This is a genomic window from Mycolicibacterium sp. P4_G11 (assembly GCF_056555145.1).
On record NZ_JBFUJW010000004.1, the window covers coordinates 277,235 to 334,060 of the forward strand.

Below are 56,826 nucleotides of genomic sequence, written 5' to 3' on the forward strand. Positions count from 1 at the left end.
GGACCACGAGGATCACGTCAGCATCGCGAATCGTGGAAAGCCGGTGCGCGATAATGAAACTCGTCCGGTTGCGGCGCAGCTCTGCGGTGGCCTGGGCGATCAGCAGCTCAGTGCGGCTGTCGACGGAACTGGTGGCCTCGTCGAGGATCAGCAGCTGAGGCTGCCGCAGCAGCGCGCGGGCGATGGTGATCAGCTGCTTCTCGCCGGCGCTGATGTTCACGCCGTTCTCGTTGAGCCGCGTCTGATAGCCGTTAGGCAGCGTGTGGACGAAATGGTCGACGCGAGCGGTGCGGGCGGCGTCGATGACCTCGGCCTCGGTGGCGTCCGGACGTCCGTAGGCGATGTTCTCGTAGATGGTGCCGCCGATCAGCCAGGTGTCCTGCAGCACCATGCCGATTCGCGACCGCAGCTCCGCGCGGCTCATCGTCGCGATATCGCGGCCGCCCACCAGAATTCGACCGGAATCGGGCTCATAGAACCGCATCAGCAGATTCACCAGCGTGGTCTTGCCGGCGCCGGTCGGCCCGACGATGGCCACCGTGGTGCCCGGTTCGACGACGAGTGACAAGTCCTCGATGACGGGAGTGCCAGGGCGGTAGGAGAAGTTGACGCGCTCGAACTCCACCCGGTCCGGTGCGTCCGACACCCGGCCCGCACCCGGACCCCCGGCCGCACCCGGACCTGGAGCCGCCCCCGCCGCCCCCGTGGTCTCTTCCTCCGCATCCAGGAACTCGAAAACCCGCTCCGCGCTGGCCATCCCGGACTGCATGGTGTTGTACATCGACGCGATCTGGGTCAGCGGCTGATTGAACTGCCGCACGTACTGGATGAAAGCCTGGATGCTGCCGAGGCTGATCTGCCCGGTCGCCACCTGGATGCCGCCGACCACGGCGACCCCGACGTAACTGATGTTGCCGATGAACGTCGTGATCGGGGAGACCAGCCCGGACAGTGACTGCGCACCGAAACTCGACTGGTACAGATCGTCATTCAGTTCGCGGAACTTCTCCTCGGCCAATGCCCGGTGCCCGAAGGTCTTGACCACGGTGAAGCCGCTGTAGGTCTCTTCGATGTGGGCGTTGAGCCGGCCCATGTTGCGCCACTGCGCCATGAAATGTTGCCGCGACCGTTTGGTGACGATCCGCGTCGCCAGCAAGGTGAACGGCACCGTCAGCACCGTGATCAACGCCAGCAGCGGCGAAATCCAGATCATCGCTGCCAGTACCGCCACCACCGTGAGCGCCGAGGTCAGCAGCTGACTGACGGTGATGGTCAGCGACGTCTGGACGTTGTCGATGTCGTTGGTGACGCGGCTGAGAATCTCGCCACGCGGACGGGAATCGAAGTAGGACAACGGCAGTCGGTGAATCTTGTCCTCGACGCGGGCGCGCAGCGCGAACATGGTGCGCTGCACGATGGTGTTGAGGAGTCGTGCCTCGACCCACACCATCACCGCCGAAACCAGATACAACAGCAGCGCAAGAGTCAGCACATGACCGATGGCACTGAAGTCGACGCCCTGCCCCGGAACGACATTGGAACCGGCAAGCAGATCGGCAAAAGTGTTGTCGCCGCGGGCCCGGGCCGCTGCCACCGCCTGCTCACGGCTCATCCCGGCCGGCAAGCCGCGCCCGAGCACGCCGTTGAACAACAGGTCGGTGGCATGGCCCAGAATGCGCGGCCCGATCACGCCGACGGCGATCCCCGCGATCCCCAACAGCATCACCACGGCAACCCGGCCACGTTGCGGCGCCAGCTGCTTCACCAGTCGCACTGCCGTGCCGCGGAAGTCCTCGGACCGCGAACCGGACGCCAGCATCGCGGCTGACGGCGGCCGGGTCACGCCACGCCTCCGGCCACGATCGCCTGTGAATCGGCGAACTCGCGGTACACCGGGCAGGACCCGATCAGCTCGGAATGCGTGCCGGCACCCACCACCTGGCCGTTGTCCAGCACGACGATCTGATCGGCGGCAGCGACCGTCGAAAGGCGTTGGGCAACAATGACCACCGTGGCTTCGGCAGCCACCGCGGACAGCGCGGCCCGCACCCGGGCGTCGGTGTGGACGTCCAACGCGGAGAACGCGTCGTCGAACAGATACACCGCCGGCCGCCGGATCACCGCTCGGGCGATGGCCAGGCGCTGGCGCTGTCCACCGGAGAAATTCGTGCCGCCCTGGGCGACGGGCATGCTGAGTCCCTCGGGATGATCCGCCACGAAGTCAGCCGACGCGACACCCAGCGCGGCCCACATCTCGTCCTCGGTGGCGTCGGCCTTGCCGAACCGCAGGTTGTCCGCGACGGTGCCGGAGAACATGTGCCCGCGCTGCGGTACCACGCCGATCATCGACCACAACTGTTCCGGGTCGTAGTCCCGCACGTCGACGCCGTCGACGGACACGGAACCTGAGGTGACGTCGTACATCCGGCACAGCAGTGCCATCAGCGTCGACTTGCCCGAGCCGGTGGACCCGACGATGGCCGTCACCGCGCCCGGCCGGGCAGTCAGCGAAACCCCGTGCAGCACAGGATCGTCGGCCCCGGGGTACCCGAAGGTGGCGGCCTCCACCCTGATTTCCCCGCGCCGAACCTCCGGCACGACAGGCGTATCGGGCGACACGATCGTCGGCTCGGTGGCGAGCACATCGGTGATCCGCTCGGCGCACACCGACGCGCGCGGCAGGATCACCAGCACGATGGTCACCATCAACACGGCCATCAGGATTTGCATGAAGTAGGACAGGAACGCGATCAGCGAGCCGACTTCCATCTGGCCATGGTCGATGCGGATACCGCCGAACCAGATCACCGCGACGCTGGACAGATTCACCACGAGGGTGGTCGCGGGCAGCATCAGGGCCTGCCAGCGGCCGACCGTCATGGTGGTGTCGGTCAGCGCGTTATTCGCGTCGGCGAACCGGTCGCGTTCGGCGTCTTCCCGCAAGAAGGCCCGAACCACACGGATACCGGTGAGCTGTTCGCGCAGCACCCGGTTGATGCCGTCGATCAACCGTTGCATGCGGCGGAACAGCGGCAGCAGCCGCGAGATGATGAGGTAGTTGCACACCGCCATCACCGGCACGCTGACCAGCAGCAGCCAGGACAGGCCGGCGTTCTGGTGCACGGCCATCGCGATGCCGCCGATGCTCATGATCGGCGCGGTGATCAGCATGGTGCAGGTCATCTGCACCAGGACCTGGATCTGCTGGACGTCGTTGGTGGTGCGGGTCATCAGCGTGGGCGCCCCGAACCGCACGGCTTCGGCATTGGACCAACCGAGCACCTGGCGGAACACCGTCCAGCGCAGGTCGCGACCGAAACCCATGCCGGCGCGGGAGCCGAAATAGACCGCGCCGATCGCGCACAGCACCTGCAGCGCGCTGACGCCGAGCATGATCGCGCCGAGCCGCCCGATGACGGCCGTGTCGCCGCGTGCGACGCCGTGGTCGATGATCCGGGCGTTCAGCGTCGGCAGATACAGCGAAGCCAGCGTGCTGATCAGTTGCAGCGTCGCCACCACCGTCAGCTGCCGCCGATACGGCCTCGTGTACTGCCGCAGCAGTGCCCAGAGCATGCGGTTACTGTGGCACACCCGAGAATGCTTGCAGAAAGACCAGGTCAGTCGGCATGTCGGTGGTTGACCTCAGAACCTGCCGCTACAGTGCATGGCGTGACCCGCAGACAGGTGAAGACCGCCGCCGCGACCGTGCTTGCCGCGGCGATGATTCCGGCGATGTCCGCCTGCTCGGACGATGGCAACGGCGGCGGCGCTGTCGCGGGCGGCCAGTCGGGCCCGTCCGCATCCGGTCCGGCCAAGCACGGCCCGATGTTCCCGGTGTGCGGCGGCGTCAGTGATCAGACCGTCGGCCAGCTGACCCAGGTCGCCGGCCTCGTCAACACCGCGAAGAACTCCGTCGGGTGCCAGTGGCTGGTCAACGGCGGCATCCTTGGTCCGCACTTCTCGTTCACCTGGTACCGGGGCAGCCCAATCGGCCGCGAGCGCAAGACCGAGGAACGGACGCGTGCGGACGTCAACGACATCAACATCCAAGGCCACTCAGGTTTCGTCGCACTCGGGGAGGACCCGATGATCGGCAAGAGCCTGTGCGAGGTCGGCATCCAGTTCGATGACGACTTCATCGAATGGTCCATCAGCTTCTCCCAGAAGCCGTTCCCCGACCCGTGCGATATCGCGAAGGAACTGGCCCGGCAATCGATTGCGAACGCGAAATGACACAGCGGAAACTGGCTGGAGCGGTCGTCGTGATGTCGGCGTTGGCGCTGGTGGGCTGCGCGCGGTCGGTCGAGGGCACCGCGCTGAAGGAAGGCGCAGGCGGCGGTAGCGAGCACTCGGCGGATTCGTACCCCAACCTGCTCAAAGAATGCGACGTGCTGACCAATGACGTGCTGGCCAAGACGGTCGGCGCGGACCCGCTGGACATCCAGAGCACCTTCGTCGGCGCGGTGTGCCGGTGGCAGGCGCTGAACCAGACGGCGGGCCTCATCGACATCACCCGGTTCTGGTACGAGCAGGGCAGCCTCGACGAGGAAACCAAGGTCGCCCAGCACCTGAACTACAAGTACGAGAACAAGTCGATCGCCGGCGTGAAGTCGATCATCATGCACCCGAACGACCCCAACGGTTCGTGCGGTGTGGCCAGCGACGCCGCCGGTGTCGTGGGCTGGTGGGTCAACCCGCAGGGGCCGGGCGCGGACACCTGCGGCATGGCCACCAAGCTGATGGAGCTGACACTCGCCACCAACTCCTAACGGGGGACGTGGAACTGCGCCAGCGTGGCGCTGCGCAGTTCCAGCTGCGACCACGGCCGGTCGGTGTGCAGGACCGCGATCGCTGACGTCGGGTACTTCATCGCGATCTGGCCGGCGGCATCGCGATCGCTGGTGTCGGGCGACGCCAAACTCAGCGCCAGCGATGACATGACCGGTTCGTGGCCGATCACCAGCACGGTGTTCGCCGCCTCCGGCGCGCCGTTGATGACGTCGATGGCGATGCCTGCCGTGGCGTCGTAGAGGCGTTCGACGTACGTCACGGGCGCGGTGATGCCGGTGCGGGCCAGGGTCTGGCGGGTTCGGGTGGCCGTCGAGCACAGGACGGCGTCGACGGACGGCAGGTGTTCCCGAATCCAGTCACCGGCCAGCGCGGCTTCGCGAATGCCGCGCTTGGCCAGGGGCCGCTCATGGTCGGCGACCCCGTCGGGGTAATCGGATTTCGCGTGCCGCAGCAGGATCAGGGTTCGGGTGGCCACCCGCCCACCGTAGATCCCCAGAGTTGTCGGTGCCCGGATTTACACTCGCCGCAGGAGATTTCGAACAGCGCAAGAAAGGGGACGCCGAGATGCGTTTCGTGCACACCGCCGACTGGCAGCTCGGCATGACCCGGCGGTTCCTCAACAGCGAGGCCCAGCCGCGTTACTCGGCCGCACGCCGTGACGCGGTGGCGCGCCTCGGTGCGCTGTGCACCGAGGTCGGCGCGGAGTTCGTTGTCGTGGCGGGGGACGTCTTCGAGCACAACCAGCTCGACCCGCGCGAGGTCAGCCTGTCGCTGGAGGCGATGCGGGCCATCAAGATCCCGGTATTCCTGTTGCCCGGCAACCACGATCCGCTGGATCCGGCGTCGGTGTACACCAGCACGTTGTTCCTGGCCGAATGCCCACCGAACGTCACAGTGCTCGACGGCGTGCACGAGCTGCGCCCCGGTGTGCAGATCATCGGTGCGCCGTGGCGCTCCAAGGCGCCCACCACGGACCTGACGGGCGACGCGGTGGCCGATCTTCCGGCCGACGGCGTCACCCGAATTGTGGTGGGCCACGGCGGGGTTGACGTGCTGGACCCTGATCCCACCAAACCGTCGCTGATCCGGCTGGACGCAGTGGAAGCTGCGGTGCAACGCGGCGCTGTGCACTATGTGGCGCTGGGGGACAAGCACTCCCGCACTGAAGTGGGCAGCACCGGCCGAGTTTGGTACTCCGGCGCACCGGAAGTCACGAATTACGATGACATCGAAGCGGATTCGGGTCACGTCCTGGTGGTCGACGTCGATGAAGCGGATCAGACGGTGAAGGTCGACGCCCGACGGGTGGGCCAGTGGCGGTTCGTCACGCTGCACCGTTGTGTTGACACCGACCGCGACATCGCCGATCTGGATCTGAACCTCGATGGGCTGCCGAACAAGGAACGCACCGTGGTTCAGCTGGGGCTGACCGGATCACTGACCATCACCCATAAGGCCAAGCTCGACGCGTGCCTGGATCGCTACGCGCGCCTGTTCGCCGCGCTGACCATGTGGGAGCGGCACACCGATCTCGTCGTGGTCCCGGCGGACGGCGAATTCTCGGACCTGGGCATCGGCGGATTCGCCGCGGCGGCGGTCGACGAACTGGTCGGCACCGCAAGTGCGTCTGGCGACGGCGCCGACGACGCCCGCGCGGCTCTCGCGCTGCTGCTGCGACTGGTCGATCGGGGGACAGCGGCGTGAAGCTGCACCGCCTGGTCCTGACCAATTACCGCGGAATCACCCACCGCGAGATCGACTTTCCCGATCGCGGCGTGGTGGTGGTGGCGGGCGCCAACGAGATCGGCAAGTCCTCCATGATCGAGGCGCTCGATCTGCTGTTGGATGCCAAGGATCGCTCGACCAAGAAAGAGGTCAAGCAGGTCAAGCCCACCCACGCCGATGTGGGTGCCGAGGTGACGGCTGAAATCTCCACCGGCCCTTACCGGTTCGAGTACTACAAGCGCTTCCACAAGAAGGCCGAGACCCGGCTGACCATCCTCGCGCCGCGCCGCGAGCAGCTCACCGGCGACGAGGCGCATGACCGGGTGCGGGCCATGCTCGACGAGACCGTTGACACCGAACTCTGGCGGGCCCAACGCATCCTGCAGTCGGCCGCCATGGTGCCGGTCGATCTGGCCGGATGCGACGCGCTGGCCCGCGCACTCGATGTCGCGGCGGGTCAGGCCGGTGCGCTCGAGGGGGCGCTGTCGGGCAATGAGCCGCTACTGGTCGACAGGATCGACGCCGAATTCTTGAAGTACTTCACCCAAACCGGTCGCGCCACCGGCGTCTGGGCCGAGGCCGTCAAAGGTCTGAAGGCCGCGCAGGCCGAGGTGACCATGCGTACCGCTGCGGTGGCCGAGGTCGACGACGCGGTCCGGCGGCACGGCGAGCTGACCGCGGAATTGGCCACGGCCGCTGAGCAATTGACAGCGGCTGAGGTGCGCCTGGCCGCGGCCCGTGAGGCGGCCGGAGCGGTGGCGCGAATCCGCGACGACCTGACGCAGGCACGGGTACAGACGCAGGCTGCGGTGGCCTCGGCGACGGCAGCGCGCAGCGCACTGGACGAGCGGCAGCGGCTGCACGCCGACGTCGCACAGCGGACCGCCGGCATCGGTGAGCTGACCGCCGCGGCCGAGCAGGCCGGACAGCAGCAGGCTGCTGCGGTGCAGCTCCAGCAGGCCGCCGACAACGCCGTGGCCGTGGCACGTTCTGTGGTGGACGCCGGCCGCGCACGGGTGGACGCGGCGCGGCAGGTGGTGGACCAGCTCTCGCAGCGTGCCGAAGCCGCCCGGTTGGCCGGACAGCTGGAGCGGGTGCAGACTGCGGCGGCCGAACTGGCGGTGGTCGCCGAGCAGCTGGCCAAGATCACGCTGACCGGCGCCGCCATGCGCGCCATCGAGACCGCCGCCGCAGCAGTGGACCGCGCCGCCGCCGCGGCGGAACTCGCCTCGGCGCGAATCGAATTGGTCGCGCAGGGCGACGTTGAGCTGCGGGTCGGCGATCAGGACGTGACGCTGTCCGCCGGGTCGGAGTGGGCCACCAGCGCGGGCAGCCGGACCGATGTCGAGCTCCCCGGTCTGCTGACGGTGCGGGTGCTGCCCGGCACCCCGGCCGCGGACACCAGCGCAGTTCTCGGCGCCGCACGTGATGCGCTGGCGGCCGCACTCCAGCCGCACGGGGTAGCCGACGTGGAGGCCGCGCGTGCGCTGGACACCCGGCGACGCGAACTCGAAGCCGAGCGTGATCGGCTGACCGTCACCCGGCAGACCCTGCTCGGCGCCGATACGGTCGAGGCGCTGGCGGCTCGGCTGGCGGGGCTGCGGGAGCAGCTCGGCGACACCGAGCCCATCGATGTCGGCGCTGCCCGGGCCGAGCTGGAGGCCGCCGACGCCGAACAGCGGCGTGCGGCAACCGATTACGAGCAGTGCCGCGACACGGCCACCGCTGCGGCGGCCGCGGTGGCTGCCGCGCTGACTGCGGCCACGGTCGCGCGCGAGAAGGTGACGGCGGCGACGACGGCGCTCACCGAGGCGACCGCGCGACTGACCCGGCAGAGCGAACTCGAAGACGACGCCGCGTTGACCCAGCGCGTCGCCACGCTGGGGGAGCAGGCTGCCGCCGCCACCGCACGCGAGCAGGAACTCGCGGCGGCGCTGGCTGCCACCACCCCCGACGTCGTCGACGCGGAACTGGCTGCGGCCACCGCGGATTCGACCCGCATCGGTGCCCGGCGCCGCGAACTCGATGACCAGTTGCGTGATGTGGCAGCGCAATTGAAGGTGTACGGGACTCAGGGCCGGCAGAGCCAGCTGGATGTCGCCGAGGTCGCACTGCGGCACGCGGAGTCCGAGCATGCCGCGGTGGGCCGGCGCGCCCGAGCGGCTGAACTGCTGCGCACGGTGATGGGCCGGCACCGCGAGCAGGCCCGCCAGCGGTACGTGGCACCGTTCCGCACCGAGGTGGAACGGTTGGGGCGCATCGTGTTCGGGGACAGCTTCGCCGTCGAGGTCGACAGTGACCTGCGGATTTGCAGTCGCACCGTCGCGGGCACCACCGTGCCGTACGAAAGCCTGTCCGGTGGAGCCAAGGAACAGCTGGGGATCGTGGCCCGGCTGGCCGGAGCGGCGTTGGTGGCCAAGGAGGACACCGTCCCGGTGATCATCGACGACGCACTGGGTTTCACCGATGCCGGCCGATTGGCCCGGATGGGCGAGGTGTTCGACGCGGTCGGCGGCGACGGCCAGGTGATCGTGTTGACCTGCAGCCCTGAGCGTTATGCAAGCGTCGGCGACGCGACGCGAATCGAGCTCACCGCTTAACCCCCGAGACCCGGTCGGTTCGTGACAGACTTCGGCGGTGATCGCTGATTTCGTCGTCGTGGGAACCGGTTCTGCCGGTGCGGTGCTGGCTGATCGTCTGAGCGCCGACGGCGCCTCGCAGGTGGTGGTCCTGGAGGCCGGGGCCCCCGACAAGAACCAGTTCATCCACATCCCGGCGGCTTTCGCGAAGCTGTTCCGCGGCGAATTCGATTGGGATTACTCGACCGAACCGCAACCGGAGCTCGCCGACCGCCGCATCTACTGGCCGCGCGGCAAGACCCTTGGCGGTTCGTCGTCGATGAACGCCATGATGTGGGTCCGCGGCATGCCCGCCGATTACGACGAGTGGGGTGAGCTCGCCGGCGAGGAGTGGTCCTACGCGGCCGTCGAGAAGTACTTCGACCGGATCGAGGCCGGGCCGCTGGTGCTCAGCCCGCAGCGCAGCCCGCGCAGCATCACCGCCGCGTGGCTGGAGGCCGCCAAGCAGGCCGGCCACGAGGGATTCGTCGAGACCCGGGTCTGCCAGCGCCGAGGCGCCCGGTGGAGCACTGCTGACGCCTACCTGCGTCCGGCCCTGAAGCGGTCCAACCTGCATCTGCGCACGGGCGCCACCGCAACCCGGGTGCTGTTCGAGGACGGCCGGGCCGTCGGCGTCGAGTACGAGGCGGAGGGCCGTCGCCAGACCGTCCGGGCGCGCCGCGAGGTGATCCTGTGCGGCGGTGCCATCAACAGCCCGCAGCTGCTGATGCTGTCCGGGATCGGTCCGCGCGAGCACCTGGCCGAGCACGGCATCGACATCGTCCACGACGCACCCGGCGTCGGCTCGAACCTGTTGGACCATCTCGTTGCACTGCTCGGCTTCGATGCCAACTGCCAGACGCTGACCGGCGCGGAAAAGCCGGTGCAACTGCTCAACTACCTGACCCGCCGCCGCGGCATGCTGACCTCGAATGTCGGTGAGGCGTATGGCTTTGTCCGCAGCGATCCGGATCTCGCCGAGCCCGACATCGAGCTGATCTTCGCCCCGGCGCCGTTCTACGACGAGGGCCTCGGCGAGCCGTACCCGCGCGACGCGGTGGCGATGGGTCCCATCCTGGTGAAGCCCAAGAGCACCGGCACCATCCGCCTCGCGTCGTCCGATCCGTTGGCCAAGCCGATCATCGACCCGCGCTACCTGTCCGATCCCGAGGGCGCCGACCGCAAGGCGATGCTGGCGGGCTTTCGGATGCTGGCGGACATCGCGCAGGCGCCCGCGCTACAGCGACTGCTGGGCGACATCGCCCGGCCGGTAGGCGCGCGCGCTCTCGACGACAGGACGCTGGAGCTGGCACTGACCACCACGTCGCACACGCTGTATCACCCGACCACCACGTGCCGGATGGGCAGCGACGAGGCCAGCGTGGTCGACCCGCAGCTCCGCGTACGCGGTGTCGAGGGGCTGCGGGTCGCCGACGCCTCGGTGATGCCGACGATCATCCGAGGCCACACTCACGCGCCGAGCGTGCTGATCGGTGAGAAGGCCGCCGACCTCATCACCGGTCAGAAGTAGGCGTTCGCCGGAATCGCGGTGCCGTGCAGCAGGTTCTGTCCGACAACGCGCGCCTTGTAGCCGACGGGGTTGTGCAACGTGATGGTGCGGATGTTGCGCCAGTGCCGGTCGAGGTTGCGTTGCCGGCTGGCCGCGCTGGCTCCGCCGAGCTCCAGCAGCTTGGTGGCGGCGCGCGGCGCGATGTCATCCAGGTGCACCTTCACCTTGGCTGCCTGCAGTTGGGCCTCGACGACCAGTTCTGCGTCGGGCACGCCGTCCGGGCCGGTCGAGTCGATGGCCGCGCCGATCGCCGCCGCCGCATCGAGCACCGCGGCCCGGGCAATGTAGGCGGAGCTGGACAGTTCGCCGAGCTGGCGCTGCAACAGCGGGTCATCGGTCGGCGACGCCGCGGAGGCATGGCTGAAACTGCGCTCGCGGGACCGCAGCAGCGCAATCCCGTCATCGACGATGTTCTCCAAGATTCCGGCCACGACCGCGTGGATGTACAGCTGAAGCAGGGTGTACTGCACCGATGGCACGGGCTCGGCGCCATACGGCGTGTCCGAGAGCACCTCTTCGGGTAGCACCGTCACGGTCTGGAATCGCGTGGTGCCGGTGCCGGTGCGGCGCTGCCCGAAACCGTCCCAGTCGTCGACGATCTCCACACCCGCTCGATTGGCCGGGACGATGACGATCGCCACCGAGTCGTGATCGGTGGTCGCTGTCACGGTCAGGTAGTCCGAGAACAGGGTTCCGGTGCTGTAGAACTTCTCGCCGGTCAAGGTGAATCCGCCGTCGCGGGCGGGGGTCAAGCGTGTGTTGAACACCAGGCTGCCGACCGCGTTGGAGCCTTTCTCGCTGAAAGCGTTGCCGAATATCTTGCCTTCGGCGACCTTGTCCAGCCAGGCCCGCGAACCCGGCTGGTCCAGGGTGCGCAGCCGCTCCTCGACGAACCAGAAGTGGGTGCGGAAGATGTGGGCCACCACCGGATCGGCGCGTGCCACGTCGATCACGGCGGAAAATAGTTGCGGCACAGTGAGTCCGGATCCGCCTAGTTCGGCAGGCAGCCGCAGGGTGCCGAATCCGGCTCGCTTCAGTGCGACCACCTGGTCAAAGGGATTCACGTCTTCCAGGTCACGGTCTTTTGCGCCTGCGCCGATATCGGCCAGCAGGTCGGCCCAGGCGGTGGTGCGGGGGTCGTCGAGGATCGTCATATCCCAGTTCTACGTACCAGCACAGTCACAGGCACTGCTTACGCTCGCGCCGAACCTAAGGCGGCACAATGGGTGCTGATGACCATGAACGCCAAACGCCGCCGCGCGCACGACAAGCTCGCTGCGCTGCCCGGGGTGCGGTCGGTGCGGCGACCGGTCCGGTCAAGTGGTGCAGAGGAATTCGATCTGTTCTATGTGCGGACCGGGCCGCCGGCTGAGCATCCGCTGGTGATCATTCCGGGCGGGCCGGGTGCGGCGTCGATCGGGCATTACCGGAACCTGCGCCGCCGGGCGACGGCTGCCGGTCTGGACGTCATCATGGTCGAGCACCGTGGCATCGGGATGTCCCGGCACGACGACGCCGGCGCTGACCTGCCCGCGGAGGCGCTGACCATCGAGGCCGCGGTCGACGACATCGCGGCGGTTCTGGACGACGCCGGCGTCGAGTCGGCAGTGGTGTACGGCACGTCGTACGGCAGCTACCTGGCGGCGGGCGTCGGCGTGCGTCACCCCGATCACGTGCACGCGATGGTGCTCGACTCACCACTGCTCTGCGCCGATGACATCGATGCGGTGCGCGACGCGACCCGGGCCGTGTTGTGGGACGGCACCGCCCCGTCGACCGAGGGCCTGGCGAACCGGGTGCGTGGCCTGGCCGCGGACGGGCAACTGACGCCCTGGGTGGTGCAACTGGCGACCGGGCTGTACGGCCTGGTCGGTCCCGACGTATTGGAGCAGCAGCTCGAATTGCTACTCACCGGCCGGGGCCTGCTGTGGCATGCCATCGGGCACAGCACGAAGCTGCTGTTCGAGAGCAAGACGCCATACCGGCATGAACCCGATCTGGTCGAGCACATCGGCTACCAGGAGCTCAACTACGCCCCCGAGCCCGACGGTCTGCCGATCGACCCGGCGCTGGCGTATCGCGAATCCGCCACCGGCGACCCGGAATTCGTCGCCGAACCGTTCGACCTGGTGGCCGCGATGCCGGCATTCGACTGGCCTGCCGTGGTGATCTCCGGTGGCCGGGATCTGATCACGCCACCGGCCGTGGCGCAGCGGGTCGCCGCGCTGATCCCGGGCGCCGTACTGCTGGAACTGCCCAGTGCGGGCCACAGCGTGCTCGACATGCGGGAGGGCTCGGCACTGACCATCGCCGGCGCGGTGTGCGCCGGTGACTATGCCGGATTGCCCGACCGGGCAACGGAATTGGACAACGCGCCGCTGGATTTCCCGGTGCGCCTGATGATTCGGGGCATCACGACGGCCGCGGCCGCCGAGTCGTTGGTACCGGCCGGGCTGCCCCGGGCCATCCGGCAGCTCAGGACTTGGTGAATCCGATCGTCATGTAGTTCAAGTCGCCCAGGCCCGCTGGCCCGAAGTTGGCCAAAGTGTTTCGGACCGCGACATTTCCGGGGGACTGGGCGAGCGGCAGGCTGAACGTCTCGGCCCACAGCATCCGGTCCAGCTGATTGGCCAGCGCCTGCGCCTTGGCCGGCTCCAATTCGTCGAGGGTCTGTTCGATCTTGGCGTCGATCTCGGGTGTGCCGACCTTGCCGAAGTTGCTCTCGCCGTCGGAGGCATAGATCTGGGTCAGACCGCTCAAGGGGAAGGCGTCGCCCTGCCAGGCGAAGGCGGCGATGTCGAAGTTGCCGGGAATGATGTACTGGCTGAACAGGTCTGCGCCCGAGGACACCACCAAATCGAGCCGGACGCCGATGTCGGCGAGCGTCTTCTGGGCGATCTGCCCGATCTGCCGGCCCCCGGAGGCGTCATAGAAGACGAGCCGCACGGTCAACGGCCGGCCGTCTTTCTCTCGTACCGAGCGGCCTGCCGGCAGCTTCCAGCCCAACGAGTCGAGCTCGCTCCGTGCCGCCACCGGGTCGAAAGGTGTCCCGCCGCTGTTGTTCTGGTAGCCCGCTTGGCCTGCGACGTAGATGTGGTTGTTCAGCGGTACCGGGTTGTCGACCAGGCCGTGCTGAAGGACGGTGACGATGGTCTTGCGGTCGATGCCCATCGCAATCGCGTGACGCAGCGCCGGGTCGTGCAGGATCGAACCGGGCGCGCCATTGAAGGTCAGGTGCGACCAGGTGGGGCCCGGCGCGGTGCGGATGTCGACACCTTTGGTGCGCCGGGCGCGCACCATGTCGTCGAGTGACCCCAGCCCGGTGGCATCGATGGCGTTGTTCTGCAGCGCCGGGATGCGTGCCGAATCGTCGAGCACGAGGAACGTGATGCTGTCCAGCAGCGGCCGGGCGCCCCACCATCGGGGGTTGCGGGTCAACGTGATTCGCTGCGCACCGCGGTCGACGTTCGAGATGACGAACGGACCCGCCGACGGCCCCGGCTTGGTCAGCTGCCCCTTGTTGAACACCTCGGGATCGGTCGTGGACACCTTCGGCAGCAGCATGCCGTTGCCCGCGAACATGCCGCGCCAGTCGGCGTAGGGCCGGGTGAACGTCATGACCGCCTGCCGGTCGTCCACACCGCGGGTCACCGAGGCCACCCGCTCACTGCCGTTGGGGCTGGCGATCTGGAACCTCGGGTCCTTGCCCGTCGTCGCGGTGACCTGGGCGGCGATGTCTTCCCAGGTGAGTGGGGTGCCGTCGCTCCACACCGCCTTGGGGTTGATGGTGTAGGTGACCACCTGCGGGTTGGTGCTGGTCAGCTGGATGTCGGTGAAGTAGTTGTGGTTGACGGTTGTCGAACCGTCGGGGCCGACGATGAAGGCCCGCGGCAGGGTCGGCCTGAGGATCGAGGCGGTGTCAACGGTGTTGCCGTCGATGTTCAGCGTGTTGAAGTTGTCCGGAAACGCGGTGAGCGCCAAGCGCAGATTCCCGCCGTCCATCAAGGTTGCGGGGTCTCGCGGGTTGAGGTCGTTGGCCGCACCGAGTTTCGGTGCGCCGGCACTGGATCCGCTGTATTCACTCGAGCAGCCGCCCAGTACGGCGACCAGCGCGACGATGGACACCAGCACGACGAGCAACCGACTGCGACGGGAACCCATCACTCTCCTCCCGGTTGCGGCACGGCATTGAGCAACCGCTGGGTGTAGGGATCCTGCGGGTCACCGAAAACCTGTGCGGCGTCACCCTGTTCGACGACAGCGCCCTTGTACATCACGGCCACGGTGTGAGCCAGATGTCGGACCACCGAAAGATCATGCGAGACAAACAGATACGACAGGTCGAAGCGCTGCTGCAGGTCGAGCAGCAGGTTGATGATGCCTGCCTGGATCGACACGTCGAGCGCCGACACCGGTTCGTCGAGCGCCAGAATCTTGGGCTGACGGGCCAGCGCCCGGGCGATGCCGATGCGTTGTTTCTGGCCCCCGGAGAACTCGGCGGGATAGCGAGCAGCGTCCTCGTGCCGGAGGCCGACGATGCCGAGTAGTTCGGTGACGCGGTCCTCGATGCGGTTCTTGTCGAAGCCGCCGACCCGCAACGGTTCGGCCAAGACGTCAAATACCGGCAGCCGTGGGTCCAGCGCCGCAACCGGGTCCTGGAACACCACCTGCAGGTCGCCGCGCAGCTCCCGCCGCGTGTCGCGGTTCAGGCCGGCCACGTCATGGCCGAGTACCGTGATCGAACCCGATTGCGGCGCGGTCAGATTCAGAATCTGATGCAGCGTCGTGGTCTTGCCGGAGCCAGATTCGCCGACGATGCCCAGGGTGCGGCCCTGCTGCAGCTGCAGGCTGACACCGTCGACGGCACGCAGCTCGCCGGTCTTGCGCCGCAACATCCCGCCACTGAGCTTGAAGGTCTTGACCAGGTCGCTGACCGCGAGCACCACCGGCCGGTCGGCGTCGTCCTCGGCAACGACCTCGGGTTCGGTTGCCACCCCGTAGATTTCGGCTGCAGTGCGGCCCGTCACCTGGTCGGTGTGGATGCACGCGGCAGCGTGTCCGGGGGCGATGTCGAGCAACGCAGGCTCGGCCGCCCGGCAGTCGTCGTCGGCGAGCGGGCACCGGGGCGCGAAGGGGCAACCCGGTCGCAGCCCCGCCATCGACGGCGGTGCGCCGGGGATCGGCACCAGCCGCGAGCCCTGCTGTGCGTCGAGCCGCGGCACCGATCCCAGTAGACCGACGGTGTACGGCATCACCCGGTCGCGGTACAGGTTCGACACCGGCGCCTTCTCCACCGCCCGGCCGGCGTACATCACCATGGCGCGGTCGGCGAATTCGGCGACCACACCCAGATCGTGCGTGATCATCAGCACCCCGGCACCGGTGACGTCGCGGGCGGTGCGCAGCACGTCGAGAATCTGCGCCTGCACGGTGACGTCGAGGGCCGTGGTGGGTTCGTCGCAGATGATGAGGTCGGGGTCGTTGGCGATCGCGGTGGCGATGACGACGCGCTGCCGCTCGCCACCCGACAGCTCGTGCGGGAACGCCCGAGCGCGGGCCGCGGGCTGCTTGATGCCGACCAGCTCCAGCAACTCGATCGCCCGCTTGCGTGCGGTCCGCCGGTCCACCGAACGGTCATGCACGCGAAGGGCTTCGGCGATCTGGTCGCCGACGGTGTAGACCGGGGTGAGTGCCGACATGGGATCCTGGAACACCGTGCCGATCACGCGACCGCGCACCTCGGACATGGCGTCGTCGTCGAGTCCGACGAGCTGCTTGCCCTGCAGTTTCACCGAACCCGTCACCTGGGCGTGTTCGGGTAGCAGCCCCACCACCGCCATGGCCGTCGCCGATTTACCGGCACCGGACTCGCCGACCAGTGCCAGCACCTCGCCCGGGGCGATGTGAAAGTTCATGCCTCGCACCGCCGAGACGTCCTCGTCGGCGGTCTGGAAGTTGACGGTGAGGTCGCGGACCTCGAGCAATGGTGCGCTCATCGCTTCACCACCCGTCGCCGCGGCCGTGCCGAGGGATCGAGCGCGTCACGCAAGCCGTCGCCGATCAGGTTGGCGCACAGCACGATCAGGACCAGCACCCCGGCCGGGAACAGGAACACCCAGGGGAATGTGGTGACCGACGGGGTGCCGTCGGCGATCAACGTGCCCAGCGACACGTCGGGTGGCTGCACACCGAAACCCAGGTAACTCAAACCGGTTTCGGCCAGGATCGCCACACCGACGTTGAGGGTGGTGTCGATGATCAGGATGGACGCCACGTTCGGCACGATGTGCCGGGCGATGATCCGAGCATTGCTGACACCCATATACCGTGCGGCCGTGACGAACTCGCGTTCGCGCAGGCTCATGGTCAGACCGCGCACCATGCGCGAGCTGATCATCCACGAGAACGCCGCCAGCAGGATCACCAGCCACAGCACGGTGCTCTCGTGCCGGATGCGGGGCGTCACGACCGCGATCAGGATGAAGCCGGGGATCACCAGCAGCAGGTCGACGATCCACATCAGCACCCGGTCTCGCCAGCCACCGAAGTAGCCCGCGACCGAGCCCACCGTAGCGGCGATGACCGTCGAGATCACCGCCACGCAGACACCGATCAGCATCGACTTCTGCATTCCCCGCAGCGTCTGCGCCAGGATGTCCTGCCCGAGGGCGTTGGTGCCGAACAGGTGCCGGCCGTCCGGCGGTTGCAGCAGGGCGTTGAAGTCCATGTCGGTGTACGCGTAGGGGAGCAGCGGCGGCAGCGCGTAGCAGCCGACGAACAGCGCCACCAGCAGCACGAGCGAGACAACCGCGGGACGGTTGCGGACGAACCGCCGCGCGACCAGAGTGCGCCGGGAGGCGAATCGGGCGCGGGGAATTCCGAACTGGACGCTCATGAGACTCGCACCCGGGGGTCGAGGGCGGCGTAGACGACGTCGGACAGCAGCCCGCCGATCAGGATCGTCGTCCCGGAGAACAAGGTGAACGCGGCGACGATGTTGGCGTCCTGGCCGTTGATGCCCTGCACCATCCATTCGCCCATGCCATGCCAACCGAAGATCTTCTCGACGAACACCGCGCCGGTGACCAGGCCCGCGACCCCGTAGGCGAACAGCGTGGCCATCGGGATCAACGCGGTGCGCAGGCCGTGTTTGAAGAGCGCCTGGCGCCGGGTCAGGCCCTTGGCGCGGGCGGTCCGGATGAAATCCTGCCCGAGCACGTCGAGCATCGCGTTGCGCTGGTAGCGGCTGTACCCGGCGATGGCGCCGAGCGCGAGGGTGGTGGTCGGCAGCACCAGATGCTGCAGCCGGTCGACGAACCCGTGCCAGCCGCCCGCCGCGTAGGGCGACGTTTCGCCGGTGTACTGGAACAGTTGGAAGCCCAATACCTCGTTGACGCCGAGTGCGCCCAGAATCAGCAGGTTGGCGATGACGAACGTCGGCGCACTGAGAATCAGCAGTGCCAGCACGGTGACGGTCCGATCGGAGAGGCGGTACTGCCGGATGGCGCCCCACGCCCCGATGATCACGCCGATGATGGACCCGAGGATCGACCCGATGGCCACCAGCCGCAGGCTGGTCCACACCCGTCGTCCCAGCTCTTCGGAAACCGGTTGCCCGGTAACGGTTTTTCCGAAGTCCCCGTGTACCGCGCCGGATACCCAGTTGGCGTAGCGCGGCAAGAGCGACTTGTCGAGGCCGAGGTCGTGTGCCTTGGCGTCGATGACCGATTGCGGCGGGCGGGGGTTTCGCTGCAGCAGGTTGTCCAGCGGGTGGAAGGTCACCGACGTCAGCGCGAAGGTGAGGAACGTCGCCAGCGTCAACAGGATCGCGTAGTTGAACAATCGGCGGATCAGGAACCGCGTCATGGGCCGCTCGCTGGAAACCGCATCTGGACAGGTTAAGAGATCCCGGCGCACTAGCGCGGGATTGGCGCCCGATGGCCGCGGCCGCCCTGTTCCTGAGCCGGTGACCCGACCAGTTCTGATTCGGTGGAATACCTGACGGTCGGGGCGACTTGAAAATATATGGCCGGCTGCGTGCCCCAACGGTGTGGCGAAATCGTGGCAGATCGCGTCTAGGTGGGAGACCCGCGATGAGTCAAACCAAGAATTCTGAAGCAAACAACAAGTGGGCCATCGGCGTTATCGCCGGGAGCATGATCTTCGGTGTCACGACTCTTGTGTTTGTTGGAGCGCAGGCACAGTCCCTGCAATCGACATCGGCCAACGGCACCTCAGTCAGTTCCGTTGTCAGCGCCACGACGGTTGGACCGATCATCAGCGCCGCGCCGGCGATCACCGGGCCCGCTCCGCTGTACCCGGGGCAGGACCCGGGCTGATGAAGTCTGGGCCGTGGCGGAGATGCCTCCGCCGCGGCCCAGACTCGAATCACCGGGCTATGAAGGGCGAACTGCCAGAAGCGATTCAGTGCGTTGCCAGATTGGCGCGCTTGACTTGAGGCATATGACCGGCCGCGCGTCCCGACGACGCGGCGCAGCGCAGTGGTCCCAAGTACACGGGAGGCAAGCCATGAGTCGAACAGAGACTTCCGGCATCAGCATGAAGTGGGCAATCGCCATCATCGGTGGTAGCGCAGTGATGGGTGCGGCGGCGGTATGTGCCGGCATGGTGGCCGGGCCATCGGAGACGATGAATGCCAACACCACGCTGATTTCCACCACCACGACCGCACCGGTCACCTTCGCGGCACCCTCGATCACGGGTAAGGCGCCGCTGTTCGTCGGACAGTCGCCCGACACCAACCCCCAGGGCTAGCGGCTGATCTCGCGTTTCGGCGGATCGAGATTCACAGCTCGCACATAGAGTTGTCACAGTACTGGCCCACACCGGCGCGAATAATGGAGCTGTGACAGGTCCCAGCAGCACCGCCCGTGACAGTGAAGCCCAACGCGTCGTCATGCACCGCGCCGACGGCAAACCGATCAACGTCCTCGTGGTCGACGACGAACCCGTCCTGGCCGAGCTCGTCTCCATGGCGTTGCGCTACGAAGGCTGGGATATCGCCACAGCCGGCGACGGTGCCACCGCGATTTCGCTGGCCAAGGACAACCCGCCCGACGTGGTCGTGCTGGACGTCATGCTGCCCGACATGAGCGGGCTCGACGTACTCCGCAAGCTCCGCGAACAGATTCCCGGACTGCCCCTGCTGCTGCTGACCGCGAAGGACTCGGTCGAGGACCGTATCGCCGGCCTGACCGCAGGTGGCGACGACTACGTCACCAAACCGTTCAGCATCGAGGAAGTGGTGCTGCGGCTGCGCGCGCTGCTGCGGCGCACCGGGGTGGCCAACGAGGCCGGTGGCGCGCAGATCGTCGTCGGCGATCTGGTGCTCGACGAGGACAGTCACGAGGTGACGCGCGCCGGTGAGCAGATCACCTTGACCGCCACCGAGTTCGAGCTGCTCCGGTACATGATGCGGAACTCCAAGCGGGTGCTGAGCAAGGCACAGATCCTCGACCGGGTGTGGAGCTACGACTTCGGCGGCCGCTCCAACATCGTTGAGCTGTATGTGTCCTACCTGCGCAAGAAGATCGACAGCGGACGCGACCCCATGATCCACACCCTGCGTGGCGCCGGATATGTCCTCCGACCTGCCCGCTGAGGCGGCCGGCACGCGGATCTGGCAGCCGCGGACCTGGTCGCTGCGGGTCCGTCTGCTGGTCACCCAGGTGCTGCTGCTGGCACTGGTCATCATCGGGGTCGGCGCGGCGACCGAATTTGCGCTGCAACGCTTTCTGCTGCACCAGTTGGACGACCAGGTACTGGAGGCCGGTCGGCGCTCTGCCGCCATCTTCGAACTGCCGCCACCGCCGATGGCCCCGCCATTGACCGGCGGCGTGCCGCGGCCGTCCATGGACCCGCATTTCCGGATGCGGTTCGACCCTGAGGCCGGCCCCGGCCCGGGCTTCCTCAACGCGCCAGGGCAGGCCGTCGGTACCGTCGGGGCGGTGGTGTTCCGCGGGCAGGTCGACGCCGGCGTCATCACCTCCGAGGGCAGTCGCAACTCGGTAAGCACCACGGCCACAGCGCAATTGGCGCAGATACGGCCGGATCGCAAGGTTCGGACCATGGACATCGACGGGCTGGGCAGCTACCGCGTCATCGGTCTGCATCCCCGGCACGGCGGTCCGCAGACCATCGTGACCGGCCTGCCCACCCGACATGTCGACAACACCCTGCTGTGGGTGCTCGGGATGTTCTGCGCGGTGGGGGCGTTGGCGCTGATCGGGGCGACAGTGGTCGGGGTGTGGATCATCCGGCGCCAACTCGCCCCGCTGTCAAGGGTTTCCGCCGCCGCGCGCGATGTGGCCGACCGCGAACTGGACCGGGGCGAGGTGCAGTTGCCGGCGGAGATCGTGCACGTCGACCCGGTCGCCGCGCACACCGAGGTCGGCCAGTTGGGTTCGGCGCTGAACCGCATGCTGGACCGGGTCGCCGGCGCGCTCGCGGCCCGTCATGCCAGTGAGACGCGGGTACGCCAGTTCGTGGCCGACGCCAGTCACGAGCTCCGCACCCCGCTCGCCGCGATCCGCGGCTATACCGAACTGGCGCAACGCAAGAGCGACCAGCTACCAGAAGACGTCGCCCACGCGATGAACCGCGTCGAATCCGAGACGGCGCGCATGACCCGGCTCGTCGAGGACATGCTGCTGCTGGCCCGGCTCGACGCCGGCCGGCCGCTGGAGATGGAGACCGTCGACCTGTCCCAACTGGTCGTCGACGCCGTCAGCGACGCCCACGTCGCCGGTCCCGATCACGACTGGTCGCTGGACCTGCCCGACGAACCCGTCACCATCGAGGGTGACCCGGCGCGGCTGCACCAGGTGCTGGTGAACCTGCTGGCGAATGCGCGCACGCACACGCCGGCGGGCACGTCGGTGACGATCGCCCTGTCCGCTGATTCGGACGCCACGGTGATCAGCATCGCCGACGATGGCCCGGGCATTCCAAAAACCTTGCAGCCCGAGGTGTTCGAGCGGTTCGCGCGCGGTGACTCGTCGCGGTCCCGCCAGGCCGGCAGCACCGGGCTGGGCCTGGCGATCGTCGCCGCGGTGGTCAAGGCGCACAGCGGCACCATCAGCGTCGACAGCCGACCCGGAGCGACGGTGTTCACGGTGCGCCTGCCCGCGGGCCCGGCAGGTTCGGCCTCACAGCCACCGCATAGCGTCGCCTCGACATCCGCCTAACCAGCGCACTCACAATCAGACTGGTGACTCCTGTACTACGCCGCCCGCTGGGCGAGCGACTCCAGCTCGGACTGCTGCTGGCGGGTACCGCTGTGCTGTACCTGTGGAACCTGTCGGTGAGTGGTTGGGCCAACAGTTTCTATTCAGCCGCGGCACAGGCCGGAGCCAGCGACTGGACCGCAATGTTGTTCGGCGCCAGCGACTCCGGCAATGCCATCACCGTCGACAAGACCCCGGGTGCGCTGTGGGTGATGGACCTCTCGGTGCGGCTGTTCGGGCTCAGCTCCTGGAGCATCCTGGTGCCGCAGACCGTGATGGGAGTGGCCGCGGTCGCGGTGCTGTATTCCGCCGTGCGCCGCGCCGCAGGTCCTGCCGCCGCCTTGATCGCCGGTGCGGTGTTCGCGCTGACGCCGGTGGCCACCTTGATGTTCCGGTTCAACAACCCCGACGCACTCTTGGTGCTGCTTCTCGTGATCGGTGCGTACTGCGTGCAACGCGCCTGCGAAAAGGACGCGGGCCGTTGGTGGTTGATCGCCGCGGGGGTGGCCGCCGGGTTCGCGTTCCTGGCCAAGATGCTGCAGGCGTTCCTGGTGCTGCCGGCCTTCGCGGCTGCGTACTTGGTGGCCGGGCCGCTGTCGGTACGTACCCGGCTGTGGCGCCTGCTCGGCGCCGCCGTGGCGATGATCGTCTCCGGTGGGTGGTACCTGCTGCTGGTCGAATTGTGGCCCGCGTCGTCGCGTCCATATGTCGGTGGATCGCAACATGATTCGATCATCGAACTGGCGCTCGGGTACAACGGCGTCGGCCGGCTCAGCGGAAATGAGCCCGGCGGACTGGGCAACCCGAACTTCGACGTCGGGTGGGACCGGCTGGTGGGTGCGAGCATGGGCAGCTACGCGGGCTGGCTCCTGCCTGCGGCGCTGATCTGTCTGGTCGCCGGACTGGTGCTCACCCGGCGGGCGCCGCGAACCGATCCGACCCGGGCCGCCCTGATCCTGTGGGGCGGGTGGCTGGTGTTCACCGCCGCGGTGTTCAGCTTCGCCAACGGCATCGTGCATCAGTACTACACCGTCGCGCTGGCTCCGGCCATCGGTGCGTGCGTCGGTATCGGGTCGATCCTGTTGTGGCGCAATCGCACTGCGTGGCCGGCCCGACTGACCATGGCGAGCACCGTGGTGGCCACGGCGGCGCTGGCCGCGATTCTGCTGGGCCGCGGTGAGGTGACCTGGTTGCGGACGTCGGTACTGATCGTGGGCGCGGTCGCCGCACTGCTGCTGCTCGCGCCGCCACGATTCGGACCCGCGCGCCTGGTGGCGGCCACGGCGGTCCTGGTTTGCCTGGCCGCCCCAACCGCATATTCGATTGCCACCGCGAAGGTTTCGCATACCGGGGCGATGCCGTCCGTGAGTGGTCCCGGCGGGCACAGCGCCGGCTGGGGGCCACGGCCCGGACACGGCAAGGCCTCGGCCGGTGGATCGGGCCGTGCGATGGGCGCACCACCGCAAGGGTTTCGGCCGGGCGGTGGGCTCCTCGATTCGCCGGTCCCAGGGGCCGCCTTGACCACGTTGTTGGGCAACGATGCCGCGCACTACCGCTGGGCGGCCGCCGTCGTCGGCTCCAACAACGCCGCCGGCTATCAGCTGGCGGCCCGTGTCCCGGTGATGGCGATCGGTGGCTTCAACGGCACCGATCCGGCGCCCACGCTCGCGCAGTTCCAGCAGTACGTCGCGGCCGGTCAGGTCCACTACTTCGTCGAGGGCGACGTCAAGATGGGCTGGGGACCGCATGGCCAGGACGACAGCAAGCAGGAATCTCAGCAGATCGCCACGTGGGTCAGCGAGCACTTCACCGCCACCACGGTCGACAACACCGTTGTCTACGACCTGACCCGCCCGGCTCGAAACACATAGCTTCCGCATAGCTTCACCCAATGGCGGCCTAAAGCTGTGGCCGAAAAATCAGTGTCATGACAAACCTGCTCGAGAGCGACACGGAACGCCGCTTTACCACCCGCCAGAATGCCGCGGTTGTTGCTCAGGCCGCCGGCGTGCCGGTGCTGGACGTCGTGGTCCCCGTCTACAACGAGCAGGTCGCACTGCCCGGCTCGATCCGCCGGCTGCACCGCCACCTGGAAGAGCACTTCCCGTACCCGGTGCAGATCACCATCGCCGACAACGCGAGCATCGACGACACCCCACGGGTCGCAGCCGAGCTCGCCGCGGAACTGGACAACGTCCGCGTCGTGCGACTGGAGCTCAAGGGCCGCGGCCGGGCGCTGCACGAGGTGTGGTCGCACTCGCCGTCTCCCGTGCTGGTCTACATGGACGTCGATCTCTCCACCGACCTGGCCGCCCTCGGCCCGCTGGTGGCCCCGCTGATCTCGGGCCACTCCGACCTGGCGATCGGCACCCGGCTGGCCCGGTCCTCCCGAGTCGTGCGGGGACCGAAGCGGGAGTTCATCTCGCGCTGCTACAACCTGATCCTGCGTGGGGCGCTGTCGGCGAAGTTCTCCGACGCCCAGTGCGGCTTCAAGGCCATCCGGGCCGACGTGGCCCACGCGCTGCTGCCGCTGGTCGAAGACACCGGCTGGTTCTTCGACACCGAGCTGCTGGTGCTCGCCGAGCGCACGGGCCTGCGTATCCACGAGGTCCCGGTCGACTGGGTCGACGATCCAGACAGCCGGGTGGACATCATCGCCACCGCCGCCGCGGACCTCAAAGGCGTCGGCCGGCTGCTGCGCGGTTTCGCCAACGGCAGCATCCCGGTGAATACCATTGCCGCTCAGCTGGGTTCGTCGACCAAAGCAGCCGCGCCCGGCTCGCTGCTGCGCCAAGTTGTCCGGTTCGGGACCATCGGCGTCGCGTCGACCCTGGCCTACCTGCTGCTGTTCATGATGATGCACGCCGCGCTCGGCGCGCAGACGGCCAACCTGGTCGCCCTGCTGCTCACCGCGATCGTCAACACCGCCGCCAACCGGCGCTTCACTTTCGGCGTCACGGGCGGGGGAGCAGCGAGTGCGACCCGGCATCAGTTCGAAGGATTGATCGTCTTCGGTATCGCCCTCGGGATCACCAGTGGCGCGCTGGCGGGCCTGCACGTGTTCGCGCCGCACGCCCACCATCTCCTCGAATTGAGTGTGCTGGTGGCCGCCAACCTGGTTGCGACCGCGGTGCGGTTCGTGCTGCTGCGCGGTTGGGTGTTCCACCCACGGCGTTCAACTTAGGGTGTTCCACCCAGTGCACGAATTGACCTGCGTACCAACTGTTTCAGAGGAGACCCACTCGTGATCGCCACTGCACCCACCGTCGCTCAGCTGCCGAAGGCCCGCCGCGGCCCGGCAATCTGGGCCCGCCCGGTCTGGGAACGGTCCGCGCTGCTGACCCTGCTGGCCGGGACGGCGGTGCTGTACCTGTGGGCGCTCGGCTCGTCGGGCTGGGCCAACTCCTACTACGCCGCCGCGGCGCAGGCCGGTACCCAGAACTGGGAAGCGCTGCTGTTCGGCTCGTTCGACGCGGGCAACGCCATCACGGTCGACAAACCGCCGGCCGCCTTGTGGCTGATGGGCCTGTCGGGCCGGCTGTTCGGATTCAGCGCGTTCACCATGCTGCTGCCGCAGGCACTGATGGGTGTGGCCGCCGTCGGGATGCTCTACGCGACCGTCCGCCGCACCAGCGGCGCGGCCGCGGGACTGCTGGCCGGCCTGGTCCTGGCGGTGACTCCTGTTGCGGCCCTGATGTTCCGGTTCAACAACCCCGACGCACTGCTCGTACTGCTACTGATTACCGCGGCCTACTGCACCGTGCGGGCCATCCAGTCCACCGACTTCACCGTCTCCGCCCGGTGGATGGCGCTGACCGGCGCGGTCGTCGGCTTCGCCTTCCTGACCAAGATGCTGCAGGCCTTCCTGCCGGTGCCGGGGCTCGCGCTCGCGTTCCTGGTCGCCGCGCCCTTCAGCGTGGGACGCCGGATCGGCGCGCTGCTGATATCCGGTGTGGCCCTGGTGATCTCGGCCGGCTGGTACATCGCGTTGGTCAGCCTGTGGCCCGCCGACGCCCGCCCGTACATCGCCGGGTCCTCCGACAACAGCCTGTTGCAACTGGCGTTGGGTTACAACGGTATCGAGCGGATCACCGGCGGCGACCGTCCCAGCGGCGGGCCCGGCGGGGGCATGCGCGACAACCTGTTCTTCGGCGGGCACGCCGGCATCACCCGACTGTTCGGTCCGTCGATGGGCGTCGAGGTGTCGTGGTTGCTGCCTGTGGCGTTGATCGGTCTGGTGCTGCTGCTGTGGACGAGTCTCCGCGCTCTGCGCGCAGGCGGTCCTGGTGCAGCGCGTCCTAACCTTCTTCGCGCCGGTGTATTGCTCTGGGGCGGTTGGCTTCTGGTGACCGGCACGGTGTTCAGCTTCATGGACGGCACGGTGCACCCGTACTACAACGTCGCGCTCGCGCCCGCGGTCGCCGCGCTGGCCGGTATGACGGTCACGCATCTGTGGCAGCGCCGAGGCAAATTGTCGGCACGCCTGCTCCTCGCGTTGCTCCTGGTCGGCTCCGCTGGGTGGGCGTTCGCGCTGCTGTCGCGTACCCCGGACTGGATGCCCGCCCTGCGCTGGGGCATCGCGGTGGTGGCCGTCCTGGCGGCCGTGGCCATCGTGGCGGTCGGAGCGCGCCCCGGACGTCTCACGGCGGTCATCGCCGGCATCGCGATTGCCGCAAGTCTGGCCGGCTCGGCGTCGTTCACGCTGTACAACGTGGCGCAAGCCCACAGCAGCGGGCCCGGCTCGATGTCCGGTCCGCCGCGGCCCGGCGGCGATGCCTGGCCGGGCGGCGGTCCTGGCGGCCCCGAGCGTGACGGCCCCAATGCCGAACTCGAGAACCTGATCCGTGGTGCTGACAACCGCTGGGCGGCCGCCACGGTCGGGTCCTTCCAGGCCGGCGACCTGGAATTGAGCACCGGCAAGTCGTTGATGGCGATCGGCGGATTCTCCGGCGGCGACAATGCGCCGACCTTGGCGCAGTTCCGCCAATACGTCGAGGACGGCCAGATCCACTACTTCATCGTGGGTGATCACAAGCGCGGACCCGGGCCCGGCGGTGGTCGGGAACGGGGGAGCGCCGCGGAGATCACCGCGTGGGTCACCGGGCATTTCGCCAAGCTCAACGTCGGCGGCGCCACCGTCTACGACCTCGAGGCGCCCCACTGATCTGGATATGCGTCTATGCCTCGGATTGCAGTCACATACTGACTGCAATCCGAGGCATTACGTTTCGTCCGCCTGAATCCGGCGTCCGCGCTCAGCCGATCTTGTAGGTGCCGACGGCCTTGGCCACCGGGTCACCGGACGGCGTCGAGACCTCGACTTCGCAGTGCACCAAGGACTTTCCGCGATGCAGGACGCGGCCGACGGCGATCAGGTCGGTAGACCGGGCCGCTGCCAGGTACTGGACCGACATCGAGATCGTCACGCCGCGCAGCGATTCGGGTGCCTGTTCGGTCGACCATGCCGCAGCCATCACGGTGACATCGGCCAGCGCCGCGATCGCGCCGCCGTGCACCATGTCGGCGAGCGTGGTGTTGGACGGATCCCACGGCATCCGCAACCGCACCTCGGGGGCGTCGAGCTCTTCGGCGACGATGCCCAGCTTGGCGACCAGTGGGGACTGCGGGATGAACTGCGCCATGACCTCGGCGCCGGTACTTGGGCTCATGGCATCGAAGTGTTCGCTCGGCTGCTCGCCGGATCAATTACCTGTCGGGTAGTGATGGTGCTGACGTGTCTGTCGCTGCGGACTGATCTCGGTGGTTACAACCGTTGACACCGTAGGACCGGGCACGTAAATTCTGACCATGGTTCTTAACTTGACCAGTTCTACCAACTTTACGGGGAAATGATGACCGTCACTCCCGACGCCGCCGAGGCGTCCAAGGTGGACCACCGGGCCGCCAAATACGAATTGAGCCATCTGCGATCGCTGGAGGCCGAGGCCATCCACATCATCCGCGAGGTCGCCGCGGAGTTCGAGCGGCCGGTGCTGCTGTTCTCCGGTGGCAAGGACTCGATCGTGATGCTCCACCTGGCCATCAAGGCGTTCGCGCCTGGCCGGCTGCCGTTCCCCGTCATGCACGTCGACACGGGTCATAACTTCGAAGAGGTCATCGCCACCCGCGACGCTTTGGTCGCGAAGCACAGCTTGCGCCTGGTCGTGGCCAGCGTGCAGGAGGACATCGACGCCGGACGCGTCGTCGACAACGGTCCGTCGCGCAACCCGCTGCAGACCGTGTCGCTGCTGCGCGGCATCCGCGAGAACAAGTTCGACGCAGCCTTCGGTGGCGCCCGCCGCGACGAGGAGAAGGCCCGCGCCAAGGAGCGCGTCTTCAGCTTCCGCGACGAGTTCGGTCAGTGGGACCCCAAGAACCAGCGCCCCGAGCTGTGGAACCTGTACAACGGCCGGCACCGCAAGGGCGAGCACATCCGCGTCTTCCCGCTGTCGAACTGGACCGAGTACGACATCTGGGCCTACATCGGCGCCGAGGAGATCGAGCTGCCGAGCATCTACTACGCGCACGAGCGCCAGGTCTTCGAGCGCGACGGCATGCTGCTGGCGGTGCACGAGTTCCTGAAGCCGGGTGAGAACGAACCGGTGATCACCAAGACCGTGCGGTTCCGCACCGTCGGTGACGTCACCTGCACCGGTTGCGTCGAGTCGGAGGCTTCGACTGTCGAAGAAGTCATCGCCGAGACCGCGGTGTCCCGACTGACCGAGCGCGGTGCAACCCGCGCAGACGACCGGATTTCCGAGGCCGGCATGGAAGACCGCAAGCGGGAAGGCTACTTCTGATATGGCAACGTTGCTTCGTATCGCCACTGCCGGTTCGGTGGACGACGGTAAGTCCACGCTGATCGGCCGGCTGCTCTATGACAGCAAAGCCGTCATGGAAGACCAGCTGGCTGCCGTCGAGCGCACCTCCAAGGAACGCGGCCACGGTTACACCGACCTCGCACTGGTCACCGACGGCCTGCGCGCCGAGCGGGAACAGGGCATCACCATCGATGTCGCCTACCGCTACTTCGCCACGGCCAAGCGGAAATTCATCATCGCCGACACCCCGGGGCACATCCAGTACACCCGGAACATGGTCACCGGCACCTCGACGGCGCAGCTGGCCATCGTGCTGGTCGACGCCCGCCACGGCCTGCTGGAGCAGTCCCGCCGGCACGCCTTCCTGGCGTCGCTGCTGGGCATCCAGCACATCGTGCTGGCCGTCAACAAGATGGACCTGATCGATTGGGACCGTGAGCGTTTCGAGACGATCCGCGACGACTTCCACGAGTTCGCCGCCCGCCTCGACATCAAGGACGTCACCACCATCCCGCTGTCGGCGCTGGCCGGCGACAACGTGGTGACCAAGTCGGACAAGACCCCCTGGTACGAGGGACCGGCCCTGCTGGCGCACCTCGAAGAGGTGTACATCGCCGGTGACCGCAACCTGAAGGACGTGCGGTTCCCGGTCCAGTTCGTGATTCGGCCGCAGACCCATGAGCACGCCGACCACCGCAGCTACGCGGGCACCATCGCCAGTGGCGTCATGCGCCCCGGCGACGAAATCGTCGTTCTCCCAGCGGGAAAGACCAGCACCATCACCACGATCGACGGACCCACCGGGCCGGTCGACGAGGCGTTCGCGCCGATGGCGGTGTCGGTCAGCCTGGCCGACGACATCGACATCTCGCGCGGCGACATGATCGCCCGCGTGCACAACCAGCCGCACACCACGCAGGAATTCGACGCCACGGTGTGCTGGATGTCCGATGATGCGACGCTCGAGCCGGGTCGGGACTACATCATCAAGCACACCACCCGCACCACGCGGGCCCGGGTGACTGACCTGGACTACCGGCTGGACGTCAACACCCTGCACCGGGACAAGAGCGCAACGGCGTTGAAGCTCAACGAACTTGGCCGTGTCACGCTGCGCACGCAGCAGCCGCTGCTGCTCGACGAGTACTCGCGCAACGCGGTGACCGGCTCGTTCATCCTGATCGACCCGGACACCAACGGCACCGTCGCCGCGGGCATGGTGCGCGAGACCACGCCGGCCGCCGGCCGTGCCGCCACCCCGAACGCGGTGCGGCACGCCAACCTCGTCACTGCCGAGGACCGGTTGTCCAAGGGCAGCACGGTGTGGTTCACCGGCCTGTCCGGCTCGGGCAAGTCGTCGGTGGCGATGCTGGTGGAGCGCAAGCTGCTCGAATTGGGCCGCCCCGCATACGTTCTCGATGGCGACAACCTGCGCCACGGCCTGAATGCTGACCTGGGCTTCTCTATGGCCGACCGCTCGGAGAACCTGCGCCGCCTGGCCCACATCGCCACGCTGCTCGCCGACTCGGGCCAGATCGTGCTGGTGCCGGCGATCAGCCCGCTCGAAGAGCACCGCGAGCTGGCGCGAAAGGTCCACACCGACCAGGGATTCGAGTTCTTCGAGGTGTTCATGGACACCCCGTTGGCCGACTGCGAGGCCCGGGACCCCAAGGGCCTCTACGCCAAGGCGCGTGCCGGTGAGATCACGCACTTCACCGGTATCGACAGCCCCTACCAGCGGCCGAAGAACCCGGCTCTGGCTCTGGTGCCGGGTGACCTGGATGCCCAGGCGCAGCGCGTCGTCGACCTGCTGGTGGGCCGGTGATGATCGATCACGATGTTGCTGAGCGGCTGGCCACCCGCGCCGGTGATCTGCTGCTGGACGTGCGGGCCGAGTTCGCGAACGCCGATGCTGCCGAGCGGAAAGCCGCGGGGGACAAGCGCTCTCACGAGTTCTTGATGACGGAGCTCGCCCGACTGCGGCCGAACGACGCGGTGCTGTCCGAGGAAGCGACCGAGGAAGAGCGGGCCAACAGCGCCCGCCTGACCTCCGACCGCGTGTGGATCATCGACCCGCTCGACGGCACGCGCGAATTCTCCGAACTGGACCGGGACGACTGGGCCGTGCACGTGGCGCTGTGGGAATCCGGCGAGCTGGTTGCCGGCGCCGTCGCGCTGCCCGCGCAGAACACCACGCTCCACACGCCCGAGGTGGCCGCGCCCCACGCGGTCGACGGGCCGCCGCGCATCGTGGTGTCGCGCACCCGCCCGCCGGCCGTCGCGCTCGCAGTGCGTGACGCGCTCGACGGCGTTCTGGTCGAAATGGGTTCGGCGGGAGCGAAAGTCGCGGCCGTGATCCAGGGCCGGGCCGACATCTACGTCCACGCCGGTGGTCAGTTCGAGTGGGACTCCGCCGCTCCGGTCGCGGTGGCCCGCGCCGCCGGACTGCACACCTCGCGCATCGACGGCTCGCCGTTGGTTTACAACCGCGAGGACCCGAAGCTGCCCGACCTGGTCGTGTGCCGGCCGGAACTGGCCGAGCGGGTACTGGCGATCACTTCGACGCAGTAGCCTCCACGAGATTGACGAAATGGTTGTGGGAACGCTTGTTCCCACAACCATTTCGGCCATCTCGGCCGGCCTTGCGTTGATCCTGCGCCCTGGATCTTCGCTACTCGAACTTTGTGAACATCAGCGCACAGTCAACGCCCACAAGGCTTTTGCTTGTCGAGTGCCCAGCACGAGCGCGTACTGAAGCCTCGACATGAACCCGACTGCAGTACGGACGTTTCAGCCAGTCACGGCTCCTCGACCTCCCAGGCATGCGTAAGCAGAACCGAAAGAGGTGGAAAAGTACGTGAATGCAATCGAAGTGGCGGTCTGCTGATGGTCATTGCAATCAGGGACCCCTGACGGCCCGAAAAAGTACCTGGCCTCAAAAACGAGCGTCGAGAGTGCCTCGTGATTGAAGCTACGGATTTCTCGGGAGAGGACTTTGTCTGACGGCTACGTCGACGCGGCAACCGGCAGCGGCGCATCCGACGGCGTCCGTGCCACGGTGCGCACCGCCACCACGCACGCCACCGCAATACCGAAGCACATCGCGGTATACCACAGGCTGCCGATCGGATCTCCTTGTGCGGTAACGCCATTGACCGCGCCAAAGTAGTCCGGCAGCGCGCTGAGCCAGAGCACTGCCATGATCACCAGGTAGGCGACGCTGTAGCCGACCAACCACGGCGGGCTCACATAGCGTGGTTCGGTCGGGCTGGCGGCGGTGCTGCGCAGTCGGCGCCATTGGGTGACCAGTGCCCAGATTGCCACGGCACAGACAGCCACTAGTTCGGCGGCGTAGGCGATGCCACCGGCGGTGGAGCTCCCCGTCACGCCGCCGATCACGGTCGCGGGCAGCGGCAGGATCGCGGTGCCCAAAGAAGCCAACACCCCGGCCACCACGGTGCGCCAAGCGATCTGGATACCGGTGAAGCGGCGGCCCCGGTCGGCGTGGCGGCCGACGAAGAACTGCACACACAGCGCCAGCGACATCGGCCACAGCGCAGCGAAGACCACCACGCTGGGCAGCGGCACGGAGTCGAACATCGGCTGGTTCATCGGGTTGTGCACCGACCATTCCCACCACCGCAGTTGCGGGCCCAGGTGGTCGAAGATCTCGTAGAACGCGTGGTGGACGAAGCCCACGCACACGGCGCCGACCAGGGTGCCGTAGCGGCGGAAAACCCCTAGGCTGCGGACGATTTCGAACGCGACGGTCGCCATCATCGGGTAGATCGCCACGATGTACAGCGGCAGTCGTCCCCACAGGAAGTCCACCGTGAACACGTTGTGCGCGAACATGGTGTCGACGCGATCGGCGATGCCGAAGGCGGCCGGGAAGTACAGCGGCGGTTCGATGATCAACAGGTAGGCGACCGCGCCGAACCACAATGCGATGTTGGTGGCGTCACCGTGGCGACGGAGCCGGATGATCGCGTACACGAGGGTCAGCACCGCGCCGGCGATGACGGTCAACTCGAGGACCGGCAGGGTCCAGTTCTCCAGCTGCAGGGGATTGCGGACCTCGAGCAGGCCGCCTGCCGTCTGACAGGAAAATCCAAGGCGCCCAGCGAGATCGGCGAACGTCGCGGAACACAGGTCAGACATTGGCGCTCTGCTTTCCAGCGGTGTACCAGTGGGTGACGTCGTAGCCGGCGTCGTAGCGTTCGAACCATTCGGCCGCCAGTGCGGGCAGCTTCTCGTGCTCCGGGTTGTGACCCGGGATCTGGCTGCGCACAATGCCCGACAGTGCCACCAATTGCTCCCGGACCGGGAGATCGTGGAAGGCGCTCGCGAACGGCCCGAAGTCAGGGATGCGGCCCAGCCGCTTCAGAATGGTGTTCTTGCGGCGTTCGAGCGCGAACGCCGACAGTGCGTCGACCTTGCGGACTTCCAGCGGCAGGTGCTTGTTGAACCCGTCGCACGCCAGCCGCACGACGTCCATCACGTGCTTGAAGATCGAGGGCGCCACGCGCATGCGGTACCACGGATCGTCGACGAGGCCGTTGTAGATGATCAGTGCCGAGCTCCGGTGCTCGACCTCTTCGACGAAGTGCCACAGGAACAATGACGCGACCCGGTCGTCGCCCGGCGCGAACAGCGTGTCGTCGTGGTCGAGCATCAGCTTGAACACGGGCGTGAACGTCGCCTCCAGATCGGCGGTGTAGGCCAGCCGATATTTGAGGGGCTTGTTGGCGACGAGATCGTCGAATGCGGCGATCACGTCGTCGAGCGTCTCTTTGAGCTCCGGGTGGGCCTTGATGAGGCCCCGGGCATGTGCGCGGTGGGCCATCGAATGCTGGCCCTCCTGCCGGACGAACGCCTCGGCTTCCTCGGCGATCACCGGGTCGGTCAGCAGCGGCTTGGCCTCGGCCATGGTGCTGACGATCATCTTCTCGAACGCAATTGCCAAGAAGGACACGGCATTTGCCATCGCGGAGAAGGCGGGGTTGGTCTCGTTCCAGAGGAACGGCACGGGGTGGTCCGCGAAAGCGAACCTCATCTTGCGGACCTGGAGATCGGTCACCGGGCACCTCGTTCAGTAATCATACAAAGGATGTCTTGTTTGTATGGTTACAGTGTCGACGCGGATCCGTCAATGCCCGGGACGGCTTGCGACGTGTACCGTCCGGCGAATGGCACGCAAACGTCGCGGTTGGGGTGGGGAGCCGCCCGCCGACGACGAAGAGGCGACGCGGCGCATCGTCGCGGCTGCGGTCGAGCTGCTGTCCACCACGGGCACGGCGATCACCATCGCCGATGTCGCCGAGTCGCTCGGAGTCATCCGGCAGACGGTGTACCGGTACTTCCCGACGGCCGACGAGTTGATGCGGGCTGCCGCGATAGCCTCGGTTGCAGGCTTTCTGGACCAGATCAGCGAGCACGTGCGGGGGATCCACGATCCGGCCGACGCGATGACCGAAGGTGTCCTCTACACACTCGACGCGGTGACCCGCACGCCGCATCTGGGCATCCTGATGTCAGCGCCGTACGTGGGCGCGCACAGCAGCGACCTGGCTTCTGCCGAGGCGCAGGACTTCGGCATGCAGATGATCACCCGATTCGACGTCGACTGGGCCAGTTATGGATACGACGACGTGGCGCTGCGTGATCTGGTCGAATTCACGCTGCGCATCATGCTGTCCTACTTCCTGGCGCCGGCCGGAGACGGACGAACTCCCGAGGAGTTGCGGGCTTTCATCCGGCGTTGGCTGGGCGCCGCGATCCTGGGGCAGCAGGGCTGAGCTAGCGGTGGCGATAACTGCCGGTCAGGGCTAGTTTGGGTTCGTATGAGCACACATCTGTCCACTCGTCGGTTGATGGCCGCGGCCGGAGGCGCCGCCCTTGTTGCGATGGGGGTGCTCACCGCAGGTTGTAGTAGCAACGGCGGGCAATCGCCCTCCACGACGACCACGACCACCACGACCTCTCCCTCGCCGACGGCGACAGAGAAGAGCATCAGCCCCACCGGCGGCAACCTGTTCACGCCAGGGGTCACCGCGCCGGGTGCGCCGAGCGTGGCACCTGGTCTGCATCCGGGTATCAACGGCAACAATTAGTGGTTGAAAGCCGTTTCGGCTGAAGCTATTTCGTCGGCCCGGCGGGGAGGCCAGCCGGTACTGGATCGTTGCCGATGTTCGGGCACGCGACTTTGAGCTGGTGCACGAGTGGCAGCATCGGCTGGTATCCACCCATGTAGGTCTGGTCGGGTAACCCGTCCGGCGGCGCACTCGGATTGCCTCGACTGACCATGTCGAGTTTGTCCGCGAGCGCAGTGTCCACCGGTACGCTCACCAATATGACCCGCCCTACTCTGCGTGAATTGTCCAGTCTCCCTGTCGAACCCGTTAGCCTCGCGGACTCGGCCTTGGTGCTGATCGACTGTCAGAACACCTACACGCACGGGGTGATGGAACTCGAGGGAGTGCAGGCCGCACTCGATGAGACCGCTGCACTGCTCGACCGGGCCCGCGCCGCCGGCATTCCCGTCATTCATATCCAGCACGACGACGGGCCGGGGTCGCTCTACGACATCCGCGCCGATATCGGTGCCATCGTCGATCGGGTGGCTCCGCGCGGCGACGAGCCGGTGATCGTCAAGCAGTACCCGAACTCGTTCGTGCAGACCGAACTAGATGAGCGGCTCAAGGCCCTCGGCGCGTCGAACCTGGTGCTGGCCGGGTTCATGACGCACATGTGTGTGAACTCCACCGCCCGCGGCGCGTTCAGCCTCGGGTACGCACCGACGGTCGTGGCTGCCGCGACGGCGACCCGCACCCTGGCCGGTCCCGACGGTCAGCCGGTGCCGGCTGCGGCGCTGCAAGCGGCGAGCCTCGCCGGGCTGGCCGACCTGGTGGCAGTGGTGGCCCCCAACGCAGCCGCTATTCCGGACTAATCCGACCTGAAATGGCATGATTGGCTGATGCGGATGTCAGCCAAGGCGGAGTACGCCGTCCGCGCCATGGTCGAACTGGCCGCCGCCGACGCGGGTGTGCTGGTCAAAACCGACGACCTGGCCAAGGCGCAGGGCATCCCCGCGCAGTTCCTGGTCGACATCCTCACCAACCTGCGTACCGACCGTTTGGTGCGCAGCCACCGCGGCCGCGACGGCGGCTACGAGCTGGCCCGCCCGGCCGCGGACATCAGCATTGCCGACGTCCTGCGCTGCATCGACGGTCCGCTGGCGAGCGTGCGGGACATGGGGCTGGGGGACCTGCCGTACTCCGGACCGACGGCCTCGCTCACCGATGTGTGGCGGGCGCTGCGGGCCAGCATGCGTTCGGTGCTCGAACAAACCAGCCTGGCTGACGTGGCCACGGGCCACCTGCCCGACCACGTCAGCGCGCTGGCGGGGGACTACCGGACGCAGGAAGCCCGCCGCGGCCACTAGCCGGGGCTACTTCCCGCGAGCGTGCGCTAACTGCCCGCCGCGGCGATACCCGCGATCAGCATCCGTAGGCCGCCGTCGAAATCGTCCTCGACTGACACGGCGACGGCCACCTCGGACAGTGCGGTGATGTGCGGGTACTGGGCCCCCGCGGCCGACCCGATACGGGCTGCGGTTTCGGCGGCGTCGCCGGAAAAGGGACCGGCCAACTGCGCCTGCGCTGATCCCGTGACCAGCCCGAGTACCGCGTGAAAAGCCGACAGCCGGTCGGCGTCTGACAGCCCTGCGCGCCCCAACGCGCCGACCAGGGCGTCGGCAATGCCAAATCCTGTTGCCGAATTCATGCGCCGGGTCAGGACCAACGGGATGGCTGCGGGATGCGCCCGAACCCCGCGCCACATCGCGGACGCCGTCGCGTGCACGTCGGCCGCCCAGTCGTCAGTCGGTTCGGGGACGACGATGCCGGCCGCTACCGCGGCGACGACCAGTTCCTCCAGGCCTTCCTTGTCGGCGACGTAGTTGTACATCGTCATCGGACCGGTCCCGAGTGTGCTCGCTAGGCTTCGCATGCTCAGCGCCGACAATCCCGATTCATCGACGATTCGCAGTGCGGCCGAAGCGATTTCGTCCCTGGTGAACCGTGCGCGCATGAGCAACCCCTTGACAAGTACGTCGTACGTGTTGAAGTGTAGTTCATACGTACACCGTACTTATGTGAGGGAGTTGCCATGACATCAGCGATTTCAGTCGAGCGGTCGGACTTCGACAGCGGCGGTGACCGGTGCGCCGCCTGGCTCACGCTGCCGCCGACCCCTGGGCCGCACCCCGCCGTGGTGTTGGTGCACGGTCTCGGCGCCACCCGCGACATGATGCTGCCGCAATACGAACAGCACTTCGCCGCCGCGGGCATCGCCGTGCTGTCCTTCGACTACCGATTCACCGGAGCCTCCGGAGGTCAACCGCGGCAACGAATTTCGATCCCCGAACAGTGCCGTGACGTGGCCGCTGCCATCGACTTTCTACAGCGACACCCGCACGTGGATGCCGGCCGAATTGGTTTGTGGGGCACCAGCCTCGGCGGCATGAATGTGGTGCGGGTGGCCGGTAATCGCAGCGATATCGCCGCGGCGGTGGTGCAATGCCCGATCACCCACGGGCCGGCGGCGGCGCGCAGCGTGGGAATTGACGGAGCGCTACGGCTGACGCCGGCGATCGTCGAGGACGCGGTGCGCGCGGCATTCCGGCGCGGCCGTCGCTACGTGCCGATCGTCGGGCAGCCAGGTACCGATGCGATGGTGACAGTCGCCGGAGCGGAGGACGGGTGGCGCTCGACGGTGCCCGACGGAGCGGCCTTCGACAATCGAATGACGGCCGTCGACGCCGCGCTGTTGATCACGCGATCGGCGCTGCGCCACGCGGCACGGGTGCAGGCGCCACTGCTGGTGTGCGTCTGCGACGACGAGACGCTGATGGATCCGCGCTACGCCGAACTGGTGGCCCAACGCGCACCGCGGGGTATCGCCCGGCACTACGAATCCGACCACTTCGCGATCTATCACCCGCCGCTGGTGCGGCGAGTGCTCGACGATCAGGTCTCTTTTCTGAAGGAGCATCTGTGATGGGGTCGCGAGATGTATTGCGCGCCAACGATGAACGCTTCGCCGACGTCGCCGCCGGACTGACACCCGACGAATGGGCCGCGCCGAGCCTATGTACGGAGTGGAGCAATCGTGAGGTGTTGGGGCATCTGGTGGTCGGATGCAGTCATCCCGTCGGCACGTTCCTCGGCGCGCTGGTCCGGCACCGGAATTTCGATCGCGCCAACACCGCGATTGCCCGGGACGCGGCGCGAGACCGCAGCGCAGAAGCGCTCTTGACCGATTTCCGTGCAGTCAGTGCACGCCCGGAAGGAGTCGGTAGGTACTTTCCGGCGCGGCTCCTGCTGGGCGACCACATCACCCATGAGTTGGACATCCTGTTCGCCGTCGGCCGGGAACCGAACATCCCGCCGCACCTGCTGAATGCGGTGCTGGACACCCAGGTGGCCTTCCCCAACCCGTTCGTCCCGGCCTACCGCAACAGCCAGGACCTGCGGCTCGTCGCCGTCGACACCGGATGGCGCCACGGCAATGCCGGGCCGACCGTGGAGGGGACGGCCGCCGAGCTGATCTCGGTCCTGGGCAACCGGCCGAAGGTGTTGCCTCGGCTGCGGGGAGCAGGCGCCGAGATACTGGCCGACCGGCTGCTCAGCCGCCAGACCCGTACGGCCGGGTGATGATCTCCAGGTAGTGCCCACTGGGGTCCTGGAAGTAGACGCCCCGACCACCGTCGTTGTGATTGATCTCGCCGGGGTGCTGTGCCCGCGGGTCGGCCCAATGTTCCAGCCCGCGTTCACGAATCCGGCCGTAGATCGCGGTGAATTCGTCCTCGGACACCAGGAACGCGTAGTGCTGGGGCACAACGGCGGTGCCCTCCGGCATCTGGGCGAAATCGAGGCCCACGCCGTGGTTGAGTTCGACAGCGAGGAAATGCCCGGCTTCTTTCGCGGGCGGGAGGCCGAAGAGCTCGGTGAAGAAAGTGGCCGCGGCCGAGCGGTCAGTCGAGTGGACGATGGTGTGGTTGAAGGTGATGGCCATAGATCTCTGTTCTACCCCGTCGCGCGCGCCGCGTCACTGCCGGTGTGGGAGGTCCTGGCCTGTCATGATCTAGGCATGGCGTTCGACCTGCGAGAGCTGGCGGTTCCGGTCATCGTCGCGCCCATGGCCGGCGGACCGACGACGCCTGAGCTGGCAGCCGCCGGTTCGACGGCCGGCGGTCTGGGATTCGTGGCGGCCGGCTACCTGACCGCTGCGGCGCTCGCCGATCGCATCACCGCCGCCCGCGCACTGACCTCCGGCCCGCTCGGCGTGAATCTCTTTGCCTCACAGCCCAGTACCGCTCAGCCCGGCGAGATCGAGCGCTACGCAACCGACCTCGCCGGTGAAGTCACCCGCTATGGCGCCGCACTCGGCGATCCGAAATTCAACGACGACGACTGGGCCGCCAAGCTCGACGTCGTTGCCGACCTGCGGCCCGAGGTCGTGTCATTCACTTTCGGCGGGCCCACCGCCGGCGAATGCGCGCGGTTGCGGCAGGCCGGCATCACCACGGTCGCGACGGTCACGACACGGGCCGAAGCCGTGCAGGCCGTCGCCTCCGGTGTCGATGCACTCGCTGTTCAGGGACCTCTCGCCGGCGGCCATCGCGGCACCTACGACCCGCTGGCCACGCCCGCGACGCAGACACTCACCGAACTGCTGGCCGACGTGCTCGCCGCGACGACGGTGCCGGTGGTCGCGGCCGGCGGTCTGATGACGGCCGACGACGTCGCCGCCGTGATCGCGGCCGGTGCGGTGGCCGCACAGCTCGGCACGGCGTTTCTGCTCGCCGACGAGTCCGGCTCCAGCCCGGTGCACCGCGCCGCGCTCGTCGATCCGCGGTTCACCGAAACCGTTGTCACCAAGGCATTCTCGGGACGCTATGCGCGGGGCCTGCGTAACCGGTTCATCGACGAGCACGACGAGCGGGCGCCGCTGGCCTATCCGGAGGTGCACTACCTCACCAGCCCGGTGCGCAAGGCGGCCGTGGCGGCCGGCGATCCGGACGGCACAAATGTGTGGGCGGGCACCGGATTCCGCAAAATCCGGTCGGGGTCGGTCGCGGACATCATGGCCGGGCTGGTGTGAACCTCGTGAAAGGAGCCGGCATGCGAACCGTTGTGGCGATCCCGTTGGCGGTGGCCTGTGCCTGGCCGATCACTGTCGCTCATGCCGACCCCCTTCAGGTGCCGCGTTGTGCCAGTACGCAATTGACGCCGAGTCTCGGCCCGCCCGACGGTGCCGCCGGCACCACGTTCTACCCGGTGATCCTGAAGAACTCCGGTGACGCCCCGTGCAGCATGTCGGGCTATCCGGCGGTGTCGTTCATCGCAGGCTCGGACAATCATCTGGTCGGGGTGGCCGCCAGCCAGGAAGCGGAAACCACCATCGGCGTCGTGGTGATCGAGCCCGGCCAGGCCACGTCGGCGAACCTGGGCATCGTCAACGCGGGCAACTTCCCCGCCGACTGTAATGCTGTGCCGGTCAGCGGTTTACAGGTCAACCTGCCGGGTGAGACCGATCCGATCATCGTCGGCCACGCCGATACCGCCTGTGCCAGTACGGCATACCCGACGTTGCGAGTGGGGCCGTTCACCGGCGCGTAGTGACGGCGACGCTGCCCTCGGGGGCGCGTGCGGTGATCTGGGCAACCGCGCGAGACGCATCACTGGTCTGAGGAACTCGCACTTTCGCTTCATCGCCGGCCTCTGCCCGAACCAGGTACGGCCCACCCGGCGGCAGGGTGATGTCGACGTCAGAACTCTGTGTGGTGATGTCCACGGTGCGCGGGGCGATCTCCTTGAAGTCCACGGCGATGTGGCCGTCGGTGGAGTCGGCGATGAAGGCGTCACTGACCACGATCGGGTCGCGGGTCTGCACATCGGCGCTCTGCGTGTGGATTTCGATCCGGCGGGCGTTGCCACCGAGCACCACGGCGCCGTCGGTATTGTGCACCGTGAGCTGATCCAGGTCGGTCTGGCTCAGCATCACGCCAACCTGTTGTTTGGTGGTGACCGAAAGCCGGTGTGCGACATCGGGCGGCAGCGTCACCATGATCTCCCCGGGCGGGCCGAAGTCCAACAGCGGGGACGGCTCACCGGTGACCGTCAGGCTGACGGCGCCGCCATTGCGCGTGACCTTCAAGGCCTGTCCGTCGTCTCGCGATGTATTGAGCAGGCGCATCCGGACCCGCGGCTCGCGGACATTGCGGTCGTTGGTGATCCGGATGGCGGTCGGCATCTCACCGGTGTCGATGGTCAGGGAGTTGAAGTCGGCCGGCAGGGTCTCGGTTTCGGCGGCGACGCGCACCGAGCTGATGCCCCAGGCCAATCCGCCGATCCCGGCGACGCCCGACAGCGTCACCACGACGGCGGTCACCACCAGCAGCGACCGGATCGCCGAACGCCCGCCCGGTGACAGCGACGGCGGGCCGGCTGGCTCGGCCGGGCCGGCAAGGATGTCGGTATCCAGATTCGAAGTCATGGAAAGTCCTTTTCTCTCTTCAGGATTCGAGGTAGCGCAAGACTGCGAGGACGCGGCGGTTCTCGCTGTCGTCGGGGGTCAGGTCCAGCTTGGCGAAGATCGACGCGATGTGTTTCTCCGCGGAGCCGATCGAGATGTGCAGCAGCCCGGCGATGGCCGAATTGGTCTTGCCTTCGGCCATCAGCTGCATCACCTCCTGCTCGCGCGGGGTGAGCACGGCCAACGTGGAGCGGCGGTGCGTGCGCACCAGGATTTGCGACACCACTTCCGGGTCCAGGACGGTGCCGCCCGTGCCCACTGTCGTGACGGCGTCCAGGAACGCCGGGACGTCGGCGACCCGGTCCTTCAACAGATAACCGAAACCCCTTGTGTCCGAAGTGATCAGGTCGGCTGCGTACCGTTCTTCGACGTAGTGCGACAGCACCAGCACCGGTGACTCGGGATTCTGGCTGCGGAGCAGGGCGGCGGCGCGGATGCCCTCGTCGGTGAAGGTCGGTGGCATCCGGACATCGACGATGACGAGGTCGGGCTGGTGCTCGTTGACGGCACGCAACAGCTCCGTGGCGTCGGGTACCCCGGCCAGTACGTCGTGGCCGGCGTCGATCAGGATGCGCTCGATTCCCGCGCGCAGCAGAGCCGAATCCTCGGCGATCACAATGCGCATGGCAGCACCGCCGTGACGGTCGTCGTTCCGGTTTCGGGGCTCGAGACAGCGAAGGTGCCCCGCGCCGCGCGTACCCGCTCGCCGAGCCCGCGCAGGCCCGTCGTGTCGTCACCGGTGGTTTGGGCCCCGCCGATCCCGTCGTCGAATATCGAGATGTGCAACTGGTTGGTGGGCTCGTGGTAGCGCACCGACACCACGGCATGGGTGGCCTGGGCGTGCTTGGCGATGTTGGTCAACGACTCGGCGACGACGAAGTACGCGCACGACTCGACCTCATCGGAAAAGCGTTTCGGCAATTGCAGTTCCAGCGTCACCGGCACCCCGGCAGTTTCGGTGCGCTGCACCACCGCCGACAGTGCGGCGTCCAGGCCGCGGTCGGCCAGGATCGTCGGCGCGATGCCGCGCACCACATTTCGTAGTTCGAGGAGCGCGGCCTTGGCGTCGTCGTGCGCTTCGGCGATCAGCTTGCGGGCCTCGGGCAGGTCCGTGTCGAGCTTGGTCTGCGCCAGCCCAATCGTCATGGCCAGCGACACGAGCCGGGGCTGCACGCTGTCATGCAAGTCGCGTTCGATGCGGTGCCGTTCGGTGGACGCCGAGGAGACCGCGCCGCGGCGGGCCTGGTGCAGGGCGGTGACCTCGTGCTGCAGTGCCGCGGTCGGCGAGGCCGGCAGCAGCCACCGATCGATGACGGCGTCCACCCTCGGGCCGAACACCAGGATGGCTCCGGCGGCCGCCAGCGCGATGACGGCCAGCAGCCAGGACAACGGCGGCGAGATGAAGCTCAACCCGGCGGCCGGGTCGCTGTTGTGGATGGCGGTCGCGGCGGCAGGTCCGATCAGCGCGAAGGCCAGCAGGGTGAACGCCAACCCGACCGCGAAGATGTCGAAAGCCATGCGCAGGTAGCTGTGCGCCAACACCTTCCAGAATCGGCCGCTGCTCACGTCCAGCCAGAGCTGATGCGCCCATCCTTGAAAACCGGTGTAGGGCGTCATCTTTCGGTACGGAACGGCGATGCCGAAGCCGAAGATGGCTTCGCTGCGCACCCGCTCCACCCGGTCGGTGGCACGGACGGCGTAGACGAACACCACCCCACCGAACACGGTCCCGATCACCGAGGGAATCGAGCTGACAGTGAGGACCATCAGAGTCAGCGGAATCCAGAACCAGATCATGCCGGTCACGGCGCCGATGATCATCGACGCGGTCGGGACGATGCCGAGGTCTGGTGCGCGCCGCGCTGGCGGTGCCGTCGTCGGATTTGTCGGCTCGGCCGAAGCGGTGCCAGTAGCTGTTGCAACCATGCCTCCAACCTAGGCACTGGCGGTGCCTGGCGACACGGCGTTTTCCCGCGATTGAGCTGGGGGTAAACCCCCACTCGACTCGCCAACTCGGACCGCGCGCTGGACGCGCGTGCCAGAATCGGCTGTGTGCAGATCGGGATGACGATGCCAGTGATGGAGTCCAACCTCGACGCGGCCACGCTGACGGCGTGGGCTCGCGTGATCGACGGAGGGCCGTTCTCGTCCTTGTGCTGGGGTGAGCGCATCGCCTTCGACAACCCGGATTCACTGACCCTGCTCGGCGCACTCGCGGCCTGGACGGACCGGGTGCGCCTGGTTACCACCGTGATCGTCCCGCAGTTGCACGATCCGGTGATGCTGGCCAAAGCGCTTGCCACCGGCGACTTGCTCAGCGGCGGACGGCTCACCGTCGGGATCGGTGTCGGGGGCCGACACGAGGACTACAACGCCGTCGGCGCCGACCCCCAGACTCAGACGATGCGCGGCATGGCCGAGCGTGTCGCGCTGATGAAGCGGGTTTGGGCGGGGGAGAAGCTCACCGACTCGGTGCTGCCCGTTGGTCCCCAGCCGGTGCAGCCCGGTGGCCCGCAGCTATTGGTGGGCACCATCGGGCCGAAAACCATACGCAGTGCGGCGAATTGGGCCGACGGGATGGCGGGCACGACGCTGGACCTCAGCGTGGAGCGCGAGAGCGAATTGTTCGACGTCGCCCGCGCGGCGTGGGCCGAGGCGGGAAAACCCAAGCCGCACTTGGCCACCTCGTTCTGGTTCGCCCTCGGTGACAAGGACACCGCGCGTGACCAGGTGCACCGCCACCTGCGCCGGTACATGAACTGGATTCCCGAGGAATACGTCGACGCGATGGCGCCCACCACGGGCTGGGCCGGCACCGAAGACGAATTGCTCGACGTGCTGCAGAAATTCGATGACATCGGCGCCGACGAGGTGCATCTGATTCCCACCAGTTCGGACATCGACCAGCTGCGCAGGGTGGCCGACGTGGTCAAGGACTTCACCGGAGAGGCATCGCTATGAGCCGTGCGACGGAGGTGCTGGCCGGCTTGCCCACGGTGCGGGCCTGGCAGGAAGACCTGTACCGCGATCTGCATGAGCACCCGGAGTTGTCACACCAGGAGCATCGCACCGCAAAACTGGTGTCGGACAGGCTCAATGAGCTCGGCTACCAGGTGACCGAGGGCGTCGGCGGCACCGGCGTGGTGGGCATCCTGCGCAATGGCGACGGCGCGTCGGTGCTGATGCGCGCCGACATGGACGCGCTGCCCGTCGCCGAGGCCACCGGGCTGCCCTACGCCAGCACGGTGCGCGCCACCGACGCCGCAGGCAAGGACGTCCCCGTCATGCACGCGTGCGGTCACGACACCCACGTCACCTGCCTGTTGGGCGCAGCCGCGCTGCTGGCCGACGGGCGAGATCACTGGCAGGGCACGGCGATTGCGTTGTTCCAGCCGGCAGAAGAACTCGGCGGCGGTGCCGCCGGCATGGTCGCCGACGGGCTGGCGGACATCGTCGGCAAGGTCGACGTGGCGCTGGGCCAGCATGTCGCCCCCGCCCCGGCCGGATGCGTCGGCACTTGCAGCGGCCCGATACTCGCCGCGGCCGACAGCATCCGCGTCACGGTGTACGGGCGCGGGGGCCACGGGTCCATGCCGAACGCCACCATCGATCCCGTGGTGCTGGCCGCCATGATCGTGATCCGGCTGCAGACCATCGTGTCCCGCGAGGTGGCGCCCACCGACACCGTCGTCCTCACCGTCGGCAGCATTCATTCGGGAACCAAGAGCAACATCATCGGTGACCGCGCGGTGCTGGAACTGAACCTGCGCACCTACGACGCCGCCGTCCGCACCGCTGTCATCGCCGCGATCAAGCGCATCGTCATCGCCGAATGCCAGGCCTCGGATTCACCGAAGGAGCCGGAATTCGACTTCTACGACCAGTTTCCGGTCACCGACAACGATGAGGCCGTCACGACCCGCGCCCACGACGCCTTCGTCGAGCACTTCGGCGACCGCGCGCTGACCGTCCCGCCGGCGGCCGCCAGTGAGGACTTCAGTGACATCCCGCGGGCCCTCGGCGTGCCGTACACGTACTGGATGTTCGGCGGTATCGATGCAGCCGAGTTCACTCGTGCGGCCGAAGCCGGCCGGATCAGCCAGGACATCCCGGTGAACCACTCGCCGACATTCGGCCCGGTGATTCAGCCGACGCTGGACACCGGCACCGAGGCGCTCGTGGTGGCCGCGCTGTCCTGGTTGTAGTCCTTTGGCCGGTAGGCGATTTCGAAGACGCACGCGGCCAGCACACAGAGGGCGATGGCTTCGACCATCTGGATGATCAGCATCGTCCACGTCGTGTGTGCGACGGCGACGAAGAACTGCATGTTGGGGATGACGACGAACAGACCGCAGCCGAGACAGCGGCGGGAACTGCAGCGGGCCGCCGTCGGGTCAAATTCGTGACGCTCGATGCCATGGAAGCCGCTGCACGAGGCTAGGCGGGGTGCCTCCGAACGCTCTCTCAAAGGTCAAGAGCAGCAGCGTATTTAGTGGTTTCCAGAGTCGATTGGCCTCGGCGATCGGTATGCGGCCTGGTCTATCCCCATCGATATTGCCGAAGTTGCGTTTAGACAGTGGTGTGGCGGGGTAACCTCCGCCTTGAAAACTGCCTCGTTGTGGGAACGGGAGTAACCGTGAAGATCAAACTTGTGGCGCCCGTTGGCATCGCCGCGATCGTGTTCGGCATGGCCGGCGTAACCGCGGGCACCGCCTCGGCGGCCAACAACATCAAGCCATTCGGCCAACAGGAGACGCTGAACGAGATCGGCTACACGGTCAAGGGCCTGAAGCCGAGTTCGGACCCCGTGCCCCACAACGGCCAGCTCTACTCAGCGACCGTGACAGTCGAAGGCCTCGGCGGCTGGGCCAACCCGATCGTCGGCTTCTTCAACGCCCGCGCCGAGAGCGGGGCGAACTACCGGGTCATCGGGGGCGGGGTCGGGTCGGCACCGCCTGGAGGGACGACGACCGGCAAGCTCTACTTCGACGTCGTCGGCGACGTGCCGAACAGCGTCGTCTACAACGACGGCATGCAGGACCTGCTGGTCTGGGTGCCTCGCGGTCCGGTAGGCGGCGTATCGGAAGAGGAGTCGGACACCCCAGTCGGGACCAGCGAGATCATCAGCACGCCACCGGCCGAGAGCGCGCCGGCGCCTGCTGAGGGAACTCCGACGGGCGGCAATCTATTCACCCCTGAAGTCCTCGCTCCGCCGCCCTTCGAGCTCTCGGAATCGGACGTGGCTTCACCGGGCTACAACTCCGGCAGCGGCCGTCGCTGAGCGATCTTTGATTGCTCAGCCCGGGCACCACGTGTGCGGCGGCAACGGGCCGGCCTGGGCGGGAGCTGCCGGCGCCATGCCGCTGGTCGTTAAAGCGGCGGCTGCCAATGCTGCGATTCGCCGGTTCATGATCTGATCCGTCCTCGTGCGTGTTGGTGAGGACAGACGGCGCCGGACCGCTTGGGGATTTCTTGGGGCGACGTCGACGACAGAGGCCTGATCAGCGGTCGTTACGTGGAAATTTGTGCGGGATAGCAGCGCACTGGCTGGAAAGTGCCCCCGGCAGGATTCGAACCTGCGGCCTTCTGCTCCGGAGGCAGACGCTCTATCCCCTGAGCTACGGGGGCGCTTGATGCTGGCAAGCCAGCGGCGCCGTTGGGCGATCACAGACTAGCGCATCGGCGGCCTGGCTCCCGAATCGGCGTCAACCGCTGGGGGACGGTGCGTCAACCAGCGGACGACCGATGACAAGCGTGAGCAGCTCAGCCCATAGGATGGACCCCCGTGACCCCCGCCGATCTGGCTGAACTGCTAAAGAACACCGCCGCCGCGGTCCTGGTCGAACACGGCCTGGACATTGCCGCGCTGCCCGAAACAGTGGTCATCGAGCGTCCGCGCAACCCTGAGCACGGCGATTACGCCACCAACCTGGCGCTGCAGCTGGGCAAGAAGGTCGGCGTCAACCCGCGTCAGCTGGGCGAATGGCTGGCCGAGGCGCTGATCAACGCTGACGGCATCGCCGACGCCAGCATCGCCGGTCCGGGCTTCGTGAACCTGCGCATCGAGGCCTCCGCGCAGAGCGTCGTCGTCCTCAACGTGCTGGGCGGCGGGGCGAGCTACGGCACGTCCGAGGAGCTCAAGGGCCGCCACATCAACCTGGAGTTCGTCTCGGCCAACCCGACCGGGCCCATCCACATCGGTGGCACCCGCTGGGCCGCCGTCGGCGACGCGCTGGGCCGCCTGCTGGCCACGCAGGACGCCACCGTCGTCCGCGAGTACTACTTCAACGACCACGGCGGGCAGATCGACCGGTTCGCCCGCTCGCTGGTCGCGGCCGCCAAGGGCGAGCCGGCCCCGGAGGACGGCTACGGCGGCGACTACATCAAGGACATCGCCGCCGATGTGGTGACCAAGCGGCCCGACGCGTTGGAGCTGCCGGCCGACGAGTGCCAGGAAGTCTTCCGCGAGGTCGGCGTGGATCTGATGTTCGGTCAGATCAAGCAGTCGCTGCACGATTTCGGCACCGACTTCGACGTCTATACCCACGAAGACTCGATGCACACCTCGGGCCGGGTGCAGCAGGCCATCGACAAGCTGCGCGACAACGGCTCCATCTACGAGCAGGACGGCGCAATCTGGTTGCGCACCACCGACTTCGGTGACGACAAGGATCGCGTCGTCATCAAGAGTGACGGCAACCCGGCGTACGTCGCCGGCGATATCGCGTACTACCTGGACAAGCGCCAGCGTGGGTTCGACCTGTGCATCTACATGCTCGGTGCCGACCACCACGGCTACATCGGCCGCCTGAAGGCCGTCGCGGCCGCGCTGGGTGAGGACCCGGCCACCGTCGAGGTGCTGATCGGCCAGATGGTCAACCTGGTCAAGGACGGCCAGCCGATGCGCATGAGCAAGCGCGCCGGCACCGTTATCACCCTGGAAGACCTGGTCGACGCCATTGGCGTAGACGCGGCCCGCTACGTGCTGATCCGGTCGTCGGTGAACAGCCCCATCGATATCGACTTGGGCCTGTGGGCCAGTGCCTCCAACGAAAACCCGGTCTACTACGTGCAATACGCGCACGCACGGCTGTCGGCCCTGGCGCGTAACGCCGCCGACCTCGGCCTGGGGCTGGACCTCGGTCACCTCGACCTGCTCGACCACGACCGTGAAGCCACCCTGATGCGCACCATCGGCGAGTTCCCGCGGGTGCTCAAAACCGCTGCGTCCCTTCGGGAACCGCACCGCGTGTGCCGGTACCTCGAAGACCTGGCCGGTGACTACCACCGGTTCTACGACTCCTGTCGCGTGCTGCCCATGGGCGACGAAGAGCACAGCGACCTGCACCGGGCGCGGCTCGCGCTGTGCGCGGCGACCCGCCAGGTCATCGCCAATGGTCTGCACATCCTCGGTGTCAGCGCTCCGGAGCGGATGTGAGCGGGCAGCCGACCGGCAACACTGTGCCGGAGAAGCCACGGTCCGCCGACGAGGTCAACTTGCTGGCTTCGAATGTCTGGCCGCGCAACCTCGTTCGGGGTGCCGATGGCCAGGTCAGCGTTGCCGGCGTTACCGTCGGTGAACTGGCGAAGCAGTTCGGCACGCCGCTGTTCGTCATCGACGAGGACGACTTCCGGTCCCGTTGTCGCGAGATCGCTGACGCCTTCGGTGGCGGCGAGCACGTGCACTACGCCGGAAAAGCGTTCCTGTGCGCAGAGATTGCCCGCTGGGTCGCGCAGGAAGGCCTGTGCCTCGACGTGGCCACCGGCGGCGAGCTCGCCGTGGCGCTGCACGCCGACTTCCCGGCCGAGCGAATCACCGTGCACGGCAACAACAAATCGGTTCCTGAGCTGACCGCCGCGGTCAAGGCCGGCGTCGGGCACATCGTGCTGGACTCCGAGATCGAGATCGAACGCCTGGAGGCCATCGCCGGTGCGGCGGGCGTCGTCCAGGACGTCCTGGTCCGCGTGACGCCCGGTGTCGAGGCGCACACCCACGAGTTCATCTCCACCGCCCACGAGGACCAGAAGTTCGGTCTCTCGCTGGCCAGCGGCGCGGCGATGGATGCGGTGCGCAAGGTCTTCGCCACCGACAACCTGCGCCTGGTCGGCCTGCACTGCCACGTCGGCTCGCAGATCTTCGATGTGGCCGGATTCGAGATCGCGGCCCACCGCGTCATCGGCCTGCTGCGCGACGTGGTCGCCGAATTCGGCGTCGAGAAGACCGCGCAGATGTCCGTCATGGATCTCGGTGGGGGACTGGGTATCTCGTACCTGCCCAGCGACGACCCGCCGCCCATGAAGGAACTCGCCGACAAGCTCAAGGCCATCGTCAAGGCCGAGTCCGCGGCCGTCGGGCTGCCCACGCCCAAGCTGGTCGTGGAGCCTGGCCGCGCCATTGCCGGCCCGGGCACCATCACGCTGTACGAAGTCGGCACCGTGAAAGACGTTGCCGTTTCGGCCGACAAGTACCGGCGCTACGTCAGCGTCGACGGCGGCATGAGCGACAACATCCGGCCGTCGCTGTACGACGCCCAGTACGACGCCCGGTTGGTGTCGCGTATCAGCGACGCCCCCGCGGTCCTCGCGCGGATCGTCGGAAAGCACTGCGAGAGTGGCGACATCATCGTCCGGGACACCTGGGTGTCCGACGATGTGGGGCCCGGTGACCTGTTGGCAGTCGCCGCCACCGGCGCCTACTGCTACTCGATGTCCAGCCGGTACAACCTGCTGACCCGTCCCGCCGTCGTCGCGGTGAAGGACGGCAACGCACGGCTGATCCTGCGTCGGGAGACCGTCGAAGACCTGTTGAGCCTGGAGGTGAGTGGTCAATGAGTGAAAAGCCAATCGGCGTAGCAGTTCTCGGACTCGGGAACGTCGGGACCGAGGTGGTCCGGATCATCGAGAACAGCGCCGACGACCTGGCCGCTCGCATCGGTGCGCCCCTGGAGCTGCGCGGCGTCGGCGTCCGCAAGGTGGCCAAGGGCCGCGGCGTCTCGGTCGACCTGCTCACCGACGACATCGAGGCGCTGGTTTCGCGTGACGACGTCGACATCGTCATCGAGCTCATGGGTCCCGTCGAGCCGGCCCGCAAGGCCATCATGGCCGCGCTGGAGCAGGGCAAGTCCGTGGTCACCGCAAACAAGGCGCTGATGGCCCAGTCCACTGGCGAACTCGCTCAGGCCGCCGAAAAGGCGCGCGTGGACCTGTATTTCGAGGCGGCCGTGGCCGGTGCGATCCCGGTGATCCGTCCGCTCACGCAGTCGCTCGCGGGTGACGTGGTGCTGCGGGTAGCCGGCATCGTCAACGGCACCACCAACTACATCCTGTCGGCGATGAGCGAAACCGGCGCCGATTACGCCGACGCGCTGGCCGAAGCCGGTGTGCTGGGCTACGCCGAAGCCGACCCGACCGCTGACGTCGAGGGCTACGACGCCGCTGCCAAGGCCGCGATCCTGGCTTCCATCGCGTTCCACACCCGCGTCACCGCCGACGATGTCTACCGCGAGGGCATGACCAAGGTCAGCGCCGCCGACTTCGAGTCCGCCAAGGCGCTGGGCTGCACCATCAAGCTGCTCGCGATCTGTGAGCGCCTGACCACCGGTAAAGGCAAGCAACGGGTTTCGGCCCGCGTCTACCCGGCGCTGGTGCCGCTGGACCACCCGCTGGCCTCGGTCAACGGCGCGTTCAACGCGGTCTTCGTTGAGGCAGAGGCTGCCGGCGAGCTGATGTTCTACGGCCGCGGCGCCGGCGGCGCTCCGACTGCGTCGGCCGTCATGGGCGACGTCGTCATGGCTGCGCGTAACCGCGTGCAGGGTGGCCGTGGTCCGCGGGAATCCAAGTACGCCAAGCTGCCCATCGCATCGATCGGCGCCATCGAAACCCGCTACTACGTCAGCATGAACGTCGCGGACAAGCCCGGTGTGTTGTCTTCTGTCGCAGCCGAATTCGGCAAGCGCGAGGTCAGCATCGCCGAGGTCCGCCAGGAGGGCATGGAGGACGAGTCCGGCCAGCGCAGCGGCGCCCGGATCGTCGTCGTCACCCACCGGGCCACCGATGAGGCGCTGTCGGAAACCGTTGCGGCCCTCGCAGATCACGAAGCAGTACAGAGCATCAACAGTGTGCTGCGCATGGAAGGAACGAGTAAATGAGCGTGCACAAGCCGTGGCCCGGCCTGATCGAGGCCTACCGGGATCGTCTGCCCGGCACCGAGAACTGGACGCCGGTCACCCTGCTCGAGGGTGGCACCCCGCTGATCCACGCCAAGCGGATCAGTGAACTGACCGGCTGCACAGTGCATTTGAAGGTCGAGGGCCTCAACCCGACCGGTTCGTTCAAGGACCGCGGCATGACCATGGCCGTCAGCGACGCCGTGGCGAAGGGCCAGAAGGCGGTGCTGTGCGCGTCCACCGGCAACACCTCGGCCTCGGCGGCCGCCTACGCCGCGCGTGCCGGCATCACCTGCGCGGTGCTGATCCCGCAGGGCAAGATCGCCATGGGCAAGCTTGCGCAGGCAGTCATGCACGGCGCCAAGATCATTCAGGTCGACGGCAACTTCGACGACTGTCTGGAGCTGGCCCGCAAGCTGACCGCCGACTACCCGACCATCGCCCTGGTCAACTCCGTCAACCCGGTCCGCATCGAGGGCCAGAAGACGGCGGCGTTCGAGATCGTCGACGCCCTCGGCATCGCTCCCGACGTGCACTCGCTGCCCGTCGGCAACGCCGGCAACATCACCGCCTACTGGCGCGGCTACAGCGAGTACCACCGGGACGGCGTCTCCGACCGGCTGCCCCGCATGCTCGGCACGCAGGCTGCCGGTGCGGCGCCGCTGGTGCTCGGCGAGCCCGTCAAGAACCCCGAGACCATCGCGACCGCGATCCGAATCGGTTCTCCGGCTTCGTGGGACGGCGCCGTCGCGGCCAAGGAGCAGTCGGACGGTCGCTTCCTCGCTGCCACCGACGAAGAGATCCTGGCCGCCTATCACCTGGTCGCCAAGGCTGAAGGCGTGTTCGTCGAGCCGGCGTCGGCCGCCAGCATCGCGGGCCTGCTCAAGTCCATCGAGGACGGCTGGGTCAAGCCCGGCTCGACCGTGGTCTGCACCGTCACCGGCAACGGCCTCAAGGATCCCGATACCGCACTCAAGGGCATCCCCGAGGTCAAGGCCATCCCGGTCGATCCGACCGCCGTGGTCGAACAGCTCGGACTGGTCTGACGCCAGTGACCGAAAGCCTGCCCGCCGGCCTGCTCGCCACCGCCGTCGTCCCCGCCTCGAGCGCCAATCTCGGCCCCGGCTTCGACAGCCTGGGCCTGGCCTTGAGTCTGTACGACGAAATCCAGGCGGAGACAACCGATTCCGGCCTCGTCATCGAGGTGACGGGGGAGGGCGCCGGGCAGGTTCCGCTCGACGAGTCCCATCTGGTCGTGCGGGCGATCCGGCGTGGTCTGGCTGCCGGCGGTGTCTCGGCTCCTGGCCTGAACATCAAGTGCCGCAACGTCATTCCGCATTCGCGGGGCCTCGGGTCGTCGGCGGCCGCGGTGGTCGGCGGCCTGGCCGTCGCCAATGGTCTTATCGCACAATCGGGTTCGCAGCCGCTGACGCTCGATCAGCTGGTGCAGCTGTCTTCGGAGTTCGAGGGGCATCCGGACAATGCGTCCGCCGCGGTGCTGGGTGGCGCGGTGGTGTCCTACACCGAGCCCGGCCCGGTGTACGCGGCGGTGCCACTGACGCTGCATCCCGACATTCACCTGTTCCCGGCCATTCCGCAGGTGCGGTCGTCGACCGCGGAGACCCGGGCTGTGCTGCCGGAAGTCATCGCTCACACTGACGCGACGTTCAACGTGAGCCGCGCCGCGCTGCTGGTGGTGGCACTGACACAGCGCCCGGATTTGCTGATGGCGGCAACCGAGGACGTCATGCATCAACCGCAGCGGGCAGCTGCCATGCCGGCCTCGGCGGAATATCTGGCGATGCTGCGGCGTTCTGGAGTGGCAGCAGTGCTTTCTGGTGCTGGACCTGCGGTTATCGCATTCAGCACCAATCCCGAGTTGCCCGCCGAAGTCCTCGAATTCGGCGCTGCCAACGGGTTCGTCGTCGAAAAGATGGCAGTGGGCCAAGGGGTTCGCTGGACCGTCGGTGCCGGCGTCTAACGAAAAGCACACGCCGGAGTGGCATTTCTTGCTTCATTGTCGGATCAGAGATATTCTCGCACCGTCCAGCAATCGCAGGCTCTAGTACCTGCGCCTACGGTAGGACGACCACTCTTCTCTTAGATGTTCAACTCGTGGACTGATGGTTCGCCGCACGGCGGCAAATCCCGGTGCTTGGCTGTTGCACTGCCTCAGCTGACCAGGACTCTTGCCGATTGCGGTTCGGGGAAGCCGTCCGACTGCGAACAAAACCCTCGCCTGATCCGATGCGCGAGGGCACAGAAAGGAAATCCGTGACTGATACGGACCTCTTCACCGCCGATGGCACCACTGATGCCCCGGCAACTGAAGCGCCGGCGGCCGGACGCTCCGGATCGCTGACCAGTCTTCTGCTCCCCGACCTGCGTGCGCTCGCCTCCGAGGCCGGCGTCAAGGGCACCTCCGGCATGCGCAAGAGCGAATTGATCGCCGCCATCCGGGAACACCGCGGTGAGGCAAACGGCGCCAAGAGCGAAGCCAAGGCCGCCAAGGCTGAGCCCAAGACCGAAACCAAGGCCGCCGAGGCCGTGAACGGCAACGACGCCGCCAACGAGGCCAAGGAAGCCCCTGCCGCGGCCGCGAACACCGGCGGCGAAGCTGCCGCTGACGCCCCCGCCGCCGAGCAGGCCCCGCGCCGCGAACGCCGTGGCTCGGCGCGCCGGGCCGGTGCGCCCGTCGACGGCGAATCCGGCGATGCCGGCGACAAGCCCGCCGAGAACGCGGACAACGCCGACGCCCCGCGCGAGGAGCGCAACCGCGAGCGGAACGCCGACAACAGCAACCAGGGCGGCAACAAGTCCGAAGGTAACCAGGGCGGCAACCGCGACCAGGGCGGCAACCGCGACCAGGGCGGCAACCGCGACCGCGGTGGCGACAACCAGGGCGGCAACCGCGATCGCGGCGGCGACAACCAGGGCGGCAACCGCAACCAGGGTGGCAACCGCAACCAGGGCGGCAACGACAACTCCAACAATGATGATGACGACGACAGCCGTGGAGGCCGTCGCGGCCGTCGGTTCCGCGACCGTGACCGTCGTCGTCGTGGGGAACGCGGCGACAACCAGGGCGGCGGCAACGCCGAGACCGAACTGCGCGAGGACGACGTCCTGCAGCCGGTCGCCGGCATCCTCGACGTGCTGGACAACTACGCGTTCGTCCGCACGTCGGGCTACCTGGCCGGCTCCAACGACGTCTACGTCTCGATGAACATGGTTCGCAAGAACGGCCTGCGCCGTGGTGATGCGGTGACCGGCGCCGTGCGGGTCCCGCGTGAGGGCGAGAACACTGGCGGCAGCAGCAACAACCCGCGCCAGAAGTTCAACCCGCTGGTTCGCCTGGACACCGTCAACGGTGGCCCGGTCGATGCCGCCCGCAACCGTCCAGACTTCAACAAGCTCACCCCGCTGTACCCGAACCAGCGGCTGCGTCTGGAGACCACTCCGGACCGGCTGACCACGCGTGTGATCGACCTGATCATGCCGATCGGTAAGGGCCAGCGTGCGCTGATCGTGTCCCCGCCGAAGGCCGGTAAGACGACGATCATGCAGGACATCGCCAACGCGATCACTCAGAACAACCCGGAATGCCACCTCATGGTGGTGCTCGTCGACGAGCGTCCGGAAGAGGTCACCGATATGACGCGCTCGGTGAAGGGTGAGGTCATCGCCTCGACCTTCGACCGTCCGCCGTCAGACCACACCCAGGCCGCCGAGCTGGCCATCGAGCGGGCCAAGCGCCTGGTCGAGCAGGGCAAGGACGTCGTCGTGCTGCTGGACTCGATCACCCGTCTGGGCCGCGCGTACAACAACGCGTCGCCGGCCTCGGGCCGCATCCTCTCCGGTGGTGTCGACTCCACCGCCCTGTACCCGCCGAAGCGGTTCCTCGGTGCTGCCCGCAACATCGAGCACGGCGGTTCGCTGACCATCATCGCCACCGCGATGGTCGAGACCGGCTCCACCGGTGACACCGTCATCTTCGAGGAGTTCAAGGGCACGGGTAACGCCGAGCTCAAGCTGGACCGCAAGATCTCCGAGCGCCGGGTATTCCCGGCGGTCGACGTCAACCCGTCCGGTACGCGTAAGGACGAGCTGCTGCTGTCGACCGACGAGTTCGCGGTGGTGCACAAGCTGCGTCGCGTGCTCAGCGGTCTAGATCCGCATCAGGCCATCGACCTGCTGATGAGCCAGCTGCGCAAGACCAAGACCAACTACGAGTTCCTGGTCCAGGTCTCCAAGACTGCACCCGGCGGTCCGGACAACGACTAAACGTCGCAGTTCTTGAAACTGAAGGCCGCAACTCTGCACGAGTTGCGGCCTTCAGTGCGTTCTGGGGGACCGCTACGGCTGGGCCTTGAGCCCCGGCATCACATAGCGGCGGACGTGCGCGCGCAGTTCCTCGGCATTGTTGGCGTCCAGCCGCTGCCCGGGCATGGTGGCCAGCGACAGGATGACCCGCGCGATCCACTCGGCGGCGTCGTCGATGTCGGTGTCGGCGTGGATCTCGCCGTTGTCGCGGGCGCTGACGAGGTAGCGCGACCAGAAAGCGGCGAGATCGGGCACCAGGCCCTGCACGCCGGCGCCGGCGCAGGCGGCGAACTCGTCGGGCTCCTCTACGCGCAGCTTCATCAGCAGGGCGCCGGGGTCGTCATAGGCGGTGCGGCCGTGCTGGATTCCGGTCACCATCTGGTTGTCCAGGCCGTCGATCGACTCCAGCATGGCGTGCGCGTCGGTCCAGTAGGCGTTGTTCAGGCGGACGATCGCCGCGCCCAGCAGTGTCACCTTGTCCGGGAAATGCCGGTAGAGCCAGCCGCGTGAGACGCCGGCGGCCTCGGCGACCTCGGATACCGTGGTGGCGCGAATTCCCTTGGCGCGCATGCACTCTTCAGCGGCGTCGATCAGTCGATCGCGCACACTTTTCGGGGATTCTGGGCTAGCCACCGGATGTCTCCTCACTTGTCAACCGGGCGAACGACGATTCTGCCAGGGCGCGGACGCTAGTGCGCTACCCCTCAGCCATGGTAGACACTTTCTAGAATCTGTTCACTCTGGGTGGTTCGTGGCCGCCCACCGCACCGGGAGCCTAAATGGCGGAGACCCTTCAGCAGCTGCTTCGCGAACGTGCCGACCAGGACACCGTCGCCGTCAAGTATGGCGAGACGACCTGGACGTGGCGAGAGTACGTCGCCGGAGCCAAGGCGCAGGCCGCCGCCCTGGTCGGTCAGGCCGACCCGCTGCGGCCGCTGCACGTTGGCACGCTGCTGGGCAACACCC

General features: G+C 67.4%; 53 protein-coding genes and 1 tRNA gene (2 of these 54 only partly in view). 34 read left to right on the forward strand and 20 right to left on the reverse strand.

Annotation, left to right across the window (positions count from 1 at the left end; all coding sequences use genetic code 11):
- Positions 1-1,819: the 5' portion of an ABC transporter ATP-binding protein gene (locus AC1U2B_RS10895; RefSeq protein ID WP_480216865.1), read on the reverse strand. Its footprint begins 83 nt before the window's first position; the window shows 1,819 of its 1,902 coding nt (coding positions 1-1,819); its start codon is at positions 1,817-1,819; its stop codon lies off the left edge, out of view.
- 20 nt (positions 1,820-1,839) lie between these two features.
- Complete coding sequence (locus AC1U2B_RS10900; protein WP_480216808.1) at positions 1,840-3,573, reverse strand: ABC transporter ATP-binding protein; 1,734 nt, start codon at positions 3,571-3,573, stop codon at positions 1,840-1,842.
- Positions 3,574-3,720: 147 nt separating this feature from the next.
- On the opposite strand from AC1U2B_RS10900, the gene AC1U2B_RS10905 reads away from it, so the two are divergent.
- Entirely contained in the window at positions 3,721-4,233 is a 513-nt protein-coding gene (locus tag AC1U2B_RS10905; RefSeq protein WP_043397147.1) for a DUF3558 domain-containing protein, read from the forward strand.
- Positions 4,230-4,769, forward strand: coding sequence for a DUF3558 domain-containing protein (locus AC1U2B_RS10910; RefSeq protein WP_043396906.1), 540 nt, complete (start codon positions 4,230-4,232; stop codon positions 4,767-4,769). The genes AC1U2B_RS10905 and AC1U2B_RS10910 overlap by 4 nt, the downstream gene beginning before the upstream one ends.
- Here AC1U2B_RS10910 and AC1U2B_RS10915 read toward each other — a convergent pair.
- Complete coding sequence (locus tag AC1U2B_RS10915) at positions 4,766-5,266, reverse strand: SixA phosphatase family protein (protein ID WP_480216809.1); 501 nt, start codon at positions 5,264-5,266, stop codon at positions 4,766-4,768. The two genes, AC1U2B_RS10910 and AC1U2B_RS10915, sit on opposite strands and share 4 nt — an antisense overlap.
- A gap of 89 nt (positions 5,267-5,355) precedes the next feature.
- Here AC1U2B_RS10915 and AC1U2B_RS10920 point away from each other — a divergent pair, with 89 nt between their 5' ends.
- The 3 genes from AC1U2B_RS10920 to AC1U2B_RS10930 are packed head-to-tail and all read left to right on the forward strand — an operon-like array spanning position 5,356 to position 10,665.
- Entirely contained in the window at positions 5,356-6,495 is a 1,140-nt protein-coding gene (locus AC1U2B_RS10920; RefSeq protein WP_480216866.1) for a metallophosphoesterase family protein, read from the forward strand.
- Entirely contained in the window at positions 6,492-9,116 is a 2,625-nt protein-coding gene (locus AC1U2B_RS10925; RefSeq protein WP_480216810.1) for an AAA family ATPase, read from the forward strand. Before AC1U2B_RS10920 ends, AC1U2B_RS10925 begins: the two co-directional genes overlap by 4 nt.
- Positions 9,117-9,153: 37 nt before the next feature.
- Complete coding sequence (locus tag AC1U2B_RS10930) at positions 9,154-10,665, forward strand: GMC family oxidoreductase (RefSeq protein WP_480216811.1); 1,512 nt, start codon at positions 9,154-9,156, stop codon at positions 10,663-10,665.
- On the opposite strand, the gene AC1U2B_RS10935 is transcribed toward AC1U2B_RS10930, so the two are convergent.
- Positions 10,656-11,858: an acyl-CoA dehydrogenase family protein gene (locus AC1U2B_RS10935; protein WP_480216812.1), complete on the reverse strand. Its 1,203-nt coding sequence runs from the start codon at positions 11,856-11,858 to the stop codon at positions 10,656-10,658. The genes AC1U2B_RS10930 and AC1U2B_RS10935 overlap by 10 nt on opposite strands.
- Positions 11,859-11,936: 78 nt before the next feature.
- Here AC1U2B_RS10935 and AC1U2B_RS10940 point away from each other — a divergent pair, with 78 nt between their 5' ends.
- Positions 11,937-13,193, forward strand: coding sequence for an alpha/beta hydrolase (locus AC1U2B_RS10940; RefSeq protein ID WP_480216813.1), 1,257 nt, complete (start codon positions 11,937-11,939; stop codon positions 13,191-13,193).
- Here AC1U2B_RS10940 and AC1U2B_RS10945 read toward each other — a convergent pair.
- From AC1U2B_RS10945 to AC1U2B_RS10960, 4 genes are read right to left on the reverse strand one after another with little or no spacing between them, the layout of a single operon-like run.
- Positions 13,180-14,865 (reverse strand): oligopeptide ABC transporter substrate-binding protein OppA, encoded by a 1,686-nt coding sequence (locus tag AC1U2B_RS10945; protein WP_480216814.1) that lies wholly within the window; start codon positions 14,863-14,865, stop codon positions 13,180-13,182. The genes AC1U2B_RS10940 and AC1U2B_RS10945 overlap by 14 nt on opposite strands.
- Positions 14,865-16,700, reverse strand: a complete 1,836-nt coding sequence (locus AC1U2B_RS10950; protein ID WP_480216815.1) for an oligopeptide ABC transporter ATP-binding protein OppD — start codon at positions 16,698-16,700, stop codon at positions 14,865-14,867. Before AC1U2B_RS10950 ends, AC1U2B_RS10945 begins: the two co-directional genes overlap by 1 nt.
- Positions 16,697-17,599: an oligopeptide ABC transporter permease OppC gene (locus tag AC1U2B_RS10955; RefSeq protein WP_480216816.1), complete on the reverse strand. Its 903-nt coding sequence runs from the start codon at positions 17,597-17,599 to the stop codon at positions 16,697-16,699. The genes AC1U2B_RS10950 and AC1U2B_RS10955 overlap by 4 nt, the downstream gene beginning before the upstream one ends.
- Complete coding sequence (locus AC1U2B_RS10960) at positions 17,596-18,570, reverse strand: oligopeptide ABC transporter permease OppB (protein WP_480216817.1); 975 nt, start codon at positions 18,568-18,570, stop codon at positions 17,596-17,598. The genes AC1U2B_RS10955 and AC1U2B_RS10960 overlap by 4 nt, the downstream gene beginning before the upstream one ends.
- A 227-nt stretch (positions 18,571-18,797) precedes the next feature.
- Between AC1U2B_RS10960 and AC1U2B_RS10965 the strand changes: the two genes are divergently transcribed.
- The 7 genes from AC1U2B_RS10965 to AC1U2B_RS10995 all read left to right on the forward strand — a co-directional run bounded on the left by AC1U2B_RS10965 (position 18,798) and on the right by AC1U2B_RS10995 (position 27,114).
- The gene (locus AC1U2B_RS10965; RefSeq protein ID WP_043987187.1) at positions 18,798-19,043 is read left to right on the forward strand and encodes a hypothetical protein; all 246 of its coding nucleotides are present in this window, start codon (positions 18,798-18,800) and stop codon (positions 19,041-19,043) included.
- Between the two features lie 190 nt (positions 19,044-19,233).
- Positions 19,234-19,479, forward strand: a complete 246-nt coding sequence (locus AC1U2B_RS10970; protein ID WP_480216818.1) for a hypothetical protein — start codon at positions 19,234-19,236, stop codon at positions 19,477-19,479.
- Between the two features lie 142 nt (positions 19,480-19,621).
- Positions 19,622-20,326, forward strand: a complete 705-nt coding sequence (locus AC1U2B_RS10975; RefSeq protein WP_043397151.1) for a response regulator transcription factor — start codon at positions 19,622-19,624, stop codon at positions 20,324-20,326.
- Positions 20,304-21,911, forward strand: a complete 1,608-nt coding sequence (locus AC1U2B_RS10980; protein WP_480216819.1) for a sensor histidine kinase — start codon at positions 20,304-20,306, stop codon at positions 21,909-21,911. Before AC1U2B_RS10975 ends, AC1U2B_RS10980 begins: the two co-directional genes overlap by 23 nt.
- Positions 21,912-21,925: 14 nt before the next feature.
- Positions 21,926-23,821 carry a glycosyltransferase family 39 protein gene (locus tag AC1U2B_RS10985; protein WP_480216867.1) on the forward strand — a complete coding sequence of 632 codons (1,896 nt, stop codon included), beginning with the start codon at positions 21,926-21,928 and terminating at the stop codon, positions 23,819-23,821.
- A 56-nt stretch (positions 23,822-23,877) separates the two neighbouring features.
- Positions 23,878-25,134, forward strand: a complete 1,257-nt coding sequence (locus tag AC1U2B_RS10990) for a bifunctional glycosyltransferase family 2/GtrA family protein (RefSeq protein ID WP_480216820.1) — start codon at positions 23,878-23,880, stop codon at positions 25,132-25,134.
- Positions 25,135-25,194: 60 nt separating this feature from the next.
- Positions 25,195-27,114, forward strand: coding sequence for an ArnT family glycosyltransferase (locus AC1U2B_RS10995; protein WP_480216821.1), 1,920 nt, complete (start codon positions 25,195-25,197; stop codon positions 27,112-27,114).
- Between the two features lie 91 nt (positions 27,115-27,205).
- Here the strand turns inward: AC1U2B_RS10995 and AC1U2B_RS11000 are convergent, their stop codons facing one another.
- A complete protein-coding gene (locus AC1U2B_RS11000; RefSeq protein WP_480216822.1) occupies positions 27,206-27,619 on the reverse strand; it encodes a PaaI family thioesterase in 414 nt (137 codons plus the stop codon).
- A 183-nt stretch (positions 27,620-27,802) separates the two neighbouring features.
- On the opposite strand from AC1U2B_RS11000, the gene cysD reads away from it, so the two are divergent.
- From cysD to AC1U2B_RS11015, 3 genes are read left to right on the forward strand one after another with little or no spacing between them, the layout of a single operon-like run.
- Positions 27,803-28,750 carry a sulfate adenylyltransferase subunit CysD gene (gene cysD / locus AC1U2B_RS11005; protein ID WP_480216823.1) on the forward strand — a complete coding sequence of 316 codons (948 nt, stop codon included), beginning with the start codon at positions 27,803-27,805 and terminating at the stop codon, positions 28,748-28,750.
- Between the two features lies 1 nt (position 28,751).
- Complete coding sequence (gene cysN, locus AC1U2B_RS11010) at positions 28,752-30,596, forward strand: sulfate adenylyltransferase subunit CysN (protein ID WP_480216824.1); 1,845 nt, start codon at positions 28,752-28,754, stop codon at positions 30,594-30,596.
- Positions 30,596-31,342 carry a 3'(2'),5'-bisphosphate nucleotidase CysQ gene (locus tag AC1U2B_RS11015; RefSeq protein ID WP_480216825.1) on the forward strand — a complete coding sequence of 249 codons (747 nt, stop codon included), beginning with the start codon at positions 30,596-30,598 and terminating at the stop codon, positions 31,340-31,342. The genes cysN and AC1U2B_RS11015 overlap by 1 nt, the downstream gene beginning before the upstream one ends.
- 435 nt (positions 31,343-31,777) lie before the next feature.
- On the opposite strand, the gene AC1U2B_RS11020 is transcribed toward AC1U2B_RS11015, so the two are convergent.
- On the reverse strand, positions 31,778-32,932 hold the full coding sequence (locus AC1U2B_RS11020) for a hypothetical protein (protein ID WP_480216826.1): 1,155 nt from the start codon (positions 32,930-32,932) through the stop codon (positions 31,778-31,780).
- The gene (locus AC1U2B_RS11025; RefSeq protein WP_480216827.1) at positions 32,925-33,851 is read right to left on the reverse strand and encodes a metal-dependent hydrolase; all 927 of its coding nucleotides are present in this window, start codon (positions 33,849-33,851) and stop codon (positions 32,925-32,927) included. Before AC1U2B_RS11025 ends, AC1U2B_RS11020 begins: the two co-directional genes overlap by 8 nt.
- Positions 33,852-33,960: 109 nt before the next feature.
- Between AC1U2B_RS11025 and AC1U2B_RS11030 the strand changes: the two genes are divergently transcribed.
- Together AC1U2B_RS11030 and AC1U2B_RS11035 are read left to right on the forward strand one after the other, a co-directional pair.
- Positions 33,961-34,569, forward strand: a complete 609-nt coding sequence (locus tag AC1U2B_RS11030; protein ID WP_480216828.1) for a TetR/AcrR family transcriptional regulator — start codon at positions 33,961-33,963, stop codon at positions 34,567-34,569.
- Positions 34,570-34,614: 45 nt separating this feature from the next.
- Positions 34,615-34,884: a hypothetical protein gene (locus AC1U2B_RS11035; RefSeq protein ID WP_082068031.1), complete on the forward strand. Its 270-nt coding sequence runs from the start codon at positions 34,615-34,617 to the stop codon at positions 34,882-34,884.
- Between the two features lie 25 nt (positions 34,885-34,909).
- Here the strand turns inward: AC1U2B_RS11035 and AC1U2B_RS11040 are convergent, their stop codons facing one another.
- Entirely contained in the window at positions 34,910-35,119 is a 210-nt protein-coding gene (locus AC1U2B_RS11040; protein ID WP_480216829.1) for a hypothetical protein, read from the reverse strand.
- A 4-nt stretch (positions 35,120-35,123) separates the two neighbouring features.
- On the opposite strand from AC1U2B_RS11040, the gene AC1U2B_RS11045 reads away from it, so the two are divergent.
- Positions 35,124-35,720 carry an isochorismatase family protein gene (locus AC1U2B_RS11045; protein WP_480216830.1) on the forward strand — a complete coding sequence of 199 codons (597 nt, stop codon included), beginning with the start codon at positions 35,124-35,126 and terminating at the stop codon, positions 35,718-35,720.
- 27 nt (positions 35,721-35,747) lie between these two features.
- Positions 35,748-36,215 carry an Rrf2 family transcriptional regulator gene (locus AC1U2B_RS11050; protein WP_043396964.1) on the forward strand — a complete coding sequence of 156 codons (468 nt, stop codon included), beginning with the start codon at positions 35,748-35,750 and terminating at the stop codon, positions 36,213-36,215.
- A 26-nt stretch (positions 36,216-36,241) separates the two neighbouring features.
- Here AC1U2B_RS11050 and AC1U2B_RS11055 read toward each other — a convergent pair whose 3' ends face one another.
- Entirely contained in the window at positions 36,242-36,745 is a 504-nt protein-coding gene (locus AC1U2B_RS11055) for a TetR/AcrR family transcriptional regulator C-terminal domain-containing protein (protein WP_480216831.1), read from the reverse strand.
- Between the two features lie 195 nt (positions 36,746-36,940).
- On the opposite strand from AC1U2B_RS11055, the gene AC1U2B_RS11060 reads away from it, so the two are divergent.
- Positions 36,941-37,831 carry an alpha/beta hydrolase gene (locus AC1U2B_RS11060; RefSeq protein WP_480216832.1) on the forward strand — a complete coding sequence of 297 codons (891 nt, stop codon included), beginning with the start codon at positions 36,941-36,943 and terminating at the stop codon, positions 37,829-37,831.
- A complete protein-coding gene (locus tag AC1U2B_RS11065) occupies positions 37,831-38,487 on the forward strand; it encodes a maleylpyruvate isomerase family mycothiol-dependent enzyme (RefSeq protein ID WP_480216833.1) in 657 nt (218 codons plus the stop codon). Before AC1U2B_RS11060 ends, AC1U2B_RS11065 begins: the two co-directional genes overlap by 1 nt.
- Here the strand turns inward: AC1U2B_RS11065 and AC1U2B_RS11070 are convergent.
- Entirely contained in the window at positions 38,459-38,848 is a 390-nt protein-coding gene (locus AC1U2B_RS11070) for a VOC family protein (RefSeq protein ID WP_043396971.1), read from the reverse strand. The two genes, AC1U2B_RS11065 and AC1U2B_RS11070, sit on opposite strands and share 29 nt — an antisense overlap.
- 75 nt (positions 38,849-38,923) lie before the next feature.
- On the opposite strand from AC1U2B_RS11070, the gene AC1U2B_RS11075 reads away from it, so the two are divergent.
- The gene (locus tag AC1U2B_RS11075) at positions 38,924-39,937 is read left to right on the forward strand and encodes a nitronate monooxygenase (protein ID WP_480216834.1); all 1,014 of its coding nucleotides are present in this window, start codon (positions 38,924-38,926) and stop codon (positions 39,935-39,937) included.
- A gap of 20 nt (positions 39,938-39,957) precedes the next feature.
- Positions 39,958-40,455: a DUF4232 domain-containing protein gene (locus AC1U2B_RS11080; RefSeq protein ID WP_480216835.1), complete on the forward strand. Its 498-nt coding sequence runs from the start codon at positions 39,958-39,960 to the stop codon at positions 40,453-40,455.
- On the opposite strand, the gene AC1U2B_RS11085 is transcribed toward AC1U2B_RS11080, so the two are convergent.
- The 3 genes from AC1U2B_RS11085 to AC1U2B_RS11095 are packed head-to-tail and all read right to left on the reverse strand — an operon-like array spanning position 40,442 to position 43,297.
- Positions 40,442-41,332: a DUF4097 family beta strand repeat-containing protein gene (locus AC1U2B_RS11085; protein ID WP_480216836.1), complete on the reverse strand. Its 891-nt coding sequence runs from the start codon at positions 41,330-41,332 to the stop codon at positions 40,442-40,444. The two genes, AC1U2B_RS11080 and AC1U2B_RS11085, sit on opposite strands and share 14 nt — an antisense overlap.
- A gap of 19 nt (positions 41,333-41,351) precedes the next feature.
- On the reverse strand, positions 41,352-41,996 hold the full coding sequence (locus AC1U2B_RS11090) for a response regulator transcription factor (RefSeq protein ID WP_480216837.1): 645 nt from the start codon (positions 41,994-41,996) through the stop codon (positions 41,352-41,354).
- Positions 41,984-43,297: a sensor histidine kinase gene (locus AC1U2B_RS11095; protein WP_480216838.1), complete on the reverse strand. Its 1,314-nt coding sequence runs from the start codon at positions 43,295-43,297 to the stop codon at positions 41,984-41,986. Before AC1U2B_RS11095 ends, AC1U2B_RS11090 begins: the two co-directional genes overlap by 13 nt.
- A gap of 138 nt (positions 43,298-43,435) precedes the next feature.
- Here AC1U2B_RS11095 and AC1U2B_RS11100 point away from each other — a divergent pair, with 138 nt between their 5' ends.
- Positions 43,436-44,332 (forward strand): LLM class flavin-dependent oxidoreductase, encoded by an 897-nt coding sequence (locus tag AC1U2B_RS11100; protein ID WP_480216839.1) that lies wholly within the window; start codon positions 43,436-43,438, stop codon positions 44,330-44,332.
- Complete coding sequence (locus AC1U2B_RS11105) at positions 44,329-45,576, forward strand: amidohydrolase (RefSeq protein WP_480216840.1); 1,248 nt, start codon at positions 44,329-44,331, stop codon at positions 45,574-45,576. Before AC1U2B_RS11100 ends, AC1U2B_RS11105 begins: the two co-directional genes overlap by 4 nt.
- Here the strand turns inward: AC1U2B_RS11105 and AC1U2B_RS11110 are convergent.
- Positions 45,516-45,839 (reverse strand): hypothetical protein, encoded by a 324-nt coding sequence (locus AC1U2B_RS11110; protein WP_480216841.1) that lies wholly within the window; start codon positions 45,837-45,839, stop codon positions 45,516-45,518. The two genes, AC1U2B_RS11105 and AC1U2B_RS11110, sit on opposite strands and share 61 nt — an antisense overlap.
- A gap of 168 nt (positions 45,840-46,007) precedes the next feature.
- Here AC1U2B_RS11110 and AC1U2B_RS11115 point away from each other — a divergent pair, with 168 nt between their 5' ends.
- Positions 46,008-46,652: a DUF1942 domain-containing protein gene (locus tag AC1U2B_RS11115; protein WP_480216842.1), complete on the forward strand. Its 645-nt coding sequence runs from the start codon at positions 46,008-46,010 to the stop codon at positions 46,650-46,652.
- Between the two features lie 274 nt (positions 46,653-46,926).
- Here the strand turns inward: AC1U2B_RS11115 and AC1U2B_RS11120 are convergent.
- Positions 46,927-46,999: transfer RNA gene (locus tag AC1U2B_RS11120), tRNA-Arg, on the reverse strand.
- A gap of 157 nt (positions 47,000-47,156) precedes the next feature.
- Here AC1U2B_RS11120 and argS point away from each other — a divergent pair.
- The 6 genes from argS to rho all read left to right on the forward strand — a co-directional run bounded on the left by argS (position 47,157) and on the right by rho (position 55,821).
- Positions 47,157-48,809, forward strand: coding sequence for an arginine--tRNA ligase (gene argS / locus AC1U2B_RS11125; protein WP_480216843.1), 1,653 nt, complete (start codon positions 47,157-47,159; stop codon positions 48,807-48,809).
- The gene (lysA, locus tag AC1U2B_RS11130; protein WP_480216844.1) at positions 48,806-50,203 is read left to right on the forward strand and encodes a diaminopimelate decarboxylase; all 1,398 of its coding nucleotides are present in this window, start codon (positions 48,806-48,808) and stop codon (positions 50,201-50,203) included. Before argS ends, lysA begins: the two co-directional genes overlap by 4 nt.
- Positions 50,200-51,519 (forward strand): homoserine dehydrogenase, encoded by a 1,320-nt coding sequence (locus AC1U2B_RS11135; protein ID WP_071285536.1) that lies wholly within the window; start codon positions 50,200-50,202, stop codon positions 51,517-51,519. The genes lysA and AC1U2B_RS11135 overlap by 4 nt, the downstream gene beginning before the upstream one ends.
- On the forward strand, positions 51,516-52,583 hold the full coding sequence (gene thrC / locus AC1U2B_RS11140; RefSeq protein ID WP_480216845.1) for a threonine synthase: 1,068 nt from the start codon (positions 51,516-51,518) through the stop codon (positions 52,581-52,583). Before AC1U2B_RS11135 ends, thrC begins: the two co-directional genes overlap by 4 nt.
- 5 nt (positions 52,584-52,588) lie before the next feature.
- Positions 52,589-53,518, forward strand: coding sequence for a homoserine kinase (gene thrB / locus AC1U2B_RS11145; RefSeq protein WP_480216846.1), 930 nt, complete (start codon positions 52,589-52,591; stop codon positions 53,516-53,518).
- A gap of 293 nt (positions 53,519-53,811) precedes the next feature.
- Positions 53,812-55,821: a transcription termination factor Rho gene (gene rho / locus AC1U2B_RS11150; RefSeq protein ID WP_480216847.1), complete on the forward strand. Its 2,010-nt coding sequence runs from the start codon at positions 53,812-53,814 to the stop codon at positions 55,819-55,821.
- Positions 55,822-55,893: 72 nt separating this feature from the next.
- On the opposite strand, the gene AC1U2B_RS11155 is transcribed toward rho, so the two are convergent.
- Positions 55,894-56,493 carry a TetR/AcrR family transcriptional regulator gene (locus AC1U2B_RS11155; RefSeq protein ID WP_418003069.1) on the reverse strand — a complete coding sequence of 200 codons (600 nt, stop codon included), beginning with the start codon at positions 56,491-56,493 and terminating at the stop codon, positions 55,894-55,896.
- Between the two features lie 146 nt (positions 56,494-56,639).
- Between AC1U2B_RS11155 and fadD1 the strand changes: the two genes are divergently transcribed.
- Positions 56,640-56,826, forward strand: partial view of a fatty-acid--CoA ligase FadD1 gene (gene fadD1, locus AC1U2B_RS11160; RefSeq protein WP_480216848.1) — the start only. It continues 1,376 nt past the right edge of the window; the window shows 187 of its 1,563 coding nt (coding positions 1-187); it begins with the start codon at positions 56,640-56,642; its stop codon lies beyond the right edge, outside the window.

Coding starts and splice junctions, on each gene's coding strand:
- AC1U2B_RS10900 (WP_480216808.1), bottom strand. CDS start 3,573: ATGCTCTGGGCACTGCTGCGGCAGTACACGAGGCCGTATCGGCGGCAG.
- AC1U2B_RS10905 (WP_043397147.1), top strand. CDS start 3,721: ATGATTCCGGCGATGTCCGCCTGCTCGGACGATGGCAACGGCGGCGGC.
- AC1U2B_RS10910 (WP_043396906.1), top strand. CDS start 4,230: ATGACACAGCGGAAACTGGCTGGAGCGGTCGTCGTGATGTCGGCGTTG.
- AC1U2B_RS10920 (WP_480216866.1), top strand. CDS start 5,356: ATGCGTTTCGTGCACACCGCCGACTGGCAGCTCGGCATGACCCGGCGG.
- AC1U2B_RS10935 (WP_480216812.1), bottom strand. CDS start 11,858: ATGACGATCCTCGACGACCCCCGCACCACCGCCTGGGCCGACCTGCTG.
- AC1U2B_RS10940 (WP_480216813.1), top strand. CDS start 11,937: ATGACCATGAACGCCAAACGCCGCCGCGCGCACGACAAGCTCGCTGCG.
- AC1U2B_RS10945 (WP_480216814.1), bottom strand. CDS start 14,865: ATGGGTTCCCGTCGCAGTCGGTTGCTCGTCGTGCTGGTGTCCATCGTC.
- AC1U2B_RS10950 (WP_480216815.1), bottom strand. CDS start 16,700: ATGAGCGCACCATTGCTCGAGGTCCGCGACCTCACCGTCAACTTCCAG.
- AC1U2B_RS10955 (WP_480216816.1), bottom strand. CDS start 17,599: ATGAGCGTCCAGTTCGGAATTCCCCGCGCCCGATTCGCCTCCCGGCGC.
- AC1U2B_RS10960 (WP_480216817.1), bottom strand. CDS start 18,570: ATGACGCGGTTCCTGATCCGCCGATTGTTCAACTACGCGATCCTGTTG.
- AC1U2B_RS10965 (WP_043987187.1), top strand. CDS start 18,798: ATGAGTCAAACCAAGAATTCTGAAGCAAACAACAAGTGGGCCATCGGC.
- AC1U2B_RS10970 (WP_480216818.1), top strand. CDS start 19,234: ATGAGTCGAACAGAGACTTCCGGCATCAGCATGAAGTGGGCAATCGCC.
- AC1U2B_RS10975 (WP_043397151.1), top strand. CDS start 19,622: ATGCACCGCGCCGACGGCAAACCGATCAACGTCCTCGTGGTCGACGAC.
- AC1U2B_RS10980 (WP_480216819.1), top strand. CDS start 20,304: ATGTCCTCCGACCTGCCCGCTGAGGCGGCCGGCACGCGGATCTGGCAG.
- AC1U2B_RS10990 (WP_480216820.1), top strand. CDS start 23,878: ATGACAAACCTGCTCGAGAGCGACACGGAACGCCGCTTTACCACCCGC.
- AC1U2B_RS11000 (WP_480216822.1), bottom strand. CDS start 27,619: ATGAGCCCAAGTACCGGCGCCGAGGTCATGGCGCAGTTCATCCCGCAG.
- cysD (WP_480216823.1), top strand. CDS start 27,803: ATGACCGTCACTCCCGACGCCGCCGAGGCGTCCAAGGTGGACCACCGG.
- cysN (WP_480216824.1), top strand. CDS start 28,752: ATGGCAACGTTGCTTCGTATCGCCACTGCCGGTTCGGTGGACGACGGT.
- AC1U2B_RS11015 (WP_480216825.1), top strand. CDS start 30,596: ATGATCGATCACGATGTTGCTGAGCGGCTGGCCACCCGCGCCGGTGAT.
- AC1U2B_RS11020 (WP_480216826.1), bottom strand. CDS start 32,932: ATGTCTGACCTGTGTTCCGCGACGTTCGCCGATCTCGCTGGGCGCCTT.
- AC1U2B_RS11030 (WP_480216828.1), top strand. CDS start 33,961: ATGGCACGCAAACGTCGCGGTTGGGGTGGGGAGCCGCCCGCCGACGAC.
- AC1U2B_RS11035 (WP_082068031.1), top strand. CDS start 34,615: ATGAGCACACATCTGTCCACTCGTCGGTTGATGGCCGCGGCCGGAGGC.
- AC1U2B_RS11045 (WP_480216830.1), top strand. CDS start 35,124: ATGACCCGCCCTACTCTGCGTGAATTGTCCAGTCTCCCTGTCGAACCC.
- AC1U2B_RS11050 (WP_043396964.1), top strand. CDS start 35,748: ATGCGGATGTCAGCCAAGGCGGAGTACGCCGTCCGCGCCATGGTCGAA.
- AC1U2B_RS11055 (WP_480216831.1), bottom strand. CDS start 36,745: ATGACGATGTACAACTACGTCGCCGACAAGGAAGGCCTGGAGGAACTG.
- AC1U2B_RS11060 (WP_480216832.1), top strand. CDS start 36,941: ATGACATCAGCGATTTCAGTCGAGCGGTCGGACTTCGACAGCGGCGGT.
- AC1U2B_RS11065 (WP_480216833.1), top strand. CDS start 37,831: ATGGGGTCGCGAGATGTATTGCGCGCCAACGATGAACGCTTCGCCGAC.
- AC1U2B_RS11070 (WP_043396971.1), bottom strand. CDS start 38,848: ATGGCCATCACCTTCAACCACACCATCGTCCACTCGACTGACCGCTCG.
- AC1U2B_RS11075 (WP_480216834.1), top strand. CDS start 38,924: ATGGCGTTCGACCTGCGAGAGCTGGCGGTTCCGGTCATCGTCGCGCCC.
- AC1U2B_RS11080 (WP_480216835.1), top strand. CDS start 39,958: ATGCGAACCGTTGTGGCGATCCCGTTGGCGGTGGCCTGTGCCTGGCCG.
- AC1U2B_RS11085 (WP_480216836.1), bottom strand. CDS start 41,332: ATGACTTCGAATCTGGATACCGACATCCTTGCCGGCCCGGCCGAGCCA.
- AC1U2B_RS11090 (WP_480216837.1), bottom strand. CDS start 41,996: ATGCGCATTGTGATCGCCGAGGATTCGGCTCTGCTGCGCGCGGGAATC.
- AC1U2B_RS11095 (WP_480216838.1), bottom strand. CDS start 43,297: ATGGTTGCAACAGCTACTGGCACCGCTTCGGCCGAGCCGACAAATCCG.
- AC1U2B_RS11100 (WP_480216839.1), top strand. CDS start 43,436: ATGACGATGCCAGTGATGGAGTCCAACCTCGACGCGGCCACGCTGACG.
- AC1U2B_RS11105 (WP_480216840.1), top strand. CDS start 44,329: ATGAGCCGTGCGACGGAGGTGCTGGCCGGCTTGCCCACGGTGCGGGCC.
- AC1U2B_RS11135 (WP_071285536.1), top strand. CDS start 50,200: ATGAGTGAAAAGCCAATCGGCGTAGCAGTTCTCGGACTCGGGAACGTC.
- thrC (WP_480216845.1), top strand. CDS start 51,516: ATGAGCGTGCACAAGCCGTGGCCCGGCCTGATCGAGGCCTACCGGGAT.